Source organism: Haloarcula sp. MBLA0138 (assembly GCF_055632455.1).
The window spans coordinates 2,677,250-2,733,071 of record NZ_CM145746.1; the positions used below are offsets into that span (position 1 = coordinate 2,677,250).

Consider the following 55,822-nt stretch of genomic DNA (forward strand, 5'->3'; position numbering starts at 1 on the left):
CCCGCACAAGACCGCCCGCGGGAACATGTCCTTCGGGCTGGAGGAGGCCACCGACCTCTCGGACGCCGAAATCGACGAGCGGGTCACCGAAGCCGCGTCGATGATGGGCATCGAGGACCTGCTCGACCGGCTCCCTGGCGAACTCTCGGGCGGCCAGCAACAGCGGGTGGCGCTGGGACGGGCCATCGTCCGGGACCCGGAAGTGTTCCTGATGGACGAGCCGCTGTCGAATCTGGACGCGAAACTCCGGGCGGAGATGCGCACGGAACTCCAACAGCTACAGGAGCAACTCGGCGTCACGACCGTCTACGTCACGCACGACCAGACGGAGGCGATGACGATGTCCGACCGCATCGCCGTCATGAACGACGGCCAGCTCCAGCAGGTCGGCCGCCCCCTCGAACTGTACCACGAGCCGACGAACCTCTTCGTCGCCCAGTTCATCGGCGAGCCGTCGATGAACTTCCTTACCGGCGAGCGCGAGGGGTCGTCGTTCGTCACCGACCGCATCGAGTACCCCTTCCCGCGGGACATCGCAGACGCCGTCGGCGACGCGACGGACCTCGTCCTCGGCGTCCGCCCGGAGGACATCGAAGTCGGCGAGTCCGGCGACGACGCCGCCCACGAGTTCGAGATGACCGCCACCGTCGTCGAGCCGATGGGCAACCAGAACGTCGTCCACTTGGAGTTCCCCGGCGAGACCGAGGGGACCGAAGACCTCGTGGCGACGACCGAGGGGATGGAGCAGGTCGACGCCGGCGAGACCGTGACGGTCCACATCCCGCCCGAGACGGTCCACGTCTTCGACGCGGGGACCGGTCAGGCGCTCCACAACCGCCAACTGGAGTTCGTCGAGCAGGAACTCCGGCTGTAGCCGCCACGACCCACCCGCTACGACCTCACCCGAAACTACCTCACGTACCGCTTTTCGAGCCGTCACACGTCGAAAACGTCACGAAGAGAGCGCCGCGGTCGACGCGCTCCGAACGCGCGGCGCTCAGAACGCGCTGTCGGCGAACCCGCCGTCGACGGTGAGCACTTCGCCCGTGACGAACGACGCGGCGTCGCTGGCGAGGAAGACGGCCGCGCCGACGATCTCCTCGCGGTCGGCCACTCGCCCCAGCGGCGTCCGCTCGTCGATGCTCGCTCGTTTCTCGGTGCCCTCGGCGTACGTGTCGGCGTTCTGTGGCGTGATGACGAACCCCGGCGCTATCGCGTTGACGCGCACCCCGGGGGCCAACTCCTTGGCCGACGCGCGCGTGAACGACTCGACGCCGCCTTTCGCCGCCGCGTAGGCCGGCAGGTCGGCCATCGCCAACCGCGCCGCCAGCGACGAGATGTTGACGACCGCGCCCTCGCCGTCCATCCCGGGGACCAGCGCCTGCGTCACCCGGCGGACGCCGTCCAGCGCCACGTCGGTGACGAAATCCCAGTCCTCGTCGCCGATGTCCAGCACCGACTCCCGGGAGATAGCGCCCTGCGAGGCGACGACGGTGTCGATACCGCCCAGCTCGGCCTCGGCGGTCTCCCGGAGGTCGTCGAGCGTCTCGCGTTCGGTCACGTCGCAGGTCACCCGGGCGGTGTCGACGCCGTAGCTCTCGATGGCGTCGGCCGTCTCGGCGACGGCGTCCTCGCTGCGACTGGTCGCTATCACGTCGGCCCCCTCGGCCGCGAACCCCAACGCGATGGCCTGTCCGATGCCGCTGGTCCCGCCGACGACGACCGCGCGCTTGCCGTCGAGCGAGACTGGCGTGTGGTCGTAGGAATCCATAGCCGTGGTGTCGACGCGGCCGTATTTCACCTTTGCGGACGGCGGCCCCGGAACCACAGAACTATTAGCCTCGGTCGATTTGATGAGAGTATGCGAGGCCTAGCAAAAGTGCGCCGTAGCCACGGCGCAATGGAGTTCGTCGACCGGAGTCGCCCGGAGCCAGCGCCCGACGAGGCACTCGTCGAAGTCGACTACGCGGGGCTCTGTGGCAGCGACGCCGGCATCTACGAGTTCGAATCCGCCTTCGAGCGGATGGAACTCCCGACGGTAATCGGACACGAGTACGCCGGCCGGGTCGTCGAGGTCGGCGACGCAGTGTCGAAGTTCGATGTCGGCGACCGCGTCGTCGAGCGTCCCATCCGGGGCTGTGGCGACTGCTACCAGTGCGAGGTCGGCGAATCGAACGTCTGTCAGGACGCCGTCATCACCGGCGTCGACCACGACGGGGCCTACGAGCAGTTCGTCGCCGTCCCCGAGCGCGCGCTGCACCCGGTGCCCGACTCGGTGCCCCAGCAGCACGCCGCCGTGGTCGAGCCGACGAGCATCGGTGCCCGGGCGGTCATCGAGAACTCCCGGGTGACCGCGGGCGACCGCGTCCTCGTCGAAGGGCCGGGCCCCATCGGCCTCCTGACTGCCCAAATCGCCCGCTCGCAGGGTGCCACCGTCGTCGTCTCCGGCGTCGGGCAGGACGCCACCTACCGCCTGCCGCTGGCCGAGGAACTGGGCTTCGAGACGCTCAACATCGCCGAGGACGACGCGGCCGCCCGCCGCGAGTCGCTCACCGACGGCATCGGCTACGACGTGGTCTTCGACACGACCGGCCACCCCTCGGGGCTCCCCTCCGCCGTTGACGAGGTCCGGAAGGGCGGCCAGATAGTCCTCGTCGGCCAGACCGGCGAGACGACCATGCCCTACTCGCCGCTGGTCCGCTCGGAGATAGACCTCCAGTGTTCCTACGCGTCGATGTACGAGGACTTCGAGCGCTCGCTGCGCCTGATAGACCGCGGCGCGGTCGACTGCGAGACGTTCGTCGACGACCGCTTCTCGCTGCTGGAGGCCGACGAGGCCTTCGAGGCGTTCGTCGACGGCGAGACCTGCAAGCCCGTCTTCGACGTCTCGGAACTCTACGCGTAGGGTCCGCCCTTTCCGCGACCGCCCGGAGCGGCCCTTTCCGAAGCTTTTAGCCCGACCCGCCGGTATCGACGGTCGATGCGAGATTGGCTCGACAGCTACGACGAGCGGGACTGGCAGACCACCACGGAGGGGACCGTCCGCCTCGCCCTGCTGGGGCTGGGCTGGTGGACGATAGACGAGGCGCTGCCGGCGATAGCCGAGGCCGACCGCTGTACGGCGACCACGCTCGTCAGCTCCTCGACGGAGAAAGCCGAGCGATTGGCCGACGAGAACGGCGTCGAGAACGGCATCAGCTACGAGGAGTTCCACGACGGGGCCGCCGCCGACGACTACGACGCGGTGTACATCGGGACGCCCAACGCCTACCATCTGGAGTACGTCGAGACCGCGGCCGACCTCGGCAAGGCGGTCCTCTGTGAGAAGCCCATGGAGGCGACCGTCGAGCGCGCCGAGGGGATGGTCGAGGCCTGCGAGCGGGCGGACGTGCCCCTGATGATAGCCTACCGGATGCACACCGACCCGACCGTCCGGCGGGCGCGGGACCTGCTCGACGAGGGGTTCATCGGCGAGCCAGTGTCGGTCTACGGCAACAACAGCCAGTCGCTCCTGTCGATGATTCCCGACGACGACCAGTGGCGGTTAGACCCCGATGTCTCGGGCTACGGCACCTCCGTGATGGACTTGGGTATCTACTCGCTGAACACCGCCCGGTTCCTGCTGGACCGGGACCCGGTCGCGGTGCAGTCGCGGATGAGCAGCCACCACGAGGCGTTCGCGGACGTGCCCGACGAGCGCTCGGGGTCGCTGCTGGCGCTGGAAGGCGGCGTGAAGATGGTCACGACGACCAGCCAGAACGCCCAGACCGACACCCAACTCAAGATAACCGGGACCGAGGGCCAGATAGACCTGCGCCCGGCGTTTCACGGCACGTGTCGGCTCCACCTCTCGCGGGGCGAGCGCTCGGTGACCGTCGAGGACGCGGCGGTCGACGCCCAGCGGGAGATGCGCGAGGAGTTCGACTACTTCGCCGACCGCGTGCTCACCGGCGGGGACATCGTCGCCGACGGCCGCCACGGCCTGCAGGACATGCGGCTCATCCGCGCGGTCCACGAGGCCGCCGAGACCGGCGACGTGGTCATGCTCGACTGACGGCAACCGTTTTGTAGGCGTGTCACGATGATGTGGGTATGCCCACGCCAGCCCGGAACCCACTCCAGTCGGTTGCAACGACCTTCGAGATACTCAACGCCTTGAAGGCGCTGGACGGGGCCGGCGTGACGGAGCTGGCACAACACCTCGACGTCCCCAAGAGCACCGTCCACAACTACCTCAGCACGCTCGAACAGGAGGAGTACGTGGTCAGGGACGACACCGAGTACCGCGTCGGACTCCGCTTTCTCGAACTCGGCGCGTACGCGCGCCACGTCCAACAGCTGTTCGAGATAGCCAAGCCCGAGGTCGACCGCCTCGCCGACGAGACGGGCGAACTCGCCAACCTGCTCGTCGAGGAACACGGCCGCGGGACGTATCTCTACCGCGCCCACGGCGACCAAGCGGTCCGCGTGAAGGCCCACGTCGGGACCCGGGTCCCGCTGCACACGACGGCGCTGGGGAAGGCCATTCTCGCCTTTCTCCCGCCCGAGGAGGTCGACGAGATAGTCGACCGCCACGGGCTGGACGCGCCGACCGACCGCTCTATCGGCACCCGGAGCGAACTCGACGACGCGCTCGCCGACATCCGCGAGCGCGGCGTCGCCTTCGACGACGAGGAGCGCATCGACGGCCTGCGCTGTGTCGCCGCGCCGGTCAGGGACGACGGCGACGAGGTCATCGGTGCCATCAGCGCCTCCGGGCCGACCAACCGGCTCCGCGGCGAGCGCTTCCGCGAGGAACTCGCCGGGAAGGTGCTGGAGGTCGCCAACGTCATCGAACTCAACGTCACCTACTCCTAGCGGACGGCAACACTTATGGCCGTCTCGGCCGGCCTTGGGGTATGCGCTTTGGCGTCCTCAGTACGGCTGACATCGGTATTGACTCGGTCATCCCCGGCATCCAGCACAGCGACCACGAGGTGGCGGCCATCGCCTCCCGGGACGGGGACCGAGCGGCGGCGGTCGCCGAGCAGTTGGGCATCCCCGAGAGCTACGAGGGATACGACGCGCTGCTGGCCGACGACTCGCTCGACGCCGTCTACATCCCGCTGCCCAACGGCCACCACGCCGAGTGGGTCCGGGCGGCCGCCGACGCCGGCCTCCACGTCGTCTGCGAGAAGCCCCTGACCGCGAGTGCGGCCGAGACCGCGGCGGTCTTCGACTACTGCGAGGAGCGCGGCGTCACCCTCATGGAGGGGTTCATGTACCGCTACCACCCGCTGACAGAGCGCGCCGTCGAGGTCGTCGAGGAGGAACTGGGCGAGGTCCGGAACGTCACGTCGACGTTCACCTTCCGGATGCCCGACGGCGCGACCGACATCCGCCTCGACCCGGCCCTCGACGGCGGCAGCGTGATGGACGTGGGCTGTTACGCCGTCAGCGCCGCGCGCCTGTTCCTCGGCGACCCCGAGCGGGTGTACGCGACGACGACGGACCGCCGCGACTGCGGCGTCGAGACGGAGATGGCGTGTGTCATGGAGTACGGTGACGGCGCGAGCGCCCGCCTCCAGTCGGGCTTCGAGACGCCGCTGACCCAGTACTACCGCGTCGAGACGACCGACGGCTGGCTCCGCGCGGAGCCGACTTTCGACGTGGGCGTCGACAACGCGACGGAACTGACCTACGGCGTCGGCGAGCGCGAGGTGACCGAGCGCTTCGAACCCGCCGACCACTACCGCCGCGAAATCGAACACTTCGCGGACTGCGTCGCCGCCGGCGAGACGCCCCGCGTCGACCGCGAGGAGAGCGTCGCGGTCATGCAAACCATCGACGCCATCTACGAGAGCGCCGAGGCCGGGCGGCCGGTCGAGCTCGACTGACAGCGGCTCGCAGCGTCAGTCGTCTTTCTGTGGCGAGATTGCGGCAACTGTTTTTAGAAGTAGTGAATATGGTCTTGTAATGGTAGCGCACCTATACAAAACTCTGATTCTGTGTCCATATCTTCGAACTCTGATGGAAAGCGATTCACTCTTCGAACTCTCCCCAAATACGCGTCTATACCCTCTGAGATACCTCTTGAATGCGGGGGATTGGGGAAGGGAACGCTCGAAAAACAGCTCTACTTTACCTCGGCCAACTCGCGGCCGCTAACCGACGGCGGCCGGCCCGGGCGACGCCGTCACGTCGCCGGTGTGTGCCGCCGCGGCGCGCGCTCCCCGTCGGTCAGGGGTCGGGGTCGAACACTTCGGGGTTGGCCTGCCCCTCGCGGTTGATGATCGCCAGCATCCCCTTGCGGGTGACCCGCGAGAGCGCGTGGTCGACCAGCTTGATGGGACCGGGCACCTCGGCGTGCAGGGTCGCCACCGCACAGGAGCCGGGTTTGACCGGCGTCGTCTGGACGTACTTGTTGGCCGGGCCGGCCAGCGCCCCCTGCTGGTACACCTCGTCCCAGACGCTTCCGATGGGGTGGAAGCTGGAGTCGAGGTTGGGGCCGCCGGTCACGAAGAACACCCTCGCGGTGTCGCCGACCTGTATGCTGGGCGAGCCGTACCGGTCGGGCGTGATGGCGTACTTCTCGCCGTTCATCAGCACGTAGGTCGGGTCCTCGGCCGCCATCGACTCCATGTCGAAGTCGTGGTGGCCCTCCTCGCCGGCCTCGCCGGTCGTGTACAGTTCGTGCTGGCCGAAGTAGAACTCGTGGTCGACTTCGGGCAGCCCCTCCTTCGGCTCCACCACTATCATCCCGAACATCCCCGAGGAGATGTGCATGTCCATGTTCGGGACCGCACAGTGGTAGATGAACGCGCCGGGGTACGTGGCCTTGAACCGGAAGGTCTCGGTCTCACCGGGCGCGACCATCGACGCCTCCGCGCCGCCGCCGGTGCCCCGCACGGCGTGGAGGTCGACGTTGTGAGGCATCGAGTTGCTGGAATCGCTGGTGACGGTCAACTCGACGGTGTCGCCCTGCCGCACCCGAATCATCGGGCCGGGGACCTGCCCGTCGAAGGTCATGTACGTGTAGGTGACGCCGGGTTCGACCTCCGCGACCTGCTCTTTGGTCGTCAGCTCCCGGCTGACCGTCGTCGGGGACGAGCGGGAGATGGGGTCGGGAACGTCGGTCGGGTCGGCGGCGATACGGTCGGTGTCGAGCTGTTGTGCGGCGTTCATCGCTGGTTCCTGTGGGGTGGTCCGTTCGGATGCCTGTTCAGTCGGCGTGCCCGGAGCCTCGGCGCAGCCGGCCAGCGCCGCCGAGCCGACACCGAGAGCCTGTAACACGCGCCGTCTGGTCGCCGTCGGGATGGATGACATCGCGGTGGCCTCCTACAGGTGCAACTCTGCGTTGGGAACACATATACCGGAATGCGGCTGTTCAGGCCGTGAGAAGCGTTCTCGGCGGCTGAAAGCGGTGGCGAAGGCGTTCGCTCGCCCGTTTAATAGTGTACGGGAAACCGCCGGCCCGCGCCGCCCGCCGGGTCAGCGTGGTGTACGGTTTCGCGGTCGCTCCGCGGGATTGCGCGACGCCGGTGGGACCGAACGGCCCCACCGCGGCTCAGAACGGGGGTTCGTAGTCTTCGTACTCGTTCATCTCCTCCATGTCCTCGGTCTTCGAGGGCATGACGGCCGCGCGCGGGCCGCCGGTGCGGACGACTTCGACCTCGTCGACCCCGTCGATGTCATCCGGAAGCTGGTGTTCGATGGCGTTCATGGTCATCGGCGCGATGCCACAGCCCGAGCAGGCCCCGCCGATAGCGACGGTGACGGTGCCGGCCGCTTCGTCCACGTCCCGCACCTCGAAGTTGCCGCCGTGGTCCTGAATCTGGGGGACGTTGTTGCTGAGGTAGCTACGCGTCTGCCGTTCGAGTCCTTCGGCGCTCATACAGGTACGCCTACGTCCCAACATGTAATATAATTAATCGATTAGGGATGCCTAGAGACACTTTCGAGCGACCTAAACGAGTCTCGGACCACCGGCCATCGGGCGGCCGCGGCGCGCACACGAGGACCCCGTCGTGGCCCGTTCTCCCGACGGTACTGTAGTGGTATATAGTTCTACCCACGGTCTATCGGCGTACCGACCCGTCATAGCCGCCTATACCCCTATTATAAACGAGTTTAATAGTTCGACAACCCGTCTCTGGTGATGACACGCGACGAAGCGCGGCTGTCAGACCGGGTATCGCGCCGGAAGTTCATCGCGACGACGGGTGCCACCAGCATCGCGGCCATCGCCGGCTGTTCCAGCGGCGACGGCGGCAGCGGCACCGAGGGCGACAGCGGTTCCGACGGCTCCGCGGACACCGAGTCCGTCGAGACCGAGGAGAGCACGGACTCGGGCAGCAGCTCCGGCGGTACCGGCCCGCTGGAAGCCGGCGGGTCCTCGACGGTCTACCCCGTCGCGAACACGGCCGCGTCCTACTGGAACGCCAACCGCCCGGCCAGCGACACCGAGTACTGGCCCCACGGCGAGTACGGCATCGACACGGACATGGCTCTCGCCAACTACTGGGCGGGCCTCTACGGCTTCGAGGCCGGCTCGGACGGCGAACCGCCGTTCACCGTCTCCGTCGCGCTGTCCCACTCCGGGACCGGCGTCGAGAAGGTCCGGGACGGCCAACTCGACCTCGGGAACTCCTCGGGGAACGTCGAGAACGAACTCCCCGACCGGGACTCCTACGAGAGCTTCGTCGACCACGTCGTCGCCGTCGACGGCCAGCCGCTGGTCGTCTCGCAGGAGATCGCCGACGCCGGCGTCGAGCAGATAACCGGCCAGCAGCTGAAAGACCTCTACAAGGGTCGCATCACCAACTGGACCGAACTCGGCGGCCCGGACCGCGAGATTCAGGTGCTGGGCCGTGTGAAAGGCTCCGGGACCCGGACCTCTTTCGTCTCCAACGTCTTCGGCAACCCCGAGGAGGACACCAGCGTCGCCAACCGCTACGGTCAGAACCAGCGCCTCGCACAGGCCATCGCGCAGGCCGACAACGCCATCAGTTACCTCGCGCTGGCGTTCATCAACACGGGCGGTCTCGCCCCCATCGCGCTGGAGTGGGAAGGGACGACCTACGCGTATCAGGACGACCAGAACGGGCTCGACTCCCGAGACTACCCGCTCTCGCGCGACCTCCACATGTACACGTGGGAGGGCACCTCGATGAAGGAAGCGGCCTTCATCAACATGGTCCTCTCGGAGTTCGGGCAGGACACCTTCGTCGCCCCGAACAACTACTTCACGCTGGGCGAGCGCCGCCTCGAAGAGGAGCGCAACAAGCTCCCCGACCAGGCCTGAGGTAGCCGGTCCCGGCTGACCCGTCGCCCTCGCATCACAACGGAGTTTTCAGACACCCAATGCTCGACGAAGTCACAGTAACTGCACGAAAGACGATACTCGGGGGGAACCCGGCCGACGGCTCGGTGCTCGCCGTCGCCGCGACCGCGGGCACGCTCGTCGCGACGGTGCTCGTGTTCCTGTTCGCGCCAGCGTTCACGCTGCCGATGCTGGTCGCGTTCCTGCTCGCGACGGGGCTCGGCTGGACGACCTATCAGGCCGAAGTCGCGCGGTTCCTCACGCTCGTCGCCACGGTACTGACCGTCCTCACGGTGACGTTTATCACGTTCTTCCTGTTCGTGAGCGCACTACCGGCCGTCTTCGAACACGGTGCCGGTCTGCTGTTGCTTCCCACTCAGAACGGGGAGCCGCGGTGGTTCTTCTTCCTCGAATCGGTCCTGCCCGCCGGGGAAACGTTCTGGAACCCCCTCAGCGGGGCGTACTCGCTGATTCCCTCCATCTGGGCGACGGTCGTCGTCACCCTCATCGCGGGCGCTATCGCCGGTCCGCTGGGCCTGTTCGGTGCGCTGTTCGTCGCCGAGGTCGCCAGCGACGGCCTGCGGGAGGTCATCAAGCCCGGCATCGAGGTGCTCGCGGGCATCCCCTCTATCGTCTACGGCTTCATCGGCTTTCAGGTGCTCAACGGGTTCGTCCAGACCTCCTTCCTCGACGACGGGGCCAGCTTCCTCATCGCCGGCGTCGTCGTCGGCGTGATGGCGCTGCCGACGGTCGTCTCCGTCGGCGAGGATGCCCTCTCCAGCGTCCCCGACTCGATGGGTGACGGCTCCGTCGCCATGGGGGCGACGAAGTGGCAGACGATGAAGAGCATCTCCATCCCCGCCGCCTTCTCGGGCATCTCCGCCGCGGTCATCCTCGGGCTGGGTCGGGCCATCGGCGAGACGATGGCCGTCGCCGCAATCATGGCTGCCGGCGTCGGCTTCGCCGACCCGCTGTTCGACGTCTTCGACGCCAGCGCGACCCTGACCAGCCTCATCGCGGTCAACTACGGGAGCGCGTCCGAGAGCACCATCGACGTGCTGTTTGTCGCCGGCGTCCTGCTGTTCACCATCGTCGCCGGCATGAGCGTCGTCTCGCAGTTCATCGAGCGCCGCATGAAAGCGAAGCTACGGGGGCACGCATGAGCGAGGCCTACGCCGGCGAGACCGACGGCGCGCTCGTCAGCGCGGAGTCGGGTCCGTACGACCGCGGCCTCGACACCGCCATCGCCCTGAGCGTCCTCGGGTTCGCCCTCGGACTGCTGGCCCTCGTCGACTTCGTCCCGCTCGCGGCCAGCGGTGACGCGCTCGGGGGCTTTCTCGTCGCGTTGCTGGCCGTGGTCGTCGGCGGCGTCGGCCTCGTCGGTGTCGCCTCGTGGGCCAACGTCGTCCCCGTCCGGTCCCAGCGGGTCCGGGGCATCGCGCTCGGCCTCGTCGTCGGGGCGCTCGGGCTGACCGTCGCCGCCTACGTACTGCCGGTCCGGCTGGCGACGCTACTCGGGCTCCTGTTGCTGTTCGACGCCGCCGCCGTCGCCGCCGCCGGCGTCGTTTCGCGCCTCGGCCTCGTGGATACGGAACCGGACGCGAGCGCCGGGCTGCTGGCCGGCGCGGCCTTCGCCACCGTCGGTCTCGCCATCGGCGGGGCCGTTGGCGGCTCGCTGGTCGGGTTCGACTCGCTGCTGTGGCTGGCCGTGGCGCTGGCCGCCGGCCTCGGGATGCTGGCCGTGACCGTCCTCCCGCGCGAGGACGTGGGGTCGACGGTGCCGGCGGCGCTGGCCGTCGGCGTCCTCGGCGCGACCATCGCCACGGCGGTCGTCGGCGTCGGCTGGCAGTGGAACCCCCAGTCGCTGTCGGGCGGATTCACCGGCGGCGCGGTCATCCCGCTGTTCGTCCTCGTCGGCACGCTGCTGTCGGCGTGGTCGGCGGCGAAGTGCCGCGCCGGTTTCGGCGCTCGCGGCCGCGAGTACGGCGCTTTCCTCGTCATCAACCTCAACGCCCTCCTGATGGTCGCGGTGATGGCGACTATCGTCGTCTTCGTCACCGTGAAAGGCGTCGCATACGCGCTCCACGGGCTCTCTATCGGCGCGCTGTCGGCGCTCGTCCTCGTCTCGCCGCTGGTCGCGCTCGCGGTCGCCGTCGCTCGGCGACCGGCCGGCACGGCGGAGTGGCACTCGGGGGCGCGGCTCCTGTTCCGGGTCCTCCCGCTGGCGGCCGCCGGCGGCGTCGTCGCCCTGCTGGGCTTCGTGTTGGTGACGGGCGAGGCGCTCCGGTACCCGTTCCAGTACAGCGTCCAGATAAACCGCGAGCTCCGGCCCCTCGATACGGCGCTGTCCGTGACGCCCGACCCGACCGTCGGCTCGCTCCTGCTCGCCGCGCCGATGCTCCTGTTGGCCGTCACCGCCTTCCGGCGGTACGGGTCGCTCCGGAACGTCGGGACGCGGTTCGAGCGCGTCGAGCGGGTCCGCGAGGCGGTCCCCCTCGGCGTCCTCGCGATGCTCGTCCTCACGGGGCTGTTCGCTGTCCTCGGCCCGTCGCCGCTGGGACTCCCGGCTGGTGCGCTCGTCGGGACGGCGGTCGTCGCCGTCGGCGCGCTCGCCGCCGGCGCGCTCGCGGTCGCGCCCCTCGCCGCCGTCGCGGCCGCCGACGGCACGCTCGCCGAGCGGGCACAGGACAGCGCGACGGTCGTCACCGTCGGTGTCTTCGGCGGGCTGGCGCTGCTCGCCGCCGTCCTCGTCCTCCAGCCGGTCGCGGGGGTCGCGCCGAGTGTCGGCCCGGTCAACGTCGTCCCCGCGGTCGGGACGCTGGGCGCGCTCGCCTCGCTGGCGCTGGCCCTGCTGGCGGTGCAGGCCGGCCGGACGACCGCGGAGACGCTGACCGAGCGGCTGGTCGCCGAGGAGCGCCGCCTCGCAGCGGTCGCCGCGACGGGCTACGCCGCGCTGGTCGGCCTCCACGTCGCGGCCACCGGCGTCCCGTACACGGTGCTTGGCGTCTCGGTCGCCAACGAGGGGTCGCTCTCGTTCCCCGTGGCGATGCAGGCGTACATCCCGCTGGGACAGGAGCCCGGGGGCATCTTCCCGGCCATCGTCGGCACCGTCTGGCTGGTCGTCGGCGCGACCTTGTTCGCGGTGCCACTGGGCGTCGGCGCGGCGGTCTTCCTCACCGAGTACGCCGAGCAGGGGCCGTTCACCGCGGTCGTCGAGATAGCCACGAACGCGCTCTGGAGCACGCCCAGCATCGTCTTCGGGCTGTTCGGGGCCGCGTTCCTCATCCCGCGGCTCGGCGGCGACGAGTCGCTGCTCGCGGGGATGCTCGTCCTCGGGTTCATGTTGCTCCCGCTGGTGCTCATCACCTCCCGGGAGTCGGTCAAGGCCGTCCCCGACGAGTACCGCGACGCGAGCGCGGCGCTGGGCGTCTCCCAGTGGGAGACCGTCAAGAGCGTCGTCCTCCCGGCGTCGATGCCCGGCGTCATCACCGGCGTCATCCTCGGCGTCGGCCGCATCGCCGGCGAGACGGCCCCGCTCATCCTCGTGTTGGGCTCGACGCTGAACGCGACCGAATCGGTGAACGTCCTGCAGGGGTTCCGGTTCGTCGCTCGCCCGCCGTTCGTCGTCAACGACCAGTTGCTGACCGCCTCCGCGTCGCTGCCGACGCAGGTGTGGGCGGTCATCGCGGCGGGGGTCTCCGGGTCCCCGTCGATGGGGTGGGCGACCGCCTTCGTCCTGCTGATGGTGGTGCTGACGTTCTACGCCGTCGGCATCACCGCGCGGACCTACTTCCGGAGGAAGCTGAACTATGAGTGAGACCACACAGACCGACAGCGGTACCGCCGCCGGCGTCACGACCGCCGGCGAGAGCGACGAACGCGTCCGCGAGGAGTGGACCGACTACCAGTTCCGCGGCGAGCCGAAACTCGCCGTCGAGGGCCTCGACGTCTGGTACGGCGACGACCACGCGCTGAAAGACGTCTCGATGGACATCCCCGAGGAGTCGGTGACGGCGCTCGTCGGCCCCTCGGGCTGTGGGAAGTCGACCTTCCTCCGGTGTCTCAACCGGATGAACGACCGCATCAAGGCCGCCCGCATCGACGGCTCCGTCGAACTCGACGGGACCGAGGTGTACGACCCCAACGCCAACCTCGTCGAACTCCGCAAGCGGGTCGGCATGGTGTTCCAGTCGCCCAACCCCTTCCCCAAGTCCATCCGGGAGAACATCTCCTACGGCCCGCGCAAGCACGGCGACATCGAGAAGGGGCTGCTCGCCCGCCTGTTCGGCCGCGACGACACCGAGGCCGAAGCCGAGCTCGTCGAGGAGTCGCTGCGGAAGGCCGCCCTCTGGGACGAGGTGAAAGACCGCCTCGACGACAACGCTCTCGGCCTCTCGGGGGGCCAGCAACAGCGGCTGTGTATCGCCCGCTGTCTCGCCGTCGGCCCCGACGTCATCCTGATGGACGAACCGGCTTCGGCGCTGGACCCCATCGCCACCTCGAAGATAGAGGACCTCGTCGAGGAACTGGCCGAGGAGTACACGGTGGTCATCGTCACCCACAACATGCAACAGGCCGCCCGCATCTCGGACCAGACCGCCGTCTTCCTCACCGGCGGCGAACTCGTCGAGTACGACGACACGGACAAGATATTCGAGAACCCCGAGAGCCAGCGCGTCGAGGACTACATCACCGGCAAGTTCGGCTGAGGATGACCCGCGAGACCTACCAGCAGTCGCTCTCGGACCTCCGGGCCGACGTGGTCGAGATGGGTGCGACCGTCGTCGGCCGCGTCGAGACCGGACTCGACGCGCTCGAAACCGGCGACGAGGCGCTGGCTCGGGAGGTCGTGGACGGCGACGCCCCGATAAACGAGACGTACCTCGAACTGGAGAGCCAGTGTATCGACCTCTTCGCCCTCCAGCAGCCCGTCGCCAGCGACCTGCGCTTCCTCGCGGCCTCGTTCAAGATACTCACCGACATCGAGCGGGTCGGCGACCTCGCCACGAACCTCGGGGGGTACGCGCTCGCGGCCGACCCCGAGCGCACGCCCGACGTCGCCATCGACGACATCGGCCGCGACGCCGTAGCGCTGCTCGAACGGAGCCTCGCGGCCTACGAGAGCGGCGACGCCGACGCCTGCCGGACCATCGCCGCGGCCGACGACGACATCGACGCACTGTGCCAGCGCGCCAGCCAGCGGGTCGTCCGCGACCTCGTCGAGCGCGAGGCCGGGGCGGACCTCTGGGCCGTCGAGCAGTTGCTCGACGACGTCTCGCAGGTGCTGCTGACGGTCCGGGACCTCGAACGCATCGCCGACCACGCGGTGAACGTCGCCGCACGGACGCTGTACATGGTCGAGAACGACCCCGAACTCATCTACTGATGGAGACACGCAAAGTCCAGCAGGTCGGCGGCGGCACGTACACGGTCTCGCTCCCCAAGGAGTGGGCCGAGGCCGCCGACATCGACCCCGGCTCGACGGTGGAGCTCCACACGCACATCGACGGCGTCCTCGTCGTCCAAGCCCAAGCCGACGCCGCTTCGGCGCTGGGCCGGGTCGCCGTCTCGGTCCCCCACGACGACCCGGCGTGTATCGAACGGGCGCTGCGGGCGGGCTACGCCGCCGGCGCGACGGAGATACGGCTCTCGACGACGGCCCCGGTCACCGCCCAGCAGGAGCGGGCCGTCGAGCGGGTCGCCCGGAACCTCTCGGGGCTGACCGTCACCGAGACCGGCGAGCGGGAACTCGTCGTCCGGGTCCTGCTCGACCCCGGCGAGGTGTCGGTGACTCAGTCGGTCCGCCAGCTCCGCTTCGTCGCGCTGTCGGCTCACCGCGACGCGATTGCGGCACTGACCGGCCCCGCGACCGTCGAGAACCCCGGCGACCGCGACGCACAGGCCGACCGCCTGTACGCCATGGTCGACCGCTACTTCCAGCGCGCCATCGCGCGCCTCGACGAGGTCGACGCGCTCGGGCTCACCCGCCCGCGACTGTTCGCGCTGTGGACGACCGCGCGCGAACTCGAACGGGTCGCAGACCACGCCGAGCGGGTCGCCCGCGTCGCCGCCGAACTGGAGACGCCGGTCGACGACGCCGTGGCGACCCCGCTGTCGGACCTCGGCGAGCAGGCCCGCGCCGTCGTCGAGGACGGCGTCCGGTCGGTGCTCGACGACGCCGGCCCGGGGCCGGCCCGGACCGCGCTCCACGCCCGCGACGAGGTCCGCGACGCCGCGACCGCCGTCGACAGGCGGTTGTTCGAGGCCGACGACGCCCCCTACCGGCTCACCCGCGTCGTCGACAGCCTCGCCCGAACCGCCGAACACGGCGGCAACGTCGCGGAGTTCGGTCTCCGGACCGCGGTCCGGGACGGCGGGCTGGCCGACGGGACCGACGCGGCGACGGCCGACCCGAGCGACTGACCCAAGCACGGACGATTTATACCCTCGCTCGCGTACCGGCCGACAATGACCGTCCGACACGACGGGCTCACCGTCGAGTGGCTCGGCTACGCCACCATCCGCCTCGCCGGCGCGGACACCGTCGTCTACATGGACCCCGGCCGTTACGGCGTCCTGACCGGCGAGTGGGAGCCCTACGACGAGGACGCCGGCCACCCGCCGTCGCGGGAGTACGACGCCCGGGACGGCGACGTGGTCTGTGTGACTCACGTCCACCACTACGACCCGGCGGCGATAGAGCGCGTCGCGGCCCCGGACGCGACGGTCGTGGCCTTCGAAGGCATCGAGGGACGCGACCGCGAGCGCGACCTCCGACCCCTCGCCGACCTCCCCTACGAGGTGGTGACCGTCGGGATGAAGGACCAAGTGACCGTCGGCGACACGCCCGTCTGGACGACGCCGGCGTACAACGAGCCCGACGGCCCCCACACCCGCCCCGACGGGACGCCGTACCATCCCGAGGGGTTCGGCTGTGGCTTCCTCGCGGCCGTCGAGGGGACCCGCTGTTACTGGCCCGGCGACACGGACGTGCTCCCGGGCCACCGGACGCTGGAGGTGTCGCTGTTCTGTCCGCCCATCGGCCAGCGGTTCACGATGGACCGGCTGGAGGCTGCCGCGCTCGCCCGCACCATCGACCCGGACCTCGTGATGCCGGTCCACTACAACACGTTCTCGACGCTCGCGGCCGATTCGCGGACCTTCGCCGCGGACGTGGCCGCCGCTGGCGTCCCGGTCGTCCTCGACGAGAACTAGCGACAGCGGTAGCCGTCTCAGTCGTCGGCCGCGCCGTCGATGCGGCGGGCGTCGGTCTCGTGTTGGACCAGCCCGCGGCCGACGCCCAGCGCCTCGTCGGTCCGATGGATGCTCTTGGCGGCGTCCGCGGTCCGCTCGGAGAGCGCCCGGACCGCGTCGATGTTCTCGGGCACCACGTCGGCCTCTTGGTGAATCGCCTGAAAGAGGTAGAGGTCCCGCCCCTCGACGGTGACCGACTCCGCCCAGATGCAGTTCTCCCAGACGTCGCCCCGGGGCCGGCCGGCGTCGCGGGTGTACTCCTTGAGTTTGCCCGCGCCGTCGATGCCCAGCCGCTCGGGGATGAGAAACAGCCGGCGCTCGTCGGCCAGCAGGTCCCGCACCTCGGCCGCGGTGGGCGCGGATTCGAGCGTGACGTTGACGCTGTGTGTGTGCATCTGCGTCGTCGGGACCTTCATCCCCATCGTGTCGATGTCGAGGTCGGGGAACACCGTCTGCACGTCCGGGCCGTGGTGGGAGGGGATTTCGACGGGGTCGGGCAGCGTGTCGTTGATGGGGCCACGGGAGGTCTGACCGGGGTCGCCGCCGCGGCGGACGAGCGTCACGCGGGCCTTCTCGACGCCGTAGGTCTCCCGCAGGGGCGAGAGCAGGCGCGACAGCCCGGTCGTGTTACACGAGACCACGCGGGCGGTGTCGGCTCCGACGGCGGCCTCGTAGTTGGCGCGGGCGTTGAAGCTCACCTCGGCCACGTCGGGGTCTTCGCCCCCTTGGAAGATGGCCGGCGTGTCGTGGTCGGCGTACATCGGGGCGTTCTCCGCGCCGACGCCGCCGGGGGTCGTGTCGACGACCACGTCGCTGACCTCGACGAGGTCGTGGACGGTCCCCTCGGTCGGCAGGCTCGCCGAGTCGAAGGGTTCGCGGCTGTCAGCGGCGTACAGGTCGTAGCCGCGGTCGTGCGCGATGGTCGCCTCGAAGTTCGGCGAGCGCTTGGCGACGCCCGCGACGGTCATGTCCGGCTGTGCGCGTACCGCGTCGGCGACGCGCTTCCCGATGGTCCCGAAGCCGTTGATGCCCACGTGGAGCATACCTACGCGTTTTCCGAGCAACAGTATATTTCTTGTGTTTATTTATTAAAGAAATTAACTCAGATAGTAGTTCTACCGACGTGCGTCAACTTCCCGCACGGCGTCGGGTTTGGAGGCGTCGGCTACCGCACCGCGAGCGGCCGGTGGCGACCGAACGACGACACCCATTCGAGCGACGCAGCGACGGGTCGCCGACCGCGCCGGGGCGGGCGAGATGAACACAGTTATCCCGGGTGACGGATAACCCGCTGGCAATGACTCACGCACACACAGTACGGGTGGTAGCATGCGCGTAGTCGCCAAGTTCGGCGGGACAAGTCTCGGCAGCGGTGACCGCATCAACCGGGCGGCCGACTCCATCGCCGCGGCGGTCCACCAGGGCCACGAGGTCGCCGTCGTCGCCTCCGCGATGGGCAACACGACCGACGAACTGCTCGACGACATCGACTACGACGCCGACGAATCCGACCGCGCCGAGATCGTCTCGATGGGCGAACGGACCTCCGTGCGGATGCTCAAGGGTGCGCTGGCCGCCCGGGGCATCGAGGCGATATTCCTCGAACCCGGCAGCGAGGACTGGCCCATCATCACCGACGAGTACGGCGAGGTCGACGTCGAGGAGACCCAGCGCCGGGCCAACGCCTTGGCGGGGCAACTCCCCCACGTCGTCCCGGTCATCACCGGCTTCCTCGCCGAGGACCGTCAGGGGAACGTGACGACGCTCGGCCGTGGCGGCTCCGATACCACGGCCGTCATGCTGGGCAGCTACATGGACGCCGACGAGGTCGTCATCGTCACCGACGTGGAAGGCGTCATGACCGGCGACCCCCGCGTCGTCGAGGGCGCGCGCAACGTCGGCGAGATCTCGGTCGACGAACTCCGCTCGCTGTCGTTCCGCGGGGCCGAGGTCGTCGCGCCGTCGGCGCTGTCGTACAAGGACGCCACGCTCGGCGTCCGCGTCGTCCACTACCAACACGGCGACCTGTTGGCCGGCGGCACCTCCATCGAGGGGGAGTTCCAGAACCTCATCGACATGCAGGAAAAGCCGGTCGCCTGCGTCACCGTCGCCGGTCGGGCCATCCGCAACAGTCCGGGCATCCTCGGCGAACTCGCCTCGGCGATCGGCGAGGCCGACATCAACATCGAGGCCAACTCCTCCGGCATGGACTCCCTGACGTTCTACGTCGAGGCGTCCGACGCCGACGAGGTCGAAGCCCTCCTCCACGACCGTATCGTCGACGACGAGACGCTCTCCTCGGTGACCGTCGAGGACGGTATCGCCGTCCTCCGCGTGACCGGGGGCGACCCGGCACAGTCGGACATGGTCAAGCGGCTGGTCGACCCGCTCTCGGAGGCCCACATCCACCTCTACGACGTCGTCACCTCCGCGACCTCCGCCTCGGTGTTCGTCCCGTGGGACGACCGCGAGCGCGCGCTCGAACTGATTCAGGGCGTCTTCTGAGCGTCAGTCGGTCAGCCGGCTGACCGTCCGGCTCACGTCGTCCAGTGTCGCCGCCTGCTGCTGGTTCGCCGCCGCGATGTGTTCGACCTCGTCGGCCACCGTGTCGGCCTGTCGGACGAGTTCGTCGAGCATACTCGACACCTCTTCGGTACTCGCCGCCTGGTCGTCGGTCGCTTCGGACACTTCGCGGATACCCTCGGCCGTCTCCCGGACCGCCTCGGCGATGCTGTCGAGCAACCGCATCGCCTCTTCGACGCGCTCGATGCCACGCTCTATCTGTTCTGTCGTCGTCGACAGGCTGTCGACGGTGTCGGCGGTGTCGTCCTCGATAGCGGCCACGAGCGCCTCTATCTCGCTGGCTCGCTCCTGTGCGTCGCCCGCGAGGGACTTCACCTCGTCGGCGACGACGGCGAACCCGGAGCCGGCCTCGCCCGCGCGGGCGGCCTCGATGGAGGCGTTCAGCGCGAGGATGTTCGTCTCGCTGGCGATGTCGTTGATGACCTCGACCACCGCGTCTATCTCGCCGACCCGCTCTTGCAGGGCGTCGACGTCGGTCGCCACCTCGTCGACGGCCGACCCCACGTCGTCCATCACCGTCATCGCCTCGTCGGCGGCCTCTTGCCCGTCCTCGGCCAGCGTCTCGGCCTGCTCGCTCGTGGCTTCGACCTCCGTCGCACTCGCCGCGACCTCCTCGACCGTCGCGCTCATGTCTGCGACTTCGCCGGCGATAGTCTCGACCCGCTCGGCCTGTTCGTCGGTCAGTTCGGCTATCTGCTGTGAGGAGTCGGCGACGTCGTCGGCGGACCGGCGGAGTTCGTCGAGGGGCGCTTCGAGGTCCTGCTCGACCTCGCGTGCCAACCGCTCCTGTTCCTCGATGGCCGCGTTGAGTTGCTCGCTGTAGGAGTGGATGTACGTGTCCGCGACGACCTGCATGTCGAGGTTGATAATCCGCAGGACGGACATGACCGTCTCGCGGAACGACTCGACTTCGGCGGCGACGACGCGTTCGATGTCGGTCCCGGCGTCCTCGCTCTCGACGACCGCCCCGCCGTCGGCCGCCGGCTCCGCGAGGCGGTCGACCAGCCGCGCCTCCAGCCGCTCGGTCAACAGCGGCAACAACAGGTCGTAGTAGACGCCGTACTGACCGATGTACTGCTTCATCGGCATGTCGAGCACGTCGTGGAGCTTCCCGATTCGGGCGCGGTTCCGGAAGTACTCCTCCCCGTACTCGCCGTCGGCAAGTGTGACGAAGTAGGCCGCCTGTGTCTGCTTGAGCGCGTCCAGCCCCTTCGGCGACCGACCCATCACTTCGGTGGTCTCCTCGTACTGCCTGAGGTTGTCGTAGAAGCGCTCGCCGATGGCCTCCGCGTGGTCCTCGAACAGATCCCTGAGCGACGCCAACCGCTGTGCGTCGGCGTCGGTGAACCCGACGAACTCCTTTCGCCACGCTATCTCGTCGGCGTCGAGCCCGATATCGTCGAGGAGCGCGTCGGCGTCGACGCGGTCGTTCAAACCGCCGTTCCCGAACATCTGTCCGTACTCCGTCATGGTCCGACAGAGGCCGTCGGATAATAATGAACCTTCTCTTGCGTTATCACTGCTGAGTCTGGCGGCGACGGAACGCTGACCGGCTCGCGGCTCCGGCTTCGAAAACCGTCCGAATCGGCCGTTACAGGCCGTCCCGGACACTCCGAGAAAGACGACGAGTCGCTTACTGGCTGTAGGCGTTCGTTATCTGGCTGATGACGTCGCTGTTGGAGGCCCCGGAGATGAACGACGACATCGCCGAGGTGACCCCGGAGTGGATTTCGGGGGCCGCGGCCAGCCCGTGGGCGACCGACGGCGGCTGTGCGTCGCTGTTCTGGAAGTCCTCGATCTGGTTGGCCGAGAACTGGTTGAACGGCTCGGTGGAGACGTCCGACCGGGGCGGAATCGAGCCCTTGCCGGGATTGAATATCTCTTGGGCCTCGGCGGTCCCGACGAAGCGACACCACAGCGTCGTCGCTTCCGGCGACGGGTTGTCGATGGGGTAGGGGAACGAGTCCATGACGAGCGAGTAACTCCCCTCAGTGCCCGGGAACGGGATGTAGTCCCAGCCGTCCTGATACGCGAAGTCGTTGACGTAGTACGTGCTGGCGGCCCAGTCACCCTGATGGATGAAGCCGGTCTCGCCGTTGATGATGCCGGTGTTGGCCTCGGTCCAGGAGATGGAGCCGGCGTCGCTGGGGTAGAACTCGCTGTACTCCCGGACGATGTCCAGCGCCTCCGCGATGGTGTCGGAGTTCGCGTCGATGTTCCCGTCGACGAACGTCGCCGAGAAGGTGTCTGGGTCGGTCAGCCCGAGGAAGACGGTCTCGACCAGCTGCGTCGTCGACCACGGGGAGTTGGTCTGGTGGGCCATCCCGGTGTAGCCGGCGTCGCTGACGGCCTGCAGGGCGTCGACGAGGTCGCCGGGCGAGGAGAGGCTCGACGGGTCGACGCCCGCGTCCTCGACGACGCTGACGTTGTAGAACACGTTGTTCAGTCGGTGGATGTTCAGCGGCACCGTCACGTAGCTCCCGGACGGCTGTGCGGCCTGCTGGGGGCCGGCAAGATAGGCGTCTTTCATGCCGTTCTGGTTCCAGACGGACTCCTCGATGTCCTCGAGCAGGTTGGCGTCCGTGTACGGGAGCAGCGCCTTCCCCGGCCAGTTCTGCCACGTGGAGGGGTGGTTGCCGTTCTGGATGCGGGTGCGGATGTTGGACTGGAGGTTCTGTCCGGCACCGCCGGCGATGAGGTTGTCGTCGAAGTCGACGAACGGGTACTGCTCGGTGAACGCGTCCATCACCGACTGGATGGCTTCGAGCCCGTCGCCCTCGCCCCACCAGTGGGCGACTTCCAGCGCGTTCGTCGTCGTCTGGGTTCCGCTGTCACCGTCGCTCCCGCCGTCGCTCCCGCCGTCGGAACCGCCGCTACCGCCGTCCGAACCGCCGTCGCCACCGCCGCCACAGCCGGCCAGCGATGCGGCCCCCGCCGCACCGGCGATTCGAAGCGCGTTCCGACGTGTCAGCCCTGTCTGCGTATCGTCGTCAGTCATGTTGTACGCCGTCGTCTATGTCCTTCCAGTATTTCAGCGTACTCCTGACACAAGCGATTGTTTCACCTACGCCGGCGGCGCAACGCCGCCGCTCCGACCACCGTGGCCGCCGCGCCGACAGCGAGCGGGAACACGGGGGCAGCCGCTCCCTCGTCCGTCCCGCTCAGCGCCTCGCCGCCGCCCCCGTCGGCGTCTGTCGCTGCTCGCGCGACGGCGCTGTCGGCCGCCGCGTCGGTGGCGCTCGCGGGCGAGTGCCAGTAGTCCGTCCCGGTCGGCGTCGCCGTCGGGTCGTCACCGACTGCTGGTGCCGTCTCGGGAACTGCGGGCGCACGGCTGGTCACGGCGGCCCGGACGTATCCGTCCACGTCCTCGCCGGCCACCGCCGAGACGGCGCTGACGAACGCCGCCAGCGTGACCGGTCGGTCCCGCTCGGAGAGCCGGACCAGCACGTCACGGAACGACTTGTTCCCGCGAGTCGCGCGGCGGATTCGCGCGTCGAGCGCGCCGACGACCCGCGCACCCTTCGCGTACTCGACGGCGGGGTCCTGCCACGCGTCGGGGCGGGTGAGGTCCGCGTCCCGGTACCGGTCGGTCGTCAGCCGCCGCCGGAAGGTCCGCTCCTCGATGTCGCCGCTACGCAGCGTCGTGACCGCGGTGAAGTACTCCGCGCTGCCCTCGTCGAGCCACTCCATCGCCGCGGTCGTCGCGTAGGTCTGTCGGGTGTGGCGGTACTCGTGGACCCAGACGTTCCGCGGCGTGGCGACGGGTTCGCGCGCGCTGACGACGACATCCGGCTCGCCGTTCTCGGGTGTGTACCCGCCCGGTGCGAGCGTCTGCGGCGCGACGAAGACGGTCACGCGGTCGTGTCGCGGCCCGACGGCGGTCTCGCGTTGCGCCCGGGCGACGGTGTCGAGTACCGCGGCTCGGTCCGGTCTGAGTTCCGCCGCCGCGGGGACGACGAGCGTGACGTGTCCCGCCCCGGTGTCGCGGGTCACCGTCTCCGCGGGACCGAGGTAGGCCACGGTCGTTCCGGCGACGCCCCGCTGGCCGTCGGCGAGCGCCAGCGTCTCGTTCCACCCCGGGTCGGCCCCGCCGCGCCAGCGCCAGCGGGCGTGGACGCTTATCTCGCGCCGCGTCAGGAGCGTCCAGTTCGCCGTGTCGGCCGTCCGCTGGCCGAACGTCGTCGTCAGCCCGACCGGCGCGAGGTATGTCAGCCGGGCGGTGTCACCGCCGGCGTCCCAGCGCCAGCGGTCGCCGGCGGGCCTGAACGGCCCGGGGTCGGTGACCGTCGCGTTCGCTGGCGGGCGAAGAGCCAGCCCGGTCACGCGCTCAGGCGCGTCGACGACGGCGGTGACCCGGACGACGCCGGTCCGCTCGGGCACCCGCTCGACCGTGTAACTCACGCTCGTCGTCGACTCCGCGGAGTCTGTCTGTGTCTCTGGCCCAGTCTGTACCGCCCCGACCGCCGGGACGCTGGCGACGACAACGAGACACAGTAGCGCGCCGAGTTTTTCCGGGAACATATATAATGGTTCCTCACGGAATCGGCCGTATACATATAGGTGGTGTAACACAAAAGGGTTGCTGGCTTGATTATCGAAGCTGATATCAACTCTACGAGGTCGGAATAAATCACTCTAGAACGAATAAACAGCGGTTCCGTGAGTATCGGGGCCGAGAACGGGACTGTGTGGCTGACACAAGCGTTTTGCGGTGTGCCGGTGTAGGAGGAGGTATGCCGGAGTGCCCGTTAGCGGAGGAATGCCCGAGTTTCACGGAGCGAATCGAGGGGATGGGGTGTACGCACTACGGGGACCGCGGGGGCGCGGAGTGGTGTAATCACTACAACCAGCCGATTTCGGAACTCAAGAGCCAACCCGTCCAACCCGGCCAAGAGGTCGTCGTCGAGGTCGACGACATCCACGAGAGCGGGGCCGGCGTCGGCCGCACCGACGACGGCTTCATCGTCATGGTCGACGGCGTCCTCCCGCCCGCTCGCGCCCGCGTCGAAATCACGAAAGTCCGCTCGAACCACGCCCGCGCCGACGAACTCGAACGTCTCGAACGCGACGACAACGACGACGCCGACGAAACCGACGACCCGGACGCCACCGCTGCCGACGAAGACGACGACAGCCAGCGACTCGGCAGCCGCGACAACTTCTGGGGCAGCTGAACGAAACCACCGACTCAGAGCCGCTCCGGCCGTTCAGCCGACGCGTTCCCGCCGGTTGCGAGCTGCCAGACGAGGACGCCGAGCGAGACGAGCGCGACGCCGGCCGTGGCGATGTAGCCCCGGCTCCCCACCTCGTAGAGTTGCGTGGGGAAGTAGGCGGCGAGGACCAGCAGTCCGACCGCCGTCAACCCCACCAACAGCGGGACTACGGTCAACCAGAACCGCCGCGCGACACCCTCCATGCGCGACACTGTCGGCGGGTGCGGTTATTACGTTTGTGCCACCCGGCCGAGTCACGTCTCGCCCCAGACCTCGATACTGCCGTCCCGGATATCCTCGACACAGCCCTCGCAGTCGGGATGTGCCGCCTCGAAACAGCCCGGCCGCCCCGCCGCGTCCAGCGAGACGGCCCGTCGCTCGGCGTAACGGCGACAGACGACCCGCGCGCGGCCGTCATCGTCCCGTGGGAGCCCCGCGGCCGCGGCCCGCTTGCCGTCGGAGTAGGCCCGCTTGGCGTCCGAGAGCTGTCGCCCGGCGGAGCGTAGGAACCGCGAGAGCCGGTCGCCGTCGGTCATACCTCACCTATCGGCCCGCGACAAATCAATCTTCCCGCGCTCCCCGCGACACGGCCGTCGCCGTGGCCCGCTCGTCGGCGGTTGTCGGCCGCTCGCCCGGGGTTTCACTTCCACCCCGCCACGCGAGGGTTTATGTCCGATGGGGGCCAACCGTCGACTGTCTCCCATCGAAAACAAGGCGGAGACAGTGAACGCCAATGACAGACGATTTGCGTACCCACGCCGAAGAGATACACGAGCAGTTTGCCGACCAGCTAGAGGTCGACGTCGACGACATCGTCGAGCGACTCGACACGCTGGTCAACGAGTACAAAGTTCCCGCGAGCGAAGCCCGCCGTAGCGTCGTCAACACTTACCTCGACGAGGCCGGGATGGACCGCGACGACCTCGCCGGCGGCGGCGGCAACGAACTGGTCGACGTGGCCGACATCGACGCGCCCGAGGAGTGGATCGACCTCCGCGTCACAGTGGTCGAACTCTGGGAGCCACGCGCCGACGCCGTCGCACAGGTCGGTCTACTGGGCGACGAGACGGGGACGGTGAAGTTCACCAAGTGGTCCAAGTCCGACCTCCCCGAACTCGCCGAAGGCAACTCCTACGCCCTGCGAAACGTCGTCACCGACGAGTATCAGGGCCGCTTCTCCGTGAAGCTCAACCGCACGACGACTATCGAGGAACTCGACGAGGAGATAGAGGTCGGCGACGACGACATCGTAGTCGAGGGCGCGCTGGTCGACATCCAGTCGGGCTCGGGCCTCATCAAGCGCTGCCCGGAAGACGACTGCACGCGCGTCCTCCAGAACGGCCGCTGTAGCGAACACGGCGAGGTCGAGGGCGAGTTCGACCTCCGCATCAAGGGCGTTCTCGACGACGGCGAAGAGGTGACGGAGGTCATCTTCGACGAGGAGGCGACCGAGCAACTCACCGGCATCTCGCTGGCCGAGGCCAAGGAGATGGCGATGGACGCGCTGGACACGACCGTCGTGGCCGACGAGATGGCCGAGGGCATCCTCGGGCGCTACTACCGCGTCCGCGGCCCGACCTTCGGGCGCTACGTGCTCGCCGACGAACAGGAACGGCTCACCGGGGCCGTAGACACCGACGAGGTTCTCATCAAAGCGAGGTCGATATAATGGTGAGTACACCCACCCGCGAAGTCGCCCGGCGCGTCTTCGCCAGCGAGTTCAACGACGCGAGCTACACGTTCAAGGAGTCCGACGACGACCGCGCCCCGGTCTACGTGCTGTTGCCGACCGGCCAGCGCGCCAACCGCGTGTTCCTCGTCGGGACGCTGACCGAGACCGAAGACGTCGGCGAGGACAGCGAGTACTGGCAGGGTCGCGTGGTCGACCCCAACGGTGACACGTTCTTCATGTACGCCGGCCAGTACCAGCCCGACGCGGCGTCGATGCTGCGCGAACTGGAACCCCCAGCCTACGTCGCCGTCGTCGGCAAACCGCGAACCTACGAGACCGACGAGGGCGACGTGAACGTCTCCGTCCGCCCGGAGTCCATCTCCGAGGTCGACGAGGCCACGCGGGACCGCTGGGTCGCCGAGACCGCCGAGCGCACGCTCGAACGCATCCAGCGGTTCGCCGACAGCGAGGCCGACGACCCCGCGACCGACGAGTACGTCGCGATGGCCCACGAGGAGTACGACCGCCCCGTCGAGAACTACCGGCAGTCCGTCGTCGGCGCACTGGAGAGTCTGCAGGACGAACAGGCCGCCAGCGCCGACTGACGCCCTCGCTACGCCTCCAGTAGTTCGACGAGGTTCCCCTCGGGGTCCTCGACGAACAGGATTCGCGTCCCACTCTCGGTCGTTCGCGGTTCGCTGACCGTCGGTACGTCGTCGGGGAGCCCCTCGTAGACGGCGTCGACATCGTCGACGGAGAGCCCCAGATGCGTCGCGCCCGGTTCGTTCAGCGCCGGGTCCGAGCGCGCGTCGCCTTCGGGGGCGTAGCTGACGAGTTCGACCCGCGCGCCGTCGGCGTCCAAGTGGACGAAGTCGGCGCTCGCACCGTCGACGCCGACGGCGGTTTCGAACGCGTCACCGCCGACGGAGAAACGCGTCAGTACGTCGAGTCCGAGCGCGTCGCGGTAGAACGCGACGGCGCGGTCGAGGTCCGCGACCGTCAGGCCGTAGTGGTGTGCCTCCATGTCCGCGTCCCCGACCCCCGGGGAGTAAAGTCGGTCGTTTCTTTCACCGTCCGCGGCGGCGTGCGAGCGTCTGACAAACGATTAAATACGAGGAGCGACCACTATGGCATAATATGGGCAACAAAAACAAGACTATCTCCTTTCGCGTCAGCGAGGACAAGTTCGAGACGCTCCGGGAGATAGCGGAGGAACGCGACATCTCGCTGTCGGCGGTCTTCCGCGACTACGTCGACACGCTCGTCGCCCACGACGGACAGGTGCAGGTCGCCCCGGAGCACGAACTCGAAGACGCCGCCGAGGAGAGCAGCGCCGAGAGCTTCCCGCCGAAAGTCGAGGTGCCAAAGAGCTTCATCCGCGAACACGAGCGGCTGGAACTCGAAGCCGAACACCTCCGCGAACAGCTCGAAGAGCACAAGCGCTACGTCACGAAACTCCGCCAGCAACTCGACGAGATGGACCAAGACGAGGTCATCCACCTCGAAGACTTAGACGAGGGAGAGGAGGAAGACGCGTCCTACCGCATCGGCAGCTTCGACGACTTGTAGGCCGCTATCGCCGCTCCGACCGGCGGTTTCGGGGTCGCGTTGTGACGAGTTCGGTACACCGGGGACAGCGCAGCCGACGGTCGTCGGCACCGCGTTCGACGACCCAGTCGCCGTCGACGGGGCTAGCGTGGTCACAGCCCGGGCAGAACAGCGCCGACTTGCCGTGGCGCTGTCCGGGTGCTCCGGGCCGAAGCACCGCTCCGGTCATACGCGTGGGGAGTGGTTCCGGCCGGCCGTCGCACACAGGACGTTCAGGACGACGAGCCCGGCGACCGCCAGCGGTGCCGAGACGACGACGCCGGTCAGGAGCGCCCCGACGATGACCGCCGGCAGCGGGATGGTCAGCCAGAACGCGATACCCCGAACGAGCGCCGCGCAGCGGGCGAGGGCACCGGTCAGCACCCCTCGCGCGGTCGCGGCGGCGGAGGGTCGTGGGAGGGAACGGTCTGCGGTGGACATGGTGGTTCGCGTGTTCGACGGATGGACCCGTACCTGCATATAAACCCCCGACGGCTAGCACCGATTCACGTCCGTTCACCCGAACCGGCCCCGTTTCCCGACGTTTTACGCCGGTTCGTGCCACCGTCGTAACGCTACGAGAGGGTTCGAGACTCTTTACAAAACCATCTAAATCTGTCTCGAAGTTCGGTGACAGTCGCTATCACGCTGGCCCGTTGCCGGTTGCCGGCCCGGCTCAGACCAGACGGCGACGGCGCTCGCGCACCTCGTCGGCCACGTCGTCGCGCCCGTCTACGTCGGCGAGCGTCTCGACGGCCTCCAGCGTCCGCACGGAGTCGTCGAGGAAGGAGAGTACGTCGCCGGGGTAGGCGTACAGCATGTAGTCGTCGCTCATCACGTCCACGATGGCGTCCGGTCCCAGCCCCTGCTCGCGCAGTTCCAGCAGGTACGCGACGAACTTCCGCTCGGGACAGCCACAGTGGGGTGCGGCCTCGCAGTCACAGTCCATGAAGTCCTCCGCGAAGTCGAGCACCCGCTCGCGGGAGGCGTCGTCGAGTTTCGCCAGCCCCTCCCCCTGAAAGAGGAGGTCGAGCGTCGCCCCCTTGAACGCCCCCTTCGGGAAGCTCGTCTCCAACTGGGAGGCGAGCTGCCGGTGGTTCTTGACGTATATCTTGTCCGTGATAGCCACGCGTGCCCGCTCGTAGGCCCGTGGCGTGTAAAAGCGTCTCGAAGCGCGCGTGGAGTCGTAACGTATATGAGTTCCAGCGGGATACGTCAAAACGCCTCAGCAGGCGTGTCCGGGCTGGGGTAGTGGCATCCTTTAGCCTTGTGGTGGCTAAGAGGCGGGTTCAATTCCCGCGCCCGGACCTCATACTTTCTACCGTCCGAAATCGAACGATTCGGGTGTTCGGACGGGTGCTGGATTCACAGGCACTCCCGTCAAAGCGATTCCGGGGCGTAGCGACCCGCTAGGACTCCGGGCGGAGGGTCTGCCCGTCGGCGTTCTCTCGGGGTCCGTACCCGCCGCTCGATTTGATGATGGAGAGGGCGGTCATGATGTCGGTGCGGGTCAACAGCCCGAGGAACTCCCCGTCGACGCCGGTGACCAGCAGGCGGCCGACGGAGTTGCTCTGGAGGCCGTCGAGGGCGTCCATCACGGGCGTCTCTGGGGCGACGGTGACGATCTCGGTGGTCATCACGTCGCCGACGGTGTAGGCGTCCCGCTCCACGTCCCGGACCGCGCGGGCGTCTTCGAGCGTGACGAGGCCGACGACTTCGCCGTCGCGCTCGACCGGGTAGCCGGTGTGGCGCTCGGCGAACATCGTCTGGACGAGTTCCCGGACGGAGAGGCCCGGCGAGACGGTCGTGACGCGGTCGGCCGGCGTCATCACGTCCCGGACGCTGACGCCCTCGAAGGCGGCCCGCATCGTCGTCTGCCGGGACTCGCCCTCAGCCCCGATGTAGATGAAGAAGGCCAGTCCGGCCAGAAAGAGGTTCCCGAGGACGAACAGCCCGAAGAGGCCGAGGAAGACGGCGAAGACCTTGCCGACCTCGGCGGCTATCTTGGTCGCCTGCGCGAACGGGCGGGTGCGGGCGAGCAGCGCTCGGAGGACCCGCCCGCCGTCCATGGGGAACCCCGGGAGCATGTTGAACACCGCCAGCGCGACGTTCATCAGGGCGAGATAGGCGAGGACGAACCGCACCCCCTCCACGACGACGGTCTCGGTCGGTGGGAGGACGGCGAAGGCGGCGAACGAGAGCGCGCCGAGCGCGACGCTGACGACCGGGCCGGCGATGGCGATAGCCAGTTCCTGTTTCCAGTCCTCCGGGGTGTCGGTGAGCTGTGCGATGCCGCCGAACAGCCAGAGCGTGATGGAGTCGATGGGGTAGCCATAGCGGATGGCGACCAGCGAGTGGCCGAGTTCGTGGAGGACGACGCCGGCGAACAGGCCAAGCGCGGCGACGACGCCCAGCGCCCAGACGCCACTCCCGCCGGGTAGCGTCGCCGGGTCGAGCCCGGCCCCGAGGGTGTCGTTGAGCAGCGTCGCCGTCTGGCCGACCTGTGAGCCGATTATCCACGCGAACAGCGGCAACACCAGCAGGAAGGTCAGGTCCAGCTTGATGGGGATGCCGAAGGCGCTCCCGATGCGGAACCGGCGCATACCCGCCCTACTCGCGGCACGGTCTTAAGCCCGCCGCGGGTCGGCTGTCGTTCCCGCCCCCGTAGCCGACTCCGAGCAACTGAAGTAGCCGCCCCGGCGTACGTACAGGCGTGTCTCAGCAGGCCGCACAGGTGGAGACGCTCTTCCTCCACGAACACGGCGAGGAGTTCCGCGTCGTCGCCCAGCGCGACGGCGACCGGCTGTTCCACGCCGTCCTCGAACTGAAGGAGACCGACGCCGGGCCTCGTCCCCGCCGGCTCCGTATCAAGGACGGCACGAGCGAGGACCTGCGCTCGCCCGACCAGTTCGTGGAGCTCGCCAGACGCGCGGCCCGCATCCGCATCTCCGAACAGACCGGTTCACGCGCCCGCGACCGGGCCCGGGAGCTGCTCGACGCCTACCAACTGGACGCGAAGGTGGTCCGGACCTGTCGGTTCTGTGCCGATAGCGGCCGGTACTCGCCGGTCACGAGCGAGACGGCAATCGAGGCCGACGGCGAGTCCATCTGCCCGGACTGCGCCCGCGAGGAACTGGACCGTCAGCTCGCCTTCGAGGGGGGAATCACCGGCGACGCCCGGGACCGCCTCGAGGAGCTCCTCCTCGACGTGCAGGACCTCGAACGCATCACGAACCTCCTGTCGGGCGAACTCGACCCCGACCTGACGAAGTTCGACGAGATATCGGCCACCGTCGACGACATCGACCTCGTCCCGACGGCGTCGCTGAGCCTCCACCCCGGCATCCAAGAGCGCCTCGAAGCCCGGTTCGACACGCTGTTGCCCGTCCAGAGCCTCGCCGTCGACCACGGCGCGACCGACGGGCGCGACCAGCTCATCGTCTCGGCGACGGCGACCGGGAAGACGCTGGTCGGCGAGATGGCCGGGCTGGACCGCGTGCTCAACGGACAGGGGAAGATGCTCTTTCTGGTCCCGCTGGTGGCGCTGGCGAACCAGAAGTACGACTCCTTCGAGGAGCGCTACGGCGACGTGGCCGACGTGTCGCTTCGGGTGGGGGCCAGCCGAATCGCCGACGAGGGGGGCCGCTTCGACCCCGATGCCGACATCATCGTCGGGACGTACGAGGGTATCGACCACGCCCTTCGGACCGGGAAGGACCTCGGGGACATCGGGACCGTCGTCATCGACGAGGTCCACACGCTCGGCGAGGACGAGCGGGGCCACCGGCTCGACGGCCTCGTCTCGCGGCTGAAACACTACTGCGAGCGCGGGACGACCGCGGCCTCGCGCCACGACGGCGACGGGGGCGGCGACACCCAGTGGATATACCTCTCGGCGACGGTCGGTAACCCCGGGCAACTGGCCCGGAAGCTCGGCGCACAGCTCGTCGAGTTCGAGGAGCGGCCGGTCCCCATCGAGCGCCACGTCACCTTCGCCGACGGACAGGAGAAAGTCGACATCGAGAACCGGCTCGTCCGGCGGGCGTTCGACGCGAAATCGAGCAAGGGGTACCGTGGCCAGACCATCGTCTTCACCAACTCCCGGCGGCGGTGTCACGAGATATCTCGGAAGCTGGAGTACGACGCCGCGCCGTACCACGCCGGGCTGGACAACAAGCGCCGCAAGCGGGTCGAACAGCAGTTCGCCGACCAGGACCTCGCGGCGGTCGTGACCACCGCCGCGCTGGCCGCCGGCGTCGACTTCCCGGCCTCGCAGGTCGTCTTCGACTCGCTGGCGATGGGTATCGAGTGGCTCTCCGTACAGGAGTTCGAGCAGATGCTGGGCCGCGCTGGCCGTCCGGACTACCACGACAAGGGGACGGTGTACCTGCTGGTCGAACCGGACTGCTCGTACCACAACAGCATGGAAATGACCGAGGACGAGGTGGCGTTCACGCTGCTGAAAGGGGAGATGGAACCGGTCATCACCCGCTACGACGAGGGTGCGGCCGTCGAGGAGACGCTGGCGAACGTCACCGTCGCCGGTACCCGCGCGAAGGCGCTCAACGACCGGATGGTCGGCGAGGTGCCGACGAAACACGCGCTGGGGAAGCTACTGGAGTACGACTTCATCGACGGCCTCGAACCGACGCCGCTTGGCCGGGCGGTCACGCGGCACTTCCTCGCCCCCGACGAGGCCTTCCAACTGCTCGACGGCGTCCGCAAGGGGCTGGACCCCTACGAGATAGTCGCCGAGATGGAACTGCGCGAGGAGGAGTAGGCTCACACCTGCCAACTCAGGCGTACATTCATGTGGGGGGACGTACATCCGGTTCCCATGGGGCTGTTCGACACCATCCGCCGCGCCGTCGGCCGGGACGAGGACGCCGCGGACGCGCCGGACCCGGAGCCCGCACCCCGCTCGGACGACGGGCGCGCCGAAGGGGACACCGCCGCCCAGCGGAGCGACGCCCCGTCACTGACCGACAGTTCCGCGCTCGGCCCCGCGGACTTCCGGGACCGCGCCGAACGGGTCGTCGCGGCGGCCGACCCGCTCTCGTTTTCGACGGACTCGCTGGCCCGCCTCGACACCGCCATCGAGCGCCGCGGCGACGGCGCGGCCGCGCCCGACGCCGGCGGCGACACGGCCTACACTCGACAGACAATCCGGTTCGGGAGCTACCTCGGGGAGGTGCTGGTCCGCGAGTACGACGGCGAGTGGACGTTCGACGACGGCTGGGGGGTCACGGTCTCGGGCGACCGCGGCGAGATTACCGTCGCCGCCTTCGACGTGGCGGCCCAGTCGTTCGCCGACCGGCCGCTGTTTGCCGCCGTCGCCGACCGGCTCGAATCGAAGTTGGCACTCGATTCGCCGGACGGCGGGCGCGAGGCGAGCGACGGTGACGATACGGACGACGAGACGGATGCGACCGACCGACCCGAACCCCGCTCCGAGGCAACCGCCGCGCCGGAGCGAGCGGGCGACGGGCTGGACGCCGACCCGACGCGCGTGGTTCGACGCGTCGAGACGCCCGACGGAACGGTCGCCGACACTCCCGACGAGACGGTTTCCGACACTCCCGACGAGGCGTCCGGGGTCGACGACCGGGAGCCGACCCGCGCGGTGCGGCGGCTGGAGACACCCGCGGACCCCGAACCGCCGGAGCCGGTTCGAGTCGTCCGGCGGGTCGGGTCGCCCGACGACGGGCCGCCGACCGGGACCGAACCGACCCGGGTCGTCAGCCGCGTGACCGACGGCGACGGGCTGGACGCCGACCCGGCGGAGCCGGCGAGGGAACCCGAACGCGTCGTGCGGCGCGTCGAGCGGCCACCGGGTGAGACGAGCGACGAGCCGACGGCGGGCGACTCGCTCGGGGACGGTGACTCGGCCGACGGGACACAGGACGGACAGGCGGCGACGGACACGCCGGTGGAAGCTGCGGCCGACGAGGCCGAGCGCGAAGCCGCGTTGACGGCGGGCGACGACCCCGAGGCCGACGCGACGGCCGACGGCACAGCCGACTCGCTCCGGGACGACGACGACCCGGACGTACCGACCGAACCGGGTGGCGACGAGGAAGTGGAACCCGCGGAACGGGACGAGGCCGACGGTGACGACGGCAGCGGAGACGCACCGACCGCGGACGCCGCGCCCGCCGACGCCGTAGCACCGGCCCCGTCGGAAGTCGGCGGGGCCACGACAGCGCCGATGGGGGACGGCTCCGAGCCGGCAGCCGACGAACCCGAACCGATAGCGGACGACTCCGAACCGACGGCCGACGACGGCACAGCGCCGGCCCAACCCCTGTCTGACCCGGTCCGGTCGCAGTACGCCGAGCCGGCGGTGGAGTTCGCGTCGTTCTGGGACGAGTACGACCTCGACTTCGCGCCGCCGTCGCTGTCGCGGTTGGACGACCTCGTGGCGACCCAGTGGGCCGACGACCGCTTTACCGACGCCACCTTCGGCTCCGAGGACACCTTCGACGACGAGGTCTTCACCAGCGTCGTGACGGAACTGGGCGGCTACTTCGGCGAGGTGTTGGTCCGCGAGTTGGACGGCGAGTGGACCACCGACACCGACCACCCCGCGGCGGTCGTGGTGGGACAGTCCACGGACGCGCTCGCGGTGCCGGTCTTCCGGGTCGCGTCGAACTCGCTGCGCACCGCCCCGGTGTTCGCCCGGAGCTACGAGGCGCTACTGTCGGACCTCGGCGAGTCGCCGCCGGACTGAGACTCAACCCTTTTTACTGTGCCCCCGTGGAGACGGTGGTGTGTCGCTGCCACCCGTCACGCCGGCGATGGCGTTCGTCTTCGTGCTTATCCTCGTCGCGCTGGTGATGTTCGCCACGGAGGTCGTCCCCGTCGACGTGACCGCCATCGGCGTCATGGTCGCGCTGATGCTCGTCGAGCCGGTGACCACCGCCGTCGCCGACGCGGGGTTGCTGGCCGGGCCGGTCTACGTCCTCCACCGGCCGGGCGACGGCGTCTCGCCGCTGACACAGGGGCTGTCGGGATTTGCCTCGACGGCGACCATCACCGTGCTGGCGATGTTCATCCTCTCGGACGGCGTCCAGCGGACCGGCATCGTCCAACTGCTGGGTGCGAAGCTGTCGGCCCTGACCGGCGACAGTGAGTCCCGCCAGTTGGGGGCGACCGTCGGCCTCGTCGCGCCCATCTCCGGGTTCATCAACAACACCGCCGCCGTCGCCATCCTCCTGCCGATGGTGACCGACATCGCCCACGAGGGGCGGCTCTCGCCGTCGAAGCTCCTCCTCCCGCTCTCGTATGCCTCGATGTTCGGCGGGATGCTGACGCTCATCGGCACCTCGACGAACATCCTCGCCTCCCAGCTGTCGGCGGAGCTGCTTGGTCGCCCGTTCGGGATGTTCGAGTTCACGCAGCTGGGTATCGTCGTCACCGCCGTCGGCACTGTCTACCTCCTGACCGTGGGGCGATGGCTCGTCCCCGGCCGCATCGCTGCCCGCGAGGACCTCACCGACGAGTTCGAGATGGGTGAGTACCTCACCGAGGTCGTCGTCCGCGAGGACTCCCCCGTCGTCGGGAAGACGGTCCGGGAGGCGCTCGCCGAGACCGACCTCGACGTCGATTTCGTCCAGCTCGTCCGGGACGGCCGGACGTTCCTCGAACCGCTGGACCCGAAGACGATACGCGCCGGCGACGTGTTCGCGGTCCGGACCGACCGGGACACGCTCGTCGACTTACTCGACGCCGACGGGCTGGACGTGCTGCCCGAGGTCGAGGTCGACGACGCGGAACTGGAGCGGGCCAGCAGCGACCAGAACCTCGTCGAGGTGGTCGTCGCTCCGGGCTCGTCGCTGGTCAGCGAGACGCTTTCGTCGTCGAACTTCCGGCGGCGCTACGACGCCACCGTCCTCGCGCTCCGGCGCGGCCCGGAACTGTTCCGCCAGCGGATGGACCGCGTCAGCCTGCGGGTCGGGGACACGCTGCTCGTACAGGCCACGGCAGACAGCATCGACCGGCTCAACGACAACAACGACTTCATCGTCGCACAGGAGGTCCACCAGCCGGAGTTCCGGCGCTCGAAGATACCCGTCGCCGTCGGCATCGTCGCCGCTGTCGTCGGCATCGCCGCGCTGACGCCGGTCCACATCGTCGTCTCGGCGTTGGCCGGCGCGCTGGCGATGGTCGCCACCGGCTGTCTCCGGCCCCAAGAGCTGTACGACGCCGTCCAGTGGGACGTCGTCTTCCTGCTGGCCGGCGTCATCCCGCTGGGTATCGCCCTGCAGGCCACCGGCGGCGCGGACCTGCTCGCGGACCTGTTCGTGTTGGCCGCGCCCGGCCTGCCGGCCGTGGTCGCGCTGGGCGGGATGTACGTTCTCACCGCCGTCCTCACCAACGTCATCTCGAACAACGCCTCCGTCGTGTTGATGATTCCCGTCGCCGTCGAGGCCGCCCGGCAACTGGAGGCCAACGCCTTCGCGTTCGTGCTGGCCGTGACCTTCGCCGCCTCGACGGCGTTCATGACGCCCGTGGGCTACCAGACGAACCTGCTGGTCTACGGTCCCGGCGGCTACCGCTTCACCGACTACCTGCGGGTCGGCGCGCCTCTGCAGGCCGTCTTCGCCGTCGTCACGACGCTCGGTATCGCCTACTTCTGGGGGCTCGCCCCGGCCTGAGCAACGAAACCCTTTACTCGCTGACCGCGGGATGTCCTATACGGGATCGTGGGGTAGCTTGGTAACCTTCGGGCCTTGGGTGCCCGTACCCCCGGTTCAAATCCGGGCGATCCCACTCTCTCGGGCCCACGCCGACGCCCGCCGCCGTCCGCCGGCTCACTTCCACCCCGGTTTGCGAACCTTCTTGGGCGACCCCGCGTAACCTTTCCCCACTCAGATGGCGACCGCCGACAACACCGAGCTCATCGACCGTTTCGAGGAGTTCTACCGCGACTACTGCCGCAACGAGATCGGCGAACTCGCCCAGAAGTACCCCAACGACCAGAAGTCGCTGTACGTCGACTGGCAGGACCTCTACCGGTTCGACCCGGACCTCGCCGATGACTACCGGACCAAGCCCGAACAGCTACAGGAGTACGCCGAGGAGGCCCTGCGGCTCTACGACCTCCCCGTCGACGTCTCGCTCGGGCAGGCCCACGTCCGGGTCCAGAACCTCCCCGACGCCGAGGACATCCGCGAGATTCGCCACGAGCACCACGGCAACCTCATCGCCGTCCAAGGCATCGTCCGGAAGGCGACCGACGTGCGCCCGAAGGTCGTGGAGGCGGCCTTCGAGTGCCAGCGTTGCGGGACGCTGACCCGCATCCCGCAGGCCTCCGGCGACTTTCAGGAACCTCACGAGTGTCAGGGCTGTGAGCGACAGGGACCGTTCCGGCTGAACACCGAGCAGTCCCAGTTCATCGACGCCCAGAAGATTCGGGTACAGGAGTCTCCCGAGGGGCTTCGCGGCGGCGAGACGCCCCAATCCATCGACATCAACGTCGAGGACGACATCACCGGCATCGTCACCGCCGGCGACCACGTGCGCGTGACCGGTGTGCTCAAACTCGACCAGCAGGGCTCCGACCAGGACAAGTCCCCGATGTTCGACATCTACATGGACGGGGTCAGCGTCGAGATAGAGGACGAGCAGTTCGAGGACATGGAGATAACCGACGCCGACAAGAAAGAGATCGTCGAACTCTCGAACGAGCCCGACATCTACGACACGATGGTCGGTGCCATCGCGCCCTCCATCTACGGCTACGAGCGCGAGAAGCTGGCGATGATGCTCCAACTGTTCTCCGGCGTGACGAAGGAACTCCCCGACGGCTCGCGCATCCGTGGCGACCTCCATATGTTGCTGATAGGGGACCCCGGAACCGGCAAATCGCAGCTGTTGTCGTACATCCAAAACATCGCGCCGCGCTCCGTCTACACCTCCGGCAAGGGGTCGAGTTCGGCGGGGCTGACCGCCGCCGCGGTCCGGGACGACTTCGGCGACGGCCAGCAGTGGACCCTCGAAGCGGGTGCGCTCGTGTTGGCTGACCAAGGTATCGCCGCTGTCGACGAACTCGACAAGATGAGCTGTGTCACTGGGGACACGCTCGTTCACGGCGAAAACGGTATCGAACGCATCCGTGACCTCGCACACGACGCGGCCGCCGACGGGAACGTCGAGTCCCTGTCGAACGGCCGGACCATCCGCGAGTTCGGCGACCTGCGGGTGTGGACGATGACCGACGACGGACGGCTGGTCACGCGCCCGGTCACGGCTATTCACGAGTACGACGCGCCTGACGACCTCACCCGGGTCACGCTCGACACCGGCGAGCGACTCACCGCGACGGCGGACCACCCGTTCTTCGTCCGCGAGGGCGGCGAGCGAATCGAGCGTCACGCGGCGAACCTCGATAGCGGCGACTGGGTGTACGTTCCGCGAGAGGTGAGCGAACCGGCTGCCGACGGCGGGACGAGTGCCATTTCGGTCCCTACCGACCCTGTCACCGTCGACGACGAGAGCGTCTCGCCCGCACTCGCGTCGATACTGGGCTATCTCGCTGGCGACGGGAACGTCTACTACGACCGCGAGGCTGGCGTCTACGGGATTCGGTTCACGAACGCCGAGGAACAGCTCTTGACCGACTTCGAGGACCGAGCGCGAACGGTCTTCGACGCCGAGCCGGTTCGACCGCCGAGCGAGCAGCGAGCGGACGGCGTCGAGACCGTCCGCGTGCCGGGAAAGGAGTATGCCGACGCAGTTCTCGATGCGGGGATGAACTTAGAGACGTACGACGGGAAGCGGTTGCCCGACGCCGTCACGCAGTCGTCTCGAACCGCCAAAGCGGCGTTCCTCCGCGCCCTCGCCGACAGCGAAGGCTCGGTCGACGACCGGAACGTTCGAATCCACTCTTCCAGTTACGAGCTCTTGCTGGGGTCGAAACAGCTCCTCTTGGAGTTCGGCGTCTCCGCACAGATACGGACTCGCGAGCGAGCCGAAGGGCGGGACGTACACGCACTTACCGTCACCGATGCGGACTCTCTCGAAGCGTTCGACCGACACGTCGGCTTCACGCTCGACCGGAAACAGCGGCGTCTCGCCGCAGCGGTCGAGCGCGTCTCGGGCGACCGGACGATACTCGACGTGATTCCGTCCTGCGGGTCGGAACTGGCGACCTGCCGCGAGTCGCTTCGACTCTATCAGTCCGAGTGCGGACTCGACGACACGACGTACTGCAACTTCGAGAACGAGGACGCGGACGTCTCGCTCCGGGCCGCCCGCGAAATTCTCGAACGGTTCGAGACGCGAAAACGCGAGGCGACACGTGACCGTGACGTCGTCGCGGACGCCGACTGGGAGACGCTCGCCTCGCTCCGGGAGACCTACCACGTCTCGCAGTCCGAACTCGCCGACGGCACCGACTTCACGCAACAGCAGGTCTCCGGTCGCTGGGGAGCCGACGACACACTCCGAGAGACTGTCGAGCGCCGACTCACGACGATAATCGCCGACGTAGCGTCGACGGACCTCTCGACGGTTCGCGCGCTCGTTCACGGTGACGTAACGTGGCGACGCGTCGACACCGTCGAGACGATACCGGCGACGGCCGGCGACGACCGGATACGACTCCTCCGGAACGAACTGGCGGAACTGCTGGGCTGTTCCCCGAGCGACGCTATCGACCGCGGCCGCGACCGACTCGACGGCGAGCCGAAACTCGACGATTGGGACGCCCTCCTGACAGCGACCGAGCGGTACGGTATCTCGCTCGCGACGCTCGCGGACGACATCGGCGTCGCACCGTCTACCGTCTCTCGCTGGACGCGCGATGTCGTGGCGACGAACCGGTTCCCCGAGGTCCGGCAAGCCGCTCGCTCGCGGATCGAGGCGACGAGAGACCGAATCGAGCGGACGCTCGACGAAATCGACGAGCGGCGAACCCCGAGTGTCTACGACCTCACTGTCGCGGGGACGCACAACTTCGTCGCCAACGGAATGGTCGTCCACAACTCCGAGGACCGCTCGGCGATGCACGAGGCGCTGGAACAACAGCGCATCAGCGTCTCGAAGGCCGGCATCAACGCCACGCTCAAGAGCCGCTGTTCGCTGCTGGGGGCGGCCAACCCCAAGTACGGGCGCTTCGACCAGTACGAACCCATCGGCGAGCAGATCGACCTCGAACCGGCGCTCATCTCGCGGTTCGACCTCATCTTCACCGTCACGGACCAGCCCGACGAGGAGACCGACCGCAACCTCGCCCAGCACATCATCCAGACCAACTACGCCGGCGAACTCAACACTCACCGGGTGGAGACGGCTACCTCGAACTACAGCGCAGAGGAGGTCGATACCGTCACCGACGAGGTCGCGCCCACAATCGAACCGGACCTCCTCCGGAAGTACGTCGCTTACGCGAAGCGCAACTGTTTCCCGACGATGACCGAGGCCGCGAAAGACGAGATAGAGGACTTCTACGTCGACCTGCGGATCAAGGGGCAGGACGAGGACGCCCCGGTCCCGGTCACCGCCCGGAAGCTGGAGGCGCTGGTTCGGTTGGCCGAGGCGTCGGCGCGCATCCGCTTGGCCGACACGGTCAGCGAGGAAGACGCCGAGCGGGCGGTCGACATCGCCCGCTACTGCATGGAGGAGATCGGCGTCGACCCCGAGACCGGCGAGTTCGACGCCGACGTGGTCGAGACCGGGACCTCCAAGAGCCAGCGCGACCGCATCCAGAACATCAGGGGCATCATCGCCGACATCGAGGACGAGTACGACGAGGGCGCGCCCATCGACGTGGTCCTCGAACGCGCCGAGGAGGTCGGCATCGACGAGTCGAAGGCCGAACACGAGATAGAGAAGCTCAAGCAGAAAGGCGAGGTGTACGAGCCCCGCACCGACCACCTCCGGACGACGTAGATGGACCGCATCTCCGCCCTCCGCAACGTCGAGGACGCGCTGACCCGCTTCGAGGACGGCGAGTGTTCGCTGTCGGAACTCGAACGGGAGGTCCGTGGCGTCCTCCGGACCTACGCCACGGAGTTCGAGGGCGACCTCGCGGCCTACCGTGCCGAGGGCGACGCCGCGGTCGACGGCCTCGTCGTCCTCGCGGCCTCCGAGTCGGCGGCCCGGGACCGGGTGCGGGCCGTGGCCGACTACGACGGCCGGTTCGAGGTCCGCCGCGTCGACTGACCGGCTCAGCGGGAAGTGGAAGAGGTTTTACATTCGCGCAACAATAGGTGAAACGAGCATGTCTGGCCTGCCCGAGGCGGTCGGTGACGCCGCGACGACGCTCGTCTGTGCGCCGTCGATGAGCGGGAACGCCGGGGGTGGGACGGTGTGTACCCAACTGCTCCGGGACGACGACCCGTCGACCGTCCTCTGGGTCACCTACACCCGCTCTCCGGCGGCCTGTCTCGACGCCTGCCCGTCCGGCGACCGCCAGCGTCACGTCGTCGCCGTCGGCGACGCGCCCGGCGTCGACGACCGGTCCCTGAACGCGGAACTGACCCACATCTCGACACCCAGCGACCTCACCGGGTTGGGTATCACGCTGAGTCAGGCGCTGACGGAGACCGACGCGGTCGCCCTCTGTTTCGACTCGCTGACGGCGCTGTTGCAGTACGTCGACGTCGAGACCGCCTACGAGTTCCTCCACGCGCTCTCGGCACAGTTGTACGCCGTCGGCGCGCGCGCCCACTTCCACCTCGACCCGTCCGCGCACGACCGCGCGACCGTGGACGCGCTCATGTCGCTGTTCGACGCCGTCGTCGACGTGACCGACACCGAGCCGTCGGTCCGCTCGCGGAAATTGTTGCATAGGAAATAGCGTGGAATTTTTAACCCGCGGGACCGTCCGACCGGACCGATGCTGCTGGTCGTCACACACACGCGGGCCGCCCGGCGGGACCTGCGGAACGTCTGTCGAGCCCACGAGTCCTGTGTCCGCCGGCGGTTCGGCCGCGCCGCACTGCTCGCGCCGACGGAGTTCGGCGCGTTTCAGGCGCTCCGGCTCCGGCAGAAACACGGACTCGACGTGCAGGTCGAACGGGCGGTCCCGTTCGAGTCGAGCGACGCTCCCGAGCGGGTGCGGACGGCTGCACGAGCCTACGAGGGGCGCGACGAGCCGGCGACGCCTTACGCCCGGTTCGCCGCGGGCCGGGACCTGCCAGCGCCCGACGAGATGGCCGGGACGGAGCTGTGAGGCTGTGGTTCGGCGGCACGACCTACCGCGGCCGCGTCCTCGACCTGCGCGCCCGGTCGGTCGAGGGGTCGGTCGTCGCCGCGGCCGTCGCGGGCCGGCGCTGTCACCCCGCCGTCGACTGCGCGCCGCCGTTGCCCGTCTACGGTTACGCGGGGCACGTCCACGCTAGGATGGGACTGCGGACGCGCACGGCGCTGGCCGCGGCGGCTCGGACCCGTGGCCACACCACCGACTACGACGCCGAAATCGACTCGCTCCGTGCGGATCTGCGGGCGCGTGACACTGCGCCGCCCGAGCGGGTCGACGCCGCCGAGCCGGTCGACCCGAGCGAGGTGGCGGCCCTCCGGGAGACGGTGGCGACACACCGCGGACGGGTACAGGCCCGCCGGGAACTGGACGCCGACACCGACGACGCGGTGGCCGCGCTCAGGACGACAGCCCGGGACCTCTCCGAGCGGGAGACGGCGGCGACGGCCGCCGAGCAGACCCGCCGACGGCGGCGCGAACAGGCCCGCGCGTACCGCGACCGGCTGGCCGAGCGCCGCAGCCTCGAAGACCGGCTGGCGAACCGGCTCCGGGACGCCCGCCGCGCGCTCGTCGACGGCGTGACCGACACCTTCGGCCGGGCTGTCGCGGCCGCACCCGGGCCGACGCCGGCCGACCCCTTCGACGCACCGCCGGTGACGGCTGCCCTCGCCGTCCTCCGGGTCGCCCGGACCGACGCGCCGGTCGTGCTGTCGGTCGACTGTTTCCCCGGCCCGCGGGCGGCAGCCGACTGGCTGGACGCGCCCGTCCTCCGGTGCTGAGGTTTAAGTCCGGGCCCGGGACCACTCGGCGTATGGTCGCCTTCACCGCCAGTTGCACGGCCCACGACGGAGTGACCCTCGTCGAAGCGCACGTCGCGGACATCGACGAACCGACCCGAGTGACCGTCGCAAACGGGCTCGACGGGCCGGTGTGGCCGCCGCGACGCCGCGGGGTCCCGGTCGCCGGGTGGGACGACACGGGGTTCGAAGCCGTCCTCGCACCCGGCGACCACGCCCTCGGCTACGCGTCGCCGGCCGCGCCGGCCGACCCGCCGGCGGAACTCGTCTCGGCCGCGCCCGCGCCCGACGCGACGCCGACGGCCGAGCGAAGCGAGAGCGCGGCCGACGCGCTCCGGGACCTCGAAGACCCGTCGCCGGCCGCCGACGCCGTACCGGTCCCGAGCGTCTCGGCGGGCGACGGTGAGAGCGATCGCGTCCGATCGCCGGCGACCGAGCCGCCTGTCACGGAACCGTCCACGGTCGAACCGCCCGTCGAAGTCGCCCGTTGGCTGGCCGCGACCGAGCGCCGCGTCGACCGCGCCGAGGCGCTCTCGGCCGCCGACTCGCTGACCGAGGCGACCGACGCGGTCCGTACAGCCGGCGGACTGGACGGCGTCCGGGACATCGACGCGGCCGGGGACGGGGACGTGGCGCAGTTGCGAGCGGTCGCCCGTCGCGCCGCCCGGCTGGCGGACCGGCGGTCGGCGGCGACGGTCCCGACCGAGACGCTCGCCCGACTGGCATGATTCTGGCCGTCGTCGGCGGGAAGGGCGGCGTCGGCAAGTCGACGGTGGCGTACAACCTCGCGGCCGAACTCGACGCGGGGACGACGCCGGGGAGCGTCGTCGTCGACGGGGACCTCGGAATGGCCGACCTCCCCGCGGGCCGCGGGCCTGACCTCCACGACGTGCTGGCGGGGCGAGCGAACGCGCGCGAGGCCGTCCACGCCGACACGCCCGTCCCGCTGGTCCCCTGCGGGCGGACGCTCGCCGGTGCCCGCGCCGCCGACACGGCCGCGCTGGCCGAGGCGCTGGCCGCGCTCGACCGGCACCACCGGTGGGTCGTCGTCGATACGCCCGCGGGGCTCCACGCCGACGTGGGGCTCCCGCTGGCCGTCGCCGACGCGGCCGTCCTCGTGACGACGCCGGAGCAGGCGGCGCTGGCGGACGCGGTCCGGGTCCGCGAACTGGCTCGCGAACTCGGGACCGGGCTCTCTCGAGTGGTCTGTAACCGCGCCGGGCCGGCGACGGGGACCGAGGCGCTCGCCGACCGGTTCGGCGCGCCGGCGGTCGCCGTCCCCGAGAGCGAGGCGCTGGCGGCGGCCCAACGCGCCGGCTACCCGGTCCGGTCGACAGCACCCGACAGCCGCGCCCGCGAGGCGTTCGCCGCGCTCGCGGCGGCCGTTCAGTCCTGTAGCTCGGTGTAGGTCCCTCTGAGCGTGACCGGCGTGACGCCGGCCGCGTCAGCCGCCCGCGCCTGTGTCAGGCTCGCGTCGCGCTCGGCGGCGGCCGTGTAGAGACAGGCCGCGGCGACGCCCGCCGGGTTGCGCCCGCTGACGAGGTCCCGGTCGCGGGCCTCGCCGACTAGTTCTTCGGCCCGCTGTCGGACGGCCGCCGGCAGGTCGAGTTCCGTCGCGAACCGGGGGACGTACTCCCGGGGGTCGATGGGACCGGTCGGCAGCCCCAACTCCCGATTGAGCGCGTCGTAGGCCGCCCGTAGCTCGTCCGGGTCGGCCTTGGCGACCGCACAGACTTCTTCGACGGTCCGGGACACGCCGTCGGTCCGACAGGTGGCGTACAGCGTCGCCGCGGCGAACCCCTCGAGCGAGCGGCCCTGTAACAGGTCGGCGTCCTGTGCGGACTCGAACAGCACGCACGCCCGGTCGCGCAGCGCCTCCGAGAGCCCCATCGCGCTGACGATGCGCCGAATCTCGGTGAAGGCGTATATCTGGTTTCGCTCGCGCTTCGAACTCACCTGCGCCCGGCTGTGCTCGCGGCGCATCCGGGAGAGCCGGCGGCGCTTGCGCCCTTTCACCCGGGTCGAGCGCCCGATTTCGGTCGAGAGGCCACGGTCGTGGCGCGACCGGGTCAGGGGCGCGCCGGTCCGGGCCTTCTCCTCGGTGTCGTCGGCAAACGAGCGCCACTCCGGGCCGCGGTCGATGGCGTCCTCGCCGACCACCAGCCCGCAGTGGTCACAGACAGTCTCACAGCCGTCCCGCTTCAGCGTGCCGTCACACTCCGGACAGCACGACGTTGTCGCACTCATCGTACTTCGACCTATGAGCGACAGGCTGGTTAAAAGACCGACGCTCGGGCGGTTGTACGGCGGAATATACGACGCACTACCGACCGGTAACCGGTCGGTAACAGCCGGGCCGCTCGGCGGGCGTTGGCTGGGCCGTCCGACACCGTTAAATTACGGCGGCGAGAACGAGATACTAATGGGGTTGGCCGACATCGCCGCAGGCATCGAGGTCACGGAGTCACAGCGGGCGACCGGCGTCGCTGCCGTCGACGAGACCGACGCCGCGCTGGCCGAGCGCCTCGCTCCGGTCGCCGACGCGCTCCCGTGTTCGCCCGACGCCACGGCGGCCGTCGTCGAGGCCTACGCCGCCGGGGGCTCTATCGGTGCGAGCGCGCGGGCCGCCGACGTGGCACCCGTCACCGCCGCCAAGGCGCTCCACCGGCTGGGCGAGCAGGTGTCGCCGCTCTCGCCCCGCGGCCGCGAGGTCGTCAACGACTGGCTGGCCGGTGACCTCGCCCGCAGCGAGGCGATGACGCTCACCGACTGCGACGGGGAGACGTTCGCCCTCTCGGCGTACGTCGAGACCCACGACCCGATTCCCGAGGCCCGCGAGGCCGTCGCGGGCGTCCTCGCCGTCGAGCCCGCCGATCCGCTCGACGACGCCCGGAGCGACGTGGGCGACCTGCGGTGACTGTGGCACACGCTTTAACACCTCCGACGGCGAACCCGTGGGCATGTCGGCCTCTGAACTGGCTACGCTGGTCGCCGAGGCGCTGGCCGTGGACGCCGAGGAGTTCCACGCACAGGCCCGCGAGGAAGCCGAGCAGTTGAAGACGGAGGTCCGCGACGGCACCTTCGACAACACGGAGGCCATCATCGGGATGGAGCTGGAGCTGTACGCCGTCGACGAACAGACCGACGCGCTCCGGCGGGTCCCCCGGCAGCTGCTCGAACTCGTCGGCTTCGAGAAGGAGTTGGGACTGCACAACGCGGAGATGCAAACCAGCCCACAGCCGCTGAACTCCCACGGGCTGGCCGCCCAGCGCAAGGAGCTGAAGGCGTCGCTGATGCCGGCCGAGCGCCGGCTCCAGTCCGAGGGTATCCGGCTGGTCGCCGACGGGATGTGGACGGTCCCGCCCAACGGCGAGACGGCGCGGGACTACCTCTGTGACGCGGTCGAGGAGGGCGGGGTCCGCATCGGGACGAACATGTCCGACGCGGTGCGGTACCACACGATGGCCAACACCGACTACCCCGCCGCCTTCGAACTCGACGCGCCACACGTCTCCCTGCAGGCCGAGACCGTGATGCCGGAGTCGCTCATCACCTCCATCCAGCCCCACTACCAGATACCCCACGCCCCGGACCTCCCGGAGTACTTCAGCTACGCGCTGCGCGTGGCCGGGCCGGTGCTCGCGCTTGGGGTCAACGCCCCCTTCTTCCCGCCGGACCTCTACGACGACGCGCCCGACTCCGAAATCGTCGCCGACGCCCACATGGAGAACCGCGTCGGCGTCTTCGAGTCCGTCCTGAATCCGCCGGCCGACGACCCGACGCCGCCGAAGGTGTGCTTTCCGCCGGACTTCGAGACTGTCGAGGACGCCATCGACGACATCGTGGCCGACGACACCATCGTCCCGATGGACCTCCAGTCCGGCACGCGGTTCGACGACGCCTTCGTCCACCTGCGGCACAAGCACGGCTCGTACTGGCGGTGGGTCCGGCCGGTCTTCGAGGGGCCGACCCGCTCGGCGGCCAACGCCCGCATCGAGTTCCGCCCGCTGCCGGCCCAGCCGACCGTCGACGACGCCATCGCCTTCTCGGCGTTGTTCGCGGGACTGATGGAGAGCCTGCCACAGCTCGAACACCCCGTCCGGTCGCAGGACTGGGCCACCGCCGAGTCGAACTTCTACGCCGCCGTAGAGGACGGCCTGCGGGCCGACCTCGAGTGGGTCACCGTCGACGGCGAGGCGACGACCGCCACGGACGAGATATACGGCGAGCTGTTCGAACTCGCCCGCGAGGGGCTGGAACTGCGGGGCCTCTCGACGGAGGCGGCCCACGAGTACATCCGGCCGCTGCGCGAGCGGGTCGACCGCCGGCTCACCCCCGCCCGCTGGAAACACGACTACGTCCGCCGACGCGTCGAGGAGAACGTCCCGCTGGCCGAGGCCATCTGGGGGATGCAGGCCACCTACATCCGCAACCAGTCCGAGACGCTGCTGGACGGGAGCTTCGTCGACTGGTTCGAGTGAGCGGCCCGCGTCGGCTGCCGTTCCGGGCCGCCCGCCGCTGGCGTGCGCCCGGTGCCGCCGTCACTGCACCGCTGACTCGACGTAGTCGACGGCCGCCGCGGGCGTCTCGACGTGTTCGATACCGTCCAGCCCGGCTATCCGGTGGGTGTCGAGTCCCGCGACCGGCCGCCCCATATCGAGCGCGTGGCCCAACTCCGAGAGCGTCCCGGTCGCGCCGTCCACGGCGACGACGGCCGTTCCGTTCATCACGACGAGGACGTTTCGGGCGCTGCCAAGCCCCGTCGCCACGGCGGTATCGACGTAGTCGTTCGCCGCCGCCGGCCGCTCGCCGGGCAGGACACCGACGGTGTGGCCGCCCCGTTCGCTCGCTCCTCGGCAGACTGCTTCCATGACGCCCCCGAGGCCGCCACAGACGACCGCGTGGCCGCGCTCGCCCAGCAGCCGTCCCACCTCGCGTGCCTGCCGGTACTGTTCGTCCCCGACCGTCGAACCGCCGATGACCGAGACGCGCACGGCTCGCCGTTCGCGGTCGGCCGTGAAAAAGCCGCCCGCGCTACAGCTGGTCGAGCCAGTCCTGCGCGCGGGACTCAGTGGTCTGTGCGATTTCGGCCAGTTCGGCGGCGTCGCGGTCTGCGAGGTCGGCGGTCGTCTCGACGCCGGCCTCGCGCAGCCGGTCGGCGTAGGTCGGGCCGATGCCCGAGACGGTCTCTACGTCCGCGCCGGCTTCGGTGGCGCTCTCCTCGACGGCCGCGGCCTCGTCGGTCGCGTCCACCTCGTCGGCGACCTCCTCGACGGCCGCCGCCGCCTCGTCGCCCGGGGACTCGACCTCGATGTCGACCCCGTCGCTGGGGTTCCGGTCCGTGTACCACTGAGCGACCTCGGGCCAGAGGTCGGCGTGGGTCGACGAGGAGACCGACAGGCCGATGTGGCCCGTCGAGAACTCGATGGTCCGGGTGTCCTCGCTGGCGATGACCTCGTTGAACGGCTTGGAGGCCTCCGGCGGGATGAGGTGGTCGTACTCGCCCATCAGCTGGAGGACGGGCATGTCGATCTCGTCGAGGTCGACGTGCTTGCCGTCCAGTTCGAGCTCGTTCCGGTAGAGCTTGTTGTCCTGATAGACGTCTTCGAGGAACTGGACGTAGGCCGCGCCGGCCACGTCGATGCCGTCGCCGAGCCACTTCTCCATCCGGCCGAAGTTCTCGACGAACGCCTCGTTGTCGAGGTTTTCGGCCAGCCGGATGTACTTCGAGACGTAGTTCTCGACGGGGTCCATCAGCGCGAAGCCGATGTCGAGCATGTCCGCGGGGACGTTGCCGAAGGTGTCGGTCACGTCCGACGGGGAGTAGTACTCCTCGGAGCCCCACTCCTCGAGGACGCCCCCGGTGTGGTCGAAACACAGCCCCGCGGCCATCAGGCCCAAAGCGTTGACCTTCTCGGGGTGGAGCGCGCTGTACATCACCGACATGGTACCGCCCATGCAGTAGCCTAACACGTTGATGGCGTCCTGCCCGGAGCGGTCCCGGACCACGTCGACGCAGTTGTCCATGTAGCGGTTGACGTAGTCGTCGAGGGTGAGATGCTGGTCGAGCCGCGAGGGCTCGTTCCAGTCGACGAGGTAGACGTCGTGACCGGCCTCGAGCAGGCGGCGCACGACCGACCGCTCCTCCTGTAAGTCGAGGATGTACGGCCGGTTGATGAGCGCGTAGACGATGAGGATGGGCACGTCGGCTTGCTCCGCCTCGGGGACCTCGATGCCGGCGGCCTCGGCGTCGTAATGGAGGAGTTCGAGCTTGTTCTCCTCGTAGACGACCTCCGAGGGCGTCTGGCCGACCTCGACGGACTCCATCAGTTCGAGGCGCTCGTCGGCGACTTGACTCGTCTCGGCGGCGTCGCTCATCGACTCCAGCGTCTTGGTCTGCATGTCGAGCGCGGCCGCGAACGGGTTGAACGGGTTGCTGGACATCGTGTTACTCCTCGAGGTGCTCGAGGACCTCGTCGAGCTTCTGTTCGACGGCGTGTTGACGGCGCTCTACTTCGAGGAGGCGCTTGGCGACCTCGTCGATGTCGTCGCGGGTGGGAAAGCCCATCTGGGCGAGGGCGTCCTGACTGAGTTCGTCGGCCTCCTGTTGCATCTCCATGACGGACTCGACGAGTTGGCCGTTGGCGGCGGCGAACGCGGAGGTCCCCATCACGTGTTTGAACGCCTCGTTGGCCGACTGGAGCCAGATGTCCCGGAACTCCGCGGGGTCGACGTCCTCGCCCTGTGCGGCCTCGGTCGAGCGCTCGACCATCTGCTCGGCGGCGTCGAGCCACTCCTCGTAGGCCCGGTTGTACCCCTCGATGCCCTCCCCGAGTTCGTCCTCCTCGGGGATGGTGTCCTCGACGGCGTCGGCCCACGACTCCACGAAGGCCGCTTGGGCCTTCATGTTCTGCTCCATCGAGTCCGCGACGGCTTCGTTCATCTGCTCGACCATCTCCGTCCATTCCTCCTGCATCTGGTTTGAATCACTCATGGTGTGTAGCTCCGCGCTCGCGCACAAAAAACGGCTGGGTAGTTACGCCTCGACGGCGTCGGCGGCCTGCGCCTGCACTTCCTCGACCTGCTCTTGGATCTCCTCGACCTGCTCTTGGACCTCCTCCAGCTGGTCGCCGAACTGCTCGGCGGCCTCGACGGACTGGCTCTCGAGTTCCTCGTGGGCCTCGACGAGCAGTTCGACTTGGTCGCTGACGGCAGCGACGTACTCCTCGGTCATCTCGTCGTAGGCGTCGGCGCTCTCGACGAGTTCGGACTCGACGTTGTCGAAGGCCTCGGCGTGGTTCTCCAGCAGGAAGTCGTACTGCTCGTCGACGGCGGCACGGACCTCGTCGACGGTGCCGGCGACGCCGGGCACAGTCGCCTCGACGGCGTCGAGGTAGCTGTGGAGTGCGGTCTTCGACAGCTCGACGCCCCGGCGCTGGGCGGACTCCTGCGTGTCGAGGCTGTCGATGACGGCCTCGTTGACGTTCTGCTGGAAGGAGACGCTCTGTTCGAGCGCCTTCTGGCTCTGCTCGATAGTCGCACGCTGCATCTCGAACGCGGTCGTGACGGGGGTGGTGTAGTCTACCATTGGAATCACTCGGTGTTGTTTTTGACCGGGAGGACGACGGTCTGCACGATGTCGCCTTCCTCGATGTCGAGCGCCTCGCGCTCGGCGTCGGGGATACTGATGCGACCGCCGCTCTGCACGCGGGTCTTGAACGTCGCCATCTGACTCATCGCGCCGAGCTGATTCATATCGAAGCTCGGCATACCGCCGCCCGCGAACAGCTGTCGCATCAGTTCCTGCTGTTGCTCCATCGCCGACTCGCTGGCCTGCTGCATCCCCTTGAACATCGGGGGCCACATCGTGTCGTCGTCCTCCTTGGCCATCGTACTACCGTGTAGACCGTTCAGCGACATAAGCCTTCCGCTCGATACCATCTGATACCATTCAATACCATAGAGTGGAATAGAGATGCACGTAACTCCCCCGCCCTCCCGTAGATTCTGTCGATTCACCGAACGATACAATCCGGTTTTCGGACGGTAGAAGCCTTCTCGCGGCGTTCCGTGGGCGGAAAACAACGCCAAGGTTTAATAGTTCGGACCCAGTGGTGTGTAGCAATGAGTTCTGAATCGTCTCGGAACCCGCTACTAGATACATGGACGGAGACGTCCTCGCATATGTTCAACAGCGTCGTCGCCGCCAACCGGGCGGCGTTCGCCGCCTTCGGCGTCCAACAGGGCGGTGACGGGGACGCGGTCGCGCCCGCCGAGCGAATCGAACCCGACGAGGACCTGCCGGAGTGGCACGTCTCCATCTCCGAGGACCATCCCGACCAACTCGGCGTCGGCGACAGCGTCGAGTTCACCAAGACTGTCTCCGAGGAGGACGTCCGCCAGTTCGCGGCCGCCAGCGGCGACACGAACCCGCTACACCTCGACGACGAGTTCGCCGAGCAGACCCGCTTCCGGGGCCGCATCGCCCACGGGACGCTCGTCGGCAGCCTCATCAGCGCCGGACTCGCACGTCTCCCCGGTCTGACCATCTATCTATCGCAGGACCTCGAGTTCCACAACCCGGTCCGCATCGGCGACCGGCTGACCGCCGACTGCGAAATCGTCGAGGACCTCGGCGACGACCAGTACCGGCTGACCACACGGGTCAGCGACGGCGACGACGTCGTCATCGACGGCGAGGCCGTCGTTCTCATCGACGACCTGCCCAACTAACAGAAGGCCCGCAGCGTCCGGTTGAATCGCTCGCGTTGTTCTCTTGGCGGACAGTGCCCGCAGTTCTCGAAGACGGCCAGCGTCCCGCCCGTCGCCGTCGCCGCCCGCTCGGACCACCGCTTTGGCAACAGCGGGTCCGCAGCGCCGTGGACGAACAGCGTCGGCACGTCGAGTTCGTCGAGCCTGTCGGCGTAGTTCGTCCGGAACCCACCCGGCAGGAATTCGCTGCGCTGCCAGCGCCGCATCGCCCGCACCGTGTCGCGGTCGACGACCGAGGCCACCTGCTCTATCAACTCCGCGGGCGGCTCCCCCGGTCCCATGTTGCGGAAACTCGCCCGAATCGCCGCCTTCGACGCGCCGAAGCCCCGCCAGAGCATGTGCCCGAGTACCGGCGTCTGGAGGACGCCGCTGGCCGCGGTGCGCCAGTAGGCGTCGGAGCCGAGCCCGTAGCTGTCGACCAGCGCGAGGCGCTCGACCGTGCCGCCGTCGAGAGCGTATCCCAGCGCGACCGCGCCGCCCATCGAGAGCCCGGCCAGCGCCGGCTCGTCGATGTCGAGTTCGTCGAGAAACGCCGCGAGCGTCTCCAGATAGTACGCCGTCGTGTACTCCCGGTCGGGCTTGTCGCTCTCGCCGTGGCCCGGTAGGTCGGGCGCGTAGACGGTCCGGTCGGCCCCCAGCGCCGGGAGCGCGTGTCGCCACGACACCGTCGCCGCGTCGAGCCCGATACCGTGCAGAAACACCAGCGGCGGCCCCTCGCCGCCGGTCCGGTAGTGGATTCCCACCTCGTCGCCGTCGACCGAGAGGTCGACCCGTTCCGACGCGATGTCTACTGTCATCGCCCGCTCTCGGGCTTCGAGCCGGATGAGCCTTTCCAGTTCGAGCACGCTGGCGCTGTCGCGGGCGACGCGGCCGGGCCGCCACGCCCCTCACCGCCGATTGTTTCGCTCGTAGGCACCGTCCCGTTCGAGGCGTGCGCGCTCGCGGACGACGGCCGGCGTCCGACAGCGGCCGGGCTCGCCGGCGACCTGTGGGACGGTGCAGTTGTTACAGCTGTCACACAGCGCGTCCCGGCCCGCGAGCAGGCGCGCCCCGAGCCGCGGCTCCGCGTAGAACGGGCGCGCCATCCCGACCATGTCGGCCGCCGGGGCCGCCTCGCCGGCACCGAGATAGCGGTCGCAGTCGGCCCGCGTCCGCAGACCCCCCTCCAGCAACACCGGGGTGTCGACGCGCTCGCGCACCGCCCGGCAGAGGTCGGCGTTCCACCCGGGCTCCCGTCCGAACCGCCGGCCTTGGAGCCGGTTCAGCAGTTCGACCGCCTTCGCTCGCCACCGCCCACCGAAGGCGGCGGCGTAGTCGGTCTGCAGGTCGGCGGCGGCCCACGCGCGCTCGGGGACGGCCCCGCGGACGATGCTCATGTCCCAGAACGTGCTGACCTCGACCGGGACCAGCGCGTCGTACCCGATGCCGACGAGCCGTTCGGCGATGCGGAGACCCCCATCGCGGCCGATATTCCTTCGAACGAAACTCGGAGATGCGGTCTCCACGGGGACCTTCGTCACCAGCGCCACGTCGCCGGCGTGGTCTCGGACGGCGTCGTGGACGGCTTCGAGGAAGCGGACGCCGTCCCCGAACTCGTCGTCGCGGCGGTTGTAGAACGGCGAGAGGAACTGCTGGACCAAGCTCATGTTGGCCGCCGAGAGGTGGACCCCGTCGTAGCCGGCGTCGACCGCGTGGCCGGCACAGCGGCCGAACCGCTCGGCGAGGTCCCACACCTCGTCGGTCGAGAGGACCCGCGGTCGGAGCCCTATCAGCCCCGCGCGGTTGAGTGCCCGCAACTGCCACGACGGCCGTGAGACGGCTAGTTGCTGCTCGTCGGGGTTGCGTTCCCGGTAGCCCGCGTGCCACGTCGCCATGCTCCGCAGGCCGCCGTGTGCGAGCTGGAGGAATATCTTGCCTTCGTGTGCATGAATCGCGTCCGTCAGCCGTTCGAGGCGGGCGACGAACGCGGGGTCGTGGACCCGGGTCATGTTCGGGGCGGCACAGCCGCCGGCCTCGGTGACGACGCTCGCGCCTTGGAAGACGAGGCCGACGCCGGAGGCGGCGCTCGGTTCGAGTTCCTCGACCAGCCTGTCGACGGCGTCGGGGCCGTTGCCGGCACACTCCAACACCGGGGCGCGATACAGGCGGTTCGGGACTGTCACGCCGCCGATATCGACCGCGTCCGTGAGGTCGGTCACGGCCCGCGGGTCGGCGCGGTGGTTCGTCGCGGTCCCATGGGGCGGCGTAGCACGCCGGCGAGCAAAACGCTGGCGCTACTTCTCGACGGTCAGCAGGGCGACGCGCTCGCGGACCACGTCCGCCAGCGTCCCGTCGGTCGCGTCGAGTTCGGCCCCGCTCACCTCGAAGAACGCCCGGACGCGCTCGGGGTCGTACTCCCCCAGCGTCCGGTGCCCGGTCAGGAGCCGCCCTATCTCCTCGGCGGCCGCGTCGGCGTCCCCGTCGCCGACCACGACGGCGACGACGGGGCACCCGCCCTCCCCGACGCCCATCTCCAGCGCCCGGTCTATCTGCCGGCGACCGGCCGCGTACAGCAGTATCTCGACGCCGAAGTCGTCGGCGACGCGTTCGCCACGCTCGCGGGCGCGCCGGGCGAGCGCGACGGCGCGTTCGAGGTGCACGCGGTCGACCACGTAGCGGGCGTCGAATGCCTGCGCAGTGACGCCGTGGCGCTCCCCGATCTCTTCTAGCGTCGCCACGAACGCCCCCACGTCGTCGATGTCGGCCCGGCCCTCGACGACCCGCATCAGAAATCACCCAGACTGGCTTGGTCCTCACCGGTCTCCGCCGGTGCCGACGTGTCCTCCGCGTCGTCGTCGGGCACCGACACCTCCGACGCCGGCTCGACGCCCTCCATCGAGGGGTCGCGGTGGCCGGCGTTTTCCAGCACGTTCTCGGCGGTCTTCCGGCGGCCCCGCAGCGCCGCCAGCACCACCGACTTGTCGGCGTCACGGAGGTCGGCCCGGTCGGCGATGCCGGCCGCGAACAGCCGGCGGGCGCGCTTGCGGCCCACGCCCCGGACGCCGGCGAGGTCGACCAACTCCTCCCGGACGCCGTGTTCGACGCGGACGCGGGCCTCGCTGACGGCCCGGGCCGCGTCCATGTCGAGTTCGCTCGCCAGCGACTCGGCCGCGCCCAGCAGCCACTGGGCCGCCTCGACCTTCCCGCGGATGTCGCCCGGGCCGACGCCGTAGCGCTCGGTGATGGTCTCCTCGTCGACCTCGGTGGCCCAGTCCTCCAGCAGGCGGCCGGTCTTCAGCGCCGCCAGCCAGTCCTCGAAGCGGTCGTCCTCGTACTCCGAGGGCGTCGGGCCGAGCAGCTCCGATTCGCGCTCGTACAGTTCCATCTCGTACTCCTCGCGGTCGCCAGACCGGAGATACAGCTCGTACATGTCCGGCGTCCGCGAGACGAGGTGATAGAGGCCGAGCGCCGAGATGTCGTCCGGGTCGGCCTCGCCGCCGGTCGGCTCCGCGTCCGCCAGTTCGTCGGCGGTCGTGAACCCCTCCTCGGGGTCGGTCGGCCCCTCGTCGGCCCTCGCCTCGCCGGCGTGGCGCTGCCAGTGGTCCAGCCCGTCGATTATCTCGGCGGCGCTCATCGGGTCCAGATAGAGCCGCGAGACGGTGTGTCCGAGCGACGTGGCGTCCAACTCGCCGCCCGCCCGTTCGAGGAAGCCGTTGCGCTGGAGGTAGGTCAACACGTCGTCGACGACCCGCTCCAGCCGCCCGCTCTCGTCGGTCTGGCTGGCGTACAGCGTCTGTTCGAGGAACTCCAACAGCCCCTCGCGCGAGCGGGCGAACCCCGAGGCGACGGTGGCGAGGATGTGGGTCCGTAGGGCGGGTTCGGCGGCCAACTTCGACCGGACGGGCTCGGGGTCGGCCCAGACGTACCGCTCGAACAGTTCGTCGAGTTCGTCGTGGCTGTTGGCGACGAGGACGGCCTCGCCGTAGGGGTCCAGCCCCGGCCGCCCGGCCCGCCCCATCATCTGGTGGACCTCCAGCACGGAGAGGGGGGCCATCCCGCCCGCGGAGCCGTCGTAACGCCGCCAGTCCCGGACGACGACGCGCCGCGAGGGGGTGTTGACGCCGGCGGCGAGCGTCGGCGTCGCACAGACCACCTTCACGAGGCGGTCGCGGAAGGCGTCCTCGACGAGTTCCCGGTGGTCGCGGGCCAGCCCGGCGTGGTGGAAGGCGGCCCCGTCGGCGACGGCGTCGGCGAGGTCGTCGCTGGTCTCGGTGTCGCTCACCGCGCGTATCTCCTCGGCCACGTCGGCCAGCCGGTCCCGCTCGTCGTCGGTGAGGTGGGGTCTGACCGTGCTCCCCAGCCGCCCCGCCGCGGCCTCGGCGTTGCGCCGGGAGTTGACGAACACGAGCGTCGACCCGCCTTCCTCGACGACCTGCCCGTCCTCGTCGGTCTCGTCGG

Annotated in this window: 54 protein-coding genes and 1 tRNA gene (2 of these 55 cut by a window edge); 31 read left to right on the top strand and 24 right to left on the bottom strand. The window is 69.1% G+C overall.

Annotation, left to right across the window (positions count from 1 at the left end; translation table 11 throughout):
- A protein-coding gene (locus tag ACV7JO_RS14290) for an ABC transporter ATP-binding protein (protein ID WP_470354082.1) crosses the window boundary here: on the top strand, nt 1-874 show its 3' portion. Its footprint begins 272 nt before the window's first position; 874 of the gene's 1,146 nt are visible here — the last part of the coding sequence; its start codon lies off the left edge, out of view; its stop codon occupies nt 872-874.
- A gap of 123 nt (nt 875-997) precedes the next feature.
- Here the strand turns inward: ACV7JO_RS14290 and ACV7JO_RS14295 are convergent, their stop codons facing one another.
- Nucleotides 998-1,771, bottom strand: a complete 774-nt coding sequence (locus ACV7JO_RS14295) for an SDR family NAD(P)-dependent oxidoreductase (RefSeq protein WP_470354083.1) — start codon at nt 1,769-1,771, stop codon at nt 998-1,000.
- A gap of 90 nt (nt 1,772-1,861) precedes the next feature.
- Here ACV7JO_RS14295 and ACV7JO_RS14300 point away from each other — a divergent pair, with 90 nt between their 5' ends.
- From ACV7JO_RS14300 to ACV7JO_RS14315, 4 genes are all read left to right on the top strand, one after another.
- Nucleotides 1,862-2,905, top strand: coding sequence for a zinc-dependent alcohol dehydrogenase (locus tag ACV7JO_RS14300; protein ID WP_470354084.1), 1,044 nt, complete (start codon nt 1,862-1,864; stop codon nt 2,903-2,905).
- A 75-nt stretch (nt 2,906-2,980) separates the two neighbouring features.
- Nucleotides 2,981-4,054, top strand: coding sequence for a D-xylose 1-dehydrogenase Gfo6 (gfo6, locus tag ACV7JO_RS14305; RefSeq protein ID WP_470354085.1), 1,074 nt, complete (start codon nt 2,981-2,983; stop codon nt 4,052-4,054).
- 38 nt (nt 4,055-4,092) lie between these two features.
- Nucleotides 4,093-4,857, top strand: a complete 765-nt coding sequence (locus tag ACV7JO_RS14310; RefSeq protein WP_470354086.1) for an IclR family transcriptional regulator — start codon at nt 4,093-4,095, stop codon at nt 4,855-4,857.
- A 41-nt stretch (nt 4,858-4,898) separates the two neighbouring features.
- The gene (locus tag ACV7JO_RS14315) at nt 4,899-5,876 is read left to right on the top strand and encodes a Gfo/Idh/MocA family protein (RefSeq protein ID WP_470354087.1); all 978 of its coding nucleotides are present in this window, start codon (nt 4,899-4,901) and stop codon (nt 5,874-5,876) included.
- A gap of 343 nt (nt 5,877-6,219) precedes the next feature.
- Here the strand turns inward: ACV7JO_RS14315 and nirK are convergent, their stop codons facing one another.
- Both nirK and ACV7JO_RS14325 read right to left on the bottom strand, forming a co-directional pair.
- The gene (gene nirK / locus ACV7JO_RS14320; protein WP_470354088.1) at nt 6,220-7,305 is read right to left on the bottom strand and encodes a copper-containing nitrite reductase; all 1,086 of its coding nucleotides are present in this window, start codon (nt 7,303-7,305) and stop codon (nt 6,220-6,222) included.
- A gap of 241 nt (nt 7,306-7,546) precedes the next feature.
- On the bottom strand, nt 7,547-7,873 hold the full coding sequence (locus ACV7JO_RS14325; protein WP_470354089.1) for a NifU family protein: 327 nt from the start codon (nt 7,871-7,873) through the stop codon (nt 7,547-7,549).
- Between the two features lie 264 nt (nt 7,874-8,137).
- On the opposite strand from ACV7JO_RS14325, the gene ACV7JO_RS14330 reads away from it, so the two are divergent.
- Genes ACV7JO_RS14330 through ACV7JO_RS14360 form a run of 7 tightly spaced genes read left to right on the top strand, consistent with a single transcriptional unit; the run spans nt 8,138 to nt 16,516 of the window.
- Nucleotides 8,138-9,283 carry a substrate-binding domain-containing protein gene (locus ACV7JO_RS14330; protein ID WP_470354090.1) on the top strand — a complete coding sequence of 382 codons (1,146 nt, stop codon included), beginning with the start codon at nt 8,138-8,140 and terminating at the stop codon, nt 9,281-9,283.
- 59 nt (nt 9,284-9,342) lie between these two features.
- A complete protein-coding gene (pstC, locus tag ACV7JO_RS14335) occupies nt 9,343-10,464 on the top strand; it encodes a phosphate ABC transporter permease subunit PstC (protein ID WP_470354091.1) in 1,122 nt (373 codons plus the stop codon).
- Nucleotides 10,461-13,118: a phosphate ABC transporter permease PstA gene (gene pstA / locus ACV7JO_RS14340; RefSeq protein WP_470354092.1), complete on the top strand. Its 2,658-nt coding sequence runs from the start codon at nt 10,461-10,463 to the stop codon at nt 13,116-13,118. The genes pstC and pstA overlap by 4 nt, the downstream gene beginning before the upstream one ends.
- Nucleotides 13,111-14,010, top strand: coding sequence for a phosphate ABC transporter ATP-binding protein PstB (gene pstB, locus ACV7JO_RS14345; protein ID WP_470354093.1), 900 nt, complete (start codon nt 13,111-13,113; stop codon nt 14,008-14,010). Before pstA ends, pstB begins: the two co-directional genes overlap by 8 nt.
- A gap of 2 nt (nt 14,011-14,012) precedes the next feature.
- Nucleotides 14,013-14,687, top strand: coding sequence for a phosphate signaling complex protein PhoU (phoU, locus tag ACV7JO_RS14350; protein ID WP_470354094.1), 675 nt, complete (start codon nt 14,013-14,015; stop codon nt 14,685-14,687).
- Nucleotides 14,687-15,724 (top strand): AbrB/MazE/SpoVT family DNA-binding domain-containing protein, encoded by a 1,038-nt coding sequence (locus ACV7JO_RS14355; RefSeq protein WP_470354095.1) that lies wholly within the window; start codon nt 14,687-14,689, stop codon nt 15,722-15,724. Before phoU ends, ACV7JO_RS14355 begins: the two co-directional genes overlap by 1 nt.
- A gap of 45 nt (nt 15,725-15,769) precedes the next feature.
- Complete coding sequence (locus ACV7JO_RS14360; protein WP_470354096.1) at nt 15,770-16,516, top strand: MBL fold metallo-hydrolase; 747 nt, start codon at nt 15,770-15,772, stop codon at nt 16,514-16,516.
- Between the two features lie 17 nt (nt 16,517-16,533).
- Here the strand turns inward: ACV7JO_RS14360 and ACV7JO_RS14365 are convergent, their stop codons facing one another.
- Entirely contained in the window at nt 16,534-17,598 is a 1,065-nt protein-coding gene (locus ACV7JO_RS14365; RefSeq protein WP_470354097.1) for a type II glyceraldehyde-3-phosphate dehydrogenase, read from the bottom strand.
- Between the two features lie 286 nt (nt 17,599-17,884).
- On the opposite strand from ACV7JO_RS14365, the gene ACV7JO_RS14370 reads away from it, so the two are divergent.
- Nucleotides 17,885-19,060 (top strand): aspartate kinase, encoded by a 1,176-nt coding sequence (locus ACV7JO_RS14370; RefSeq protein WP_470354098.1) that lies wholly within the window; start codon nt 17,885-17,887, stop codon nt 19,058-19,060.
- Nucleotides 19,061-19,063: 3 nt separating this feature from the next.
- Here ACV7JO_RS14370 and ACV7JO_RS14375 read toward each other — a convergent pair whose 3' ends face one another.
- From ACV7JO_RS14375 to ACV7JO_RS14385, 3 genes are all read right to left on the bottom strand, one after another.
- Nucleotides 19,064-20,608: a globin-coupled sensor protein gene (locus ACV7JO_RS14375; protein ID WP_470354099.1), complete on the bottom strand. Its 1,545-nt coding sequence runs from the start codon at nt 20,606-20,608 to the stop codon at nt 19,064-19,066.
- A gap of 163 nt (nt 20,609-20,771) precedes the next feature.
- Nucleotides 20,772-22,136, bottom strand: coding sequence for an ABC transporter substrate-binding protein (locus ACV7JO_RS14380; RefSeq protein ID WP_470354100.1), 1,365 nt, complete (start codon nt 22,134-22,136; stop codon nt 20,772-20,774).
- Nucleotides 22,137-22,198: 62 nt separating this feature from the next.
- On the bottom strand, nt 22,199-23,539 hold the full coding sequence (locus tag ACV7JO_RS14385) for a M61 metallopeptidase family protein (RefSeq protein ID WP_470354101.1): 1,341 nt from the start codon (nt 23,537-23,539) through the stop codon (nt 22,199-22,201).
- A 332-nt stretch (nt 23,540-23,871) separates the two neighbouring features.
- Between ACV7JO_RS14385 and ACV7JO_RS14390 the strand changes: the two genes are divergently transcribed.
- Complete coding sequence (locus ACV7JO_RS14390; protein WP_470354102.1) at nt 23,872-24,312, top strand: TRAM domain-containing protein; 441 nt, start codon at nt 23,872-23,874, stop codon at nt 24,310-24,312.
- Nucleotides 24,313-24,326: 14 nt separating this feature from the next.
- On the opposite strand, the gene ACV7JO_RS14395 is transcribed toward ACV7JO_RS14390, so the two are convergent.
- Nucleotides 24,327-24,554 carry a hypothetical protein gene (locus ACV7JO_RS14395; protein WP_470354103.1) on the bottom strand — a complete coding sequence of 76 codons (228 nt, stop codon included), beginning with the start codon at nt 24,552-24,554 and terminating at the stop codon, nt 24,327-24,329.
- Between the two features lie 51 nt (nt 24,555-24,605).
- On the bottom strand, nt 24,606-24,887 hold the full coding sequence (locus ACV7JO_RS14400; RefSeq protein WP_470354104.1) for a DUF7091 family protein: 282 nt from the start codon (nt 24,885-24,887) through the stop codon (nt 24,606-24,608).
- Between the two features lie 197 nt (nt 24,888-25,084).
- On the opposite strand from ACV7JO_RS14400, the gene ACV7JO_RS14405 reads away from it, so the two are divergent.
- Entirely contained in the window at nt 25,085-26,020 is a 936-nt protein-coding gene (locus ACV7JO_RS14405; RefSeq protein WP_470354105.1) for a replication factor A, read from the top strand.
- Nucleotides 26,020-26,628 carry an RPA family protein gene (locus ACV7JO_RS14410; RefSeq protein WP_470354106.1) on the top strand — a complete coding sequence of 203 codons (609 nt, stop codon included), beginning with the start codon at nt 26,020-26,022 and terminating at the stop codon, nt 26,626-26,628. The genes ACV7JO_RS14405 and ACV7JO_RS14410 overlap by 1 nt, the downstream gene beginning before the upstream one ends.
- Before the next feature lie 8 nt (nt 26,629-26,636).
- Here ACV7JO_RS14410 and ACV7JO_RS14415 read toward each other — a convergent pair whose 3' ends face one another.
- On the bottom strand, nt 26,637-27,047 hold the full coding sequence (locus ACV7JO_RS14415; protein ID WP_470354107.1) for a VOC family protein: 411 nt from the start codon (nt 27,045-27,047) through the stop codon (nt 26,637-26,639).
- A 113-nt stretch (nt 27,048-27,160) separates the two neighbouring features.
- On the opposite strand from ACV7JO_RS14415, the gene ACV7JO_RS14420 reads away from it, so the two are divergent.
- Entirely contained in the window at nt 27,161-27,592 is a 432-nt protein-coding gene (locus ACV7JO_RS14420) for a DUF8146 domain-containing protein (RefSeq protein ID WP_470354108.1), read from the top strand.
- Nucleotides 27,593-27,596: 4 nt separating this feature from the next.
- On the opposite strand, the gene ACV7JO_RS14425 is transcribed toward ACV7JO_RS14420, so the two are convergent.
- From ACV7JO_RS14425 to ACV7JO_RS14440, 4 genes are all read right to left on the bottom strand, one after another.
- A complete protein-coding gene (locus ACV7JO_RS14425; protein ID WP_470354109.1) occupies nt 27,597-27,800 on the bottom strand; it encodes a DUF8106 domain-containing protein in 204 nt (67 codons plus the stop codon).
- Entirely contained in the window at nt 27,797-27,994 is a 198-nt protein-coding gene (locus ACV7JO_RS14430; RefSeq protein ID WP_470354110.1) for a DUF8028 family protein, read from the bottom strand. Before ACV7JO_RS14430 ends, ACV7JO_RS14425 begins: the two co-directional genes overlap by 4 nt.
- Before the next feature lie 292 nt (nt 27,995-28,286).
- On the bottom strand, nt 28,287-28,739 hold the full coding sequence (locus tag ACV7JO_RS14435; protein ID WP_470354111.1) for a DUF5814 domain-containing protein: 453 nt from the start codon (nt 28,737-28,739) through the stop codon (nt 28,287-28,289).
- A gap of 280 nt (nt 28,740-29,019) precedes the next feature.
- The gene (locus ACV7JO_RS14440; protein ID WP_470354112.1) at nt 29,020-30,213 is read right to left on the bottom strand and encodes a site-2 protease family protein; all 1,194 of its coding nucleotides are present in this window, start codon (nt 30,211-30,213) and stop codon (nt 29,020-29,022) included.
- Between the two features lie 110 nt (nt 30,214-30,323).
- Here ACV7JO_RS14440 and ACV7JO_RS14445 point away from each other — a divergent pair, with 110 nt between their 5' ends.
- The 11 genes from ACV7JO_RS14445 (at nt 30,324) to ACV7JO_RS14495 (ending at nt 44,021) form a co-directional block, all read left to right on the top strand.
- Nucleotides 30,324-32,390 carry a DEAD/DEAH box helicase gene (locus ACV7JO_RS14445; RefSeq protein ID WP_470354113.1) on the top strand — a complete coding sequence of 689 codons (2,067 nt, stop codon included), beginning with the start codon at nt 30,324-30,326 and terminating at the stop codon, nt 32,388-32,390.
- 57 nt (nt 32,391-32,447) lie between these two features.
- Nucleotides 32,448-34,340, top strand: coding sequence for a DNA polymerase III subunit gamma/tau domain-containing protein (locus tag ACV7JO_RS14450; RefSeq protein WP_470354114.1), 1,893 nt, complete (start codon nt 32,448-32,450; stop codon nt 34,338-34,340).
- Nucleotides 34,341-34,407: 67 nt separating this feature from the next.
- Nucleotides 34,408-36,267 carry an SLC13 family permease gene (locus tag ACV7JO_RS14455; RefSeq protein ID WP_470355788.1) on the top strand — a complete coding sequence of 620 codons (1,860 nt, stop codon included), beginning with the start codon at nt 34,408-34,410 and terminating at the stop codon, nt 36,265-36,267.
- Nucleotides 36,268-36,309: 42 nt separating this feature from the next.
- Nucleotides 36,310-36,382: transfer RNA gene (locus ACV7JO_RS14460), tRNA-Pro, on the top strand.
- 102 nt (nt 36,383-36,484) lie between these two features.
- A complete protein-coding gene (locus ACV7JO_RS14465; RefSeq protein WP_470354115.1) occupies nt 36,485-40,504 on the top strand; it encodes an LAGLIDADG family homing endonuclease in 4,020 nt (1,339 codons plus the stop codon).
- Entirely contained in the window at nt 40,505-40,777 is a 273-nt protein-coding gene (locus tag ACV7JO_RS14470) for a DUF7854 family protein (RefSeq protein WP_470354116.1), read from the top strand. It begins immediately after the preceding gene.
- 58 nt (nt 40,778-40,835) lie between these two features.
- On the top strand, nt 40,836-41,414 hold the full coding sequence (locus ACV7JO_RS14475) for a DUF7504 family protein (protein ID WP_470354117.1): 579 nt from the start codon (nt 40,836-40,838) through the stop codon (nt 41,412-41,414).
- Between the two features lie 39 nt (nt 41,415-41,453).
- The gene (locus tag ACV7JO_RS14480; RefSeq protein ID WP_470354118.1) at nt 41,454-41,789 is read left to right on the top strand and encodes a DUF7855 family protein; all 336 of its coding nucleotides are present in this window, start codon (nt 41,454-41,456) and stop codon (nt 41,787-41,789) included.
- A complete protein-coding gene (locus tag ACV7JO_RS14485) occupies nt 41,786-42,595 on the top strand; it encodes a DUF7856 family protein (protein WP_470354119.1) in 810 nt (269 codons plus the stop codon). Before ACV7JO_RS14480 ends, ACV7JO_RS14485 begins: the two co-directional genes overlap by 4 nt.
- Nucleotides 42,596-42,627: 32 nt before the next feature.
- Nucleotides 42,628-43,341 carry a DUF7857 domain-containing protein gene (locus ACV7JO_RS14490; protein WP_470354120.1) on the top strand — a complete coding sequence of 238 codons (714 nt, stop codon included), beginning with the start codon at nt 42,628-42,630 and terminating at the stop codon, nt 43,339-43,341.
- The gene (locus ACV7JO_RS14495) at nt 43,338-44,021 is read left to right on the top strand and encodes a MinD/ParA family ATP-binding protein (protein ID WP_470354121.1); all 684 of its coding nucleotides are present in this window, start codon (nt 43,338-43,340) and stop codon (nt 44,019-44,021) included. The genes ACV7JO_RS14490 and ACV7JO_RS14495 overlap by 4 nt, the downstream gene beginning before the upstream one ends.
- Here ACV7JO_RS14495 and ACV7JO_RS14500 read toward each other — a convergent pair.
- A complete protein-coding gene (locus ACV7JO_RS14500) occupies nt 44,000-44,860 on the bottom strand; it encodes a transcription initiation factor IIB (protein WP_470354122.1) in 861 nt (286 codons plus the stop codon). The two genes, ACV7JO_RS14495 and ACV7JO_RS14500, sit on opposite strands and share 22 nt — an antisense overlap.
- 175 nt (nt 44,861-45,035) lie before the next feature.
- Between ACV7JO_RS14500 and ACV7JO_RS14505 the strand changes: the two genes are divergently transcribed.
- Both ACV7JO_RS14505 and ACV7JO_RS14510 read left to right on the top strand, forming a co-directional pair.
- A complete protein-coding gene (locus tag ACV7JO_RS14505) occupies nt 45,036-45,530 on the top strand; it encodes a DUF7858 family protein (protein ID WP_470354123.1) in 495 nt (164 codons plus the stop codon).
- 43 nt (nt 45,531-45,573) lie between these two features.
- On the top strand, nt 45,574-47,094 hold the full coding sequence (locus ACV7JO_RS14510; RefSeq protein ID WP_470354124.1) for a glutamate-cysteine ligase family protein: 1,521 nt from the start codon (nt 45,574-45,576) through the stop codon (nt 47,092-47,094).
- A gap of 60 nt (nt 47,095-47,154) precedes the next feature.
- On the opposite strand, the gene ACV7JO_RS14515 is transcribed toward ACV7JO_RS14510, so the two are convergent.
- From ACV7JO_RS14515 to ACV7JO_RS14535, 5 genes are read right to left on the bottom strand one after another with little or no spacing between them, the layout of a single operon-like run.
- Nucleotides 47,155-47,607: a TIGR00725 family protein gene (locus ACV7JO_RS14515; RefSeq protein WP_470354125.1), complete on the bottom strand. Its 453-nt coding sequence runs from the start codon at nt 47,605-47,607 to the stop codon at nt 47,155-47,157.
- Between the two features lie 40 nt (nt 47,608-47,647).
- On the bottom strand, nt 47,648-49,057 hold the full coding sequence (phaC, locus tag ACV7JO_RS14520) for a poly(3-hydroxyalkanoate) polymerase subunit PhaC (protein WP_470354126.1): 1,410 nt from the start codon (nt 49,055-49,057) through the stop codon (nt 47,648-47,650).
- A gap of 4 nt (nt 49,058-49,061) precedes the next feature.
- On the bottom strand, nt 49,062-49,607 hold the full coding sequence (locus ACV7JO_RS14525; protein ID WP_470354127.1) for a poly(R)-hydroxyalkanoic acid synthase subunit PhaE: 546 nt from the start codon (nt 49,605-49,607) through the stop codon (nt 49,062-49,064).
- A gap of 42 nt (nt 49,608-49,649) precedes the next feature.
- On the bottom strand, nt 49,650-50,201 hold the full coding sequence (locus ACV7JO_RS14530) for a hypothetical protein (RefSeq protein WP_470354128.1): 552 nt from the start codon (nt 50,199-50,201) through the stop codon (nt 49,650-49,652).
- A 5-nt stretch (nt 50,202-50,206) separates the two neighbouring features.
- Nucleotides 50,207-50,503: an AbrB/MazE/SpoVT family DNA-binding domain-containing protein gene (locus ACV7JO_RS14535; RefSeq protein ID WP_470354129.1), complete on the bottom strand. Its 297-nt coding sequence runs from the start codon at nt 50,501-50,503 to the stop codon at nt 50,207-50,209.
- A 294-nt stretch (nt 50,504-50,797) separates the two neighbouring features.
- Between ACV7JO_RS14535 and ACV7JO_RS14540 the strand changes: the two genes are divergently transcribed.
- The gene (locus ACV7JO_RS14540) at nt 50,798-51,346 is read left to right on the top strand and encodes a MaoC family dehydratase (protein ID WP_470354130.1); all 549 of its coding nucleotides are present in this window, start codon (nt 50,798-50,800) and stop codon (nt 51,344-51,346) included.
- Here the strand turns inward: ACV7JO_RS14540 and ACV7JO_RS14545 are convergent.
- The 4 genes from ACV7JO_RS14545 to ACV7JO_RS14560 all read right to left on the bottom strand — a co-directional run.
- Nucleotides 51,343-52,182 carry an alpha/beta fold hydrolase gene (locus ACV7JO_RS14545; protein ID WP_470354131.1) on the bottom strand — a complete coding sequence of 280 codons (840 nt, stop codon included), beginning with the start codon at nt 52,180-52,182 and terminating at the stop codon, nt 51,343-51,345. The two genes, ACV7JO_RS14540 and ACV7JO_RS14545, sit on opposite strands and share 4 nt — an antisense overlap.
- A 90-nt stretch (nt 52,183-52,272) precedes the next feature.
- Nucleotides 52,273-53,583 carry an oxidoreductase gene (locus ACV7JO_RS14550; protein ID WP_470354132.1) on the bottom strand — a complete coding sequence of 437 codons (1,311 nt, stop codon included), beginning with the start codon at nt 53,581-53,583 and terminating at the stop codon, nt 52,273-52,275.
- 75 nt (nt 53,584-53,658) lie between these two features.
- Nucleotides 53,659-54,150, bottom strand: coding sequence for a KEOPS complex subunit Cgi121 (gene cgi121 / locus ACV7JO_RS14555; RefSeq protein WP_470354133.1), 492 nt, complete (start codon nt 54,148-54,150; stop codon nt 53,659-53,661).
- On the bottom strand, nt 54,150-55,822 hold the 3' portion of the coding sequence (locus ACV7JO_RS14560; RefSeq protein ID WP_470354134.1) for an ATP-dependent DNA helicase. It continues 730 nt past the right edge of the window; the window shows 1,673 of its 2,403 coding nt (coding positions 731-2,403); the start codon falls outside the window, past its right edge; the stop codon is at nt 54,150-54,152. The genes cgi121 and ACV7JO_RS14560 overlap by 1 nt, the downstream gene beginning before the upstream one ends.

Bases quoted from the DNA above. Each gene is read 5' to 3' on its own strand.
- ACV7JO_RS14295 (WP_470354083.1), bottom strand. From the start codon at position 1,771: ATGGATTCCTACGACCACACGCCAGTCTCGCTCGACGGCAAGCGCGCG.
- ACV7JO_RS14300 (WP_470354084.1), top strand. From the start codon at position 1,862: ATGCGAGGCCTAGCAAAAGTGCGCCGTAGCCACGGCGCAATGGAGTTC.
- gfo6 (WP_470354085.1), top strand. From the start codon at position 2,981: ATGCGAGATTGGCTCGACAGCTACGACGAGCGGGACTGGCAGACCACC.
- ACV7JO_RS14310 (WP_470354086.1), top strand. From the start codon at position 4,093: ATGCCCACGCCAGCCCGGAACCCACTCCAGTCGGTTGCAACGACCTTC.
- ACV7JO_RS14315 (WP_470354087.1), top strand. From the start codon at position 4,899: ATGCGCTTTGGCGTCCTCAGTACGGCTGACATCGGTATTGACTCGGTC.
- nirK (WP_470354088.1), bottom strand. From the start codon at position 7,305: ATGTCATCCATCCCGACGGCGACCAGACGGCGCGTGTTACAGGCTCTC.
- ACV7JO_RS14325 (WP_470354089.1), bottom strand. From the start codon at position 7,873: ATGAGCGCCGAAGGACTCGAACGGCAGACGCGTAGCTACCTCAGCAAC.
- ACV7JO_RS14330 (WP_470354090.1), top strand. From the start codon at position 8,138: ATGACACGCGACGAAGCGCGGCTGTCAGACCGGGTATCGCGCCGGAAG.
- pstC (WP_470354091.1), top strand. From the start codon at position 9,343: ATGCTCGACGAAGTCACAGTAACTGCACGAAAGACGATACTCGGGGGG.
- pstA (WP_470354092.1), top strand. From the start codon at position 10,461: ATGAGCGAGGCCTACGCCGGCGAGACCGACGGCGCGCTCGTCAGCGCG.
- pstB (WP_470354093.1), top strand. From the start codon at position 13,111: ATGAGTGAGACCACACAGACCGACAGCGGTACCGCCGCCGGCGTCACG.
- phoU (WP_470354094.1), top strand. From the start codon at position 14,013: ATGACCCGCGAGACCTACCAGCAGTCGCTCTCGGACCTCCGGGCCGAC.
- ACV7JO_RS14355 (WP_470354095.1), top strand. From the start codon at position 14,687: ATGGAGACACGCAAAGTCCAGCAGGTCGGCGGCGGCACGTACACGGTC.
- ACV7JO_RS14360 (WP_470354096.1), top strand. From the start codon at position 15,770: ATGACCGTCCGACACGACGGGCTCACCGTCGAGTGGCTCGGCTACGCC.
- ACV7JO_RS14365 (WP_470354097.1), bottom strand. From the start codon at position 17,598: ATGCTCCACGTGGGCATCAACGGCTTCGGGACCATCGGGAAGCGCGTC.
- ACV7JO_RS14370 (WP_470354098.1), top strand. From the start codon at position 17,885: ATGCGCGTAGTCGCCAAGTTCGGCGGGACAAGTCTCGGCAGCGGTGAC.
- ACV7JO_RS14375 (WP_470354099.1), bottom strand. From the start codon at position 20,608: ATGACGGAGTACGGACAGATGTTCGGGAACGGCGGTTTGAACGACCGC.
- ACV7JO_RS14380 (WP_470354100.1), bottom strand. From the start codon at position 22,136: ATGACTGACGACGATACGCAGACAGGGCTGACACGTCGGAACGCGCTT.
- ACV7JO_RS14390 (WP_470354102.1), top strand. From the start codon at position 23,872: ATGCCGGAGTGCCCGTTAGCGGAGGAATGCCCGAGTTTCACGGAGCGA.
- ACV7JO_RS14395 (WP_470354103.1), bottom strand. From the start codon at position 24,554: ATGGAGGGTGTCGCGCGGCGGTTCTGGTTGACCGTAGTCCCGCTGTTG.
- ACV7JO_RS14400 (WP_470354104.1), bottom strand. From the start codon at position 24,887: ATGACCGACGGCGACCGGCTCTCGCGGTTCCTACGCTCCGCCGGGCGA.
- ACV7JO_RS14405 (WP_470354105.1), top strand. From the start codon at position 25,085: ATGACAGACGATTTGCGTACCCACGCCGAAGAGATACACGAGCAGTTT.
- ACV7JO_RS14410 (WP_470354106.1), top strand. From the start codon at position 26,020: ATGGTGAGTACACCCACCCGCGAAGTCGCCCGGCGCGTCTTCGCCAGC.
- ACV7JO_RS14415 (WP_470354107.1), bottom strand. From the start codon at position 27,047: ATGGAGGCACACCACTACGGCCTGACGGTCGCGGACCTCGACCGCGCC.
- ACV7JO_RS14420 (WP_470354108.1), top strand. From the start codon at position 27,161: ATGGGCAACAAAAACAAGACTATCTCCTTTCGCGTCAGCGAGGACAAG.
- ACV7JO_RS14425 (WP_470354109.1), bottom strand. From the start codon at position 27,800: ATGACCGGAGCGGTGCTTCGGCCCGGAGCACCCGGACAGCGCCACGGC.
- ACV7JO_RS14440 (WP_470354112.1), bottom strand. From the start codon at position 30,213: ATGCGCCGGTTCCGCATCGGGAGCGCCTTCGGCATCCCCATCAAGCTG.
- ACV7JO_RS14450 (WP_470354114.1), top strand. From the start codon at position 32,448: ATGGGGCTGTTCGACACCATCCGCCGCGCCGTCGGCCGGGACGAGGAC.
- ACV7JO_RS14455 (WP_470355788.1), top strand. From the start codon at position 34,408: ATGGCGTTCGTCTTCGTGCTTATCCTCGTCGCGCTGGTGATGTTCGCC.
- ACV7JO_RS14465 (WP_470354115.1), top strand. From the start codon at position 36,485: ATGGCGACCGCCGACAACACCGAGCTCATCGACCGTTTCGAGGAGTTC.
- ACV7JO_RS14470 (WP_470354116.1), top strand. From the start codon at position 40,505: ATGGACCGCATCTCCGCCCTCCGCAACGTCGAGGACGCGCTGACCCGC.
- ACV7JO_RS14475 (WP_470354117.1), top strand. From the start codon at position 40,836: ATGTCTGGCCTGCCCGAGGCGGTCGGTGACGCCGCGACGACGCTCGTC.
- ACV7JO_RS14480 (WP_470354118.1), top strand. From the start codon at position 41,454: ATGCTGCTGGTCGTCACACACACGCGGGCCGCCCGGCGGGACCTGCGG.
- ACV7JO_RS14490 (WP_470354120.1), top strand. From the start codon at position 42,628: ATGGTCGCCTTCACCGCCAGTTGCACGGCCCACGACGGAGTGACCCTC.
- ACV7JO_RS14495 (WP_470354121.1), top strand. From the start codon at position 43,338: ATGATTCTGGCCGTCGTCGGCGGGAAGGGCGGCGTCGGCAAGTCGACG.
- ACV7JO_RS14500 (WP_470354122.1), bottom strand. From the start codon at position 44,860: ATGAGTGCGACAACGTCGTGCTGTCCGGAGTGTGACGGCACGCTGAAG.
- ACV7JO_RS14505 (WP_470354123.1), top strand. From the start codon at position 45,036: ATGGGGTTGGCCGACATCGCCGCAGGCATCGAGGTCACGGAGTCACAG.
- ACV7JO_RS14510 (WP_470354124.1), top strand. From the start codon at position 45,574: ATGTCGGCCTCTGAACTGGCTACGCTGGTCGCCGAGGCGCTGGCCGTG.
- phaC (WP_470354126.1), bottom strand. From the start codon at position 49,057: ATGTCCAGCAACCCGTTCAACCCGTTCGCGGCCGCGCTCGACATGCAG.
- ACV7JO_RS14525 (WP_470354127.1), bottom strand. From the start codon at position 49,607: ATGAGTGATTCAAACCAGATGCAGGAGGAATGGACGGAGATGGTCGAG.
- ACV7JO_RS14530 (WP_470354128.1), bottom strand. From the start codon at position 50,201: ATGGTAGACTACACCACCCCCGTCACGACCGCGTTCGAGATGCAGCGT.
- ACV7JO_RS14535 (WP_470354129.1), bottom strand. From the start codon at position 50,503: ATGGCCAAGGAGGACGACGACACGATGTGGCCCCCGATGTTCAAGGGG.
- ACV7JO_RS14540 (WP_470354130.1), top strand. From the start codon at position 50,798: ATGTTCAACAGCGTCGTCGCCGCCAACCGGGCGGCGTTCGCCGCCTTC.
- ACV7JO_RS14545 (WP_470354131.1), bottom strand. From the start codon at position 52,182: ATGACAGTAGACATCGCGTCGGAACGGGTCGACCTCTCGGTCGACGGC.
- cgi121 (WP_470354133.1), bottom strand. From the start codon at position 54,150: ATGCGGGTCGTCGAGGGCCGGGCCGACATCGACGACGTGGGGGCGTTC.